The sequence below is a fragment of the Duganella sp. 1224 genome, from assembly GCF_013408245.1.
Lineage (GTDB): Bacteria > Pseudomonadota > Gammaproteobacteria > Burkholderiales > Burkholderiaceae_D > Rugamonas.
In genome coordinates this window covers 54,733-112,403 of the sequence record NZ_JACBYS010000005.1, presented here as the reverse complement: position 1 = coordinate 112,403, position 57,671 = coordinate 54,733, and the positions used below count along the sequence as shown (strand labels likewise).

The window sequence follows — 57,671 nt, the reverse complement described above, 5'->3', positions numbered from 1 at the left end:
CCGACGGCGGATCCTCGGCCTGCGGCAGCAGGAACACGCGGCGGCCCTCGAAGCGGCTCCAGGCGCGCACCGCCGGCCAGTGCACGGCCGGGTCGTCGCTCATGATGCGCTTCACATAGGCTTGCAGCAGATTGCCGCGCTCGGCCTCGGGAATGGACGCGATGAATTCGGCGTGGATTTCAGGGTGGAACCACCGGGCGCCGTCGAGGAACCAGTCGATTTCGGTTTGCGTGCACAGGAAGATGCCGCGCAGCACAAAGCCGAGGCAGCGCTCCGGGTGCGCCTCGCCGTAGGCCAGCGACAAGGTCGAGCCCCACGAGCCGCCGAACACCAGCCATTGCTCGATGCCGGCCATCACGCGCAGGCGTTCGATGTCCTCGATCAGCAACTGGGTGGTATTGTTGCGGCACTCGCCCAGCGGCGTCGACTTGCCGGCGCCGCGCTGGTCGAACAGGATCACGCGGTATTGCTGCGGATCGAAGAAGCGGCGGTGCTGCGGCGACAGGCCCGCACCGGGGCCGCCGTGCAGGAAAATCACCGGGATGCCATCCGGATTGCCCACTTCCTCCCAGTAAATGGTGTGCAGCTCATCGACCGCCAGCATGCCGTGGCGGATAGGAGCGATGGGGGGAAACAGGGGGGTAGCGGGGTCAAACATGAGGCGGTCCTTAGGCTGTGGTAGCCAAGATTGTACCGCCAACCCGCACCGCGGCAGCAAGGGGTCTGACCGGTACCGGGTCAGACCCCACGCCCGGCGGTCAAGACATGTGCTGGCCGCCGTTGATGGCGATGTTGGCGCCCGTCACAAACGCGGCCTCGTCCGACGCCAGGTAAGCCACCAGGCCAGCCACTTCATCCGGCTTGCCCAGGCGGCCCATCGGGATTTGCGGGATGATCTTGCTGTCCAGCACTTCCTGCGGAATCTCCTGGACCATCTTGGTGCCGATGTAGCCCGGCGAGATGGTGTTGACGGTCACGCCCTTCTTGGCCACTTCCAGCGCCAGCGCCTTGGTGAAGCCATGCATGCCGGCCTTGGCCGCCGAATAGTTGGTCTGGCCGAACGCGCCCTTCTGGCCGTTGACCGACGAGATGTTGATGATGCGGCCCCAGCCGCGCTCGACCATGCCATCGCACACCGGCTTGGTCATGTTGAACACCGAGTCCAGGTTGGTCTTCATGACCGCGTCCCAGTTGACCTTGTCCATTTTCTTGAACGTCATGTCGCGCGTGATGCCGGCGTTGTTGACCAGCACGTCCACCGGGCCGATGTCTTTTTCGATGGCGGCGATGCAGGCCTGGGCCGACTCGTACTCCGACACGTCGCACGGATAGGCGCGGAAGTTATAGCCCTGGTCACGGGTGGTGGCCAGCCATTGTTCAACCTTGGGATTGCCTGGGGAATACGTGGTGACCACGCAATAGCCGAGCGCAGACAGCTTGTAGCTGATTGCCTCGCCCAGACCACCCATGCCACCGGTTACCAATGCTACTCTTGCCATGTTATGTCCCCTTCTGTTGAAGCCAAAAATTGGAATGGCCCGGCCCGCGGGCCGGACCGGTTGTTATTATTTACGGGCGCTCGATGGCCAGCGCCACGCCCATGCCGCCGCCGATGCACAGCGAGGCCAGGCCTTTCTTGGCGTCACGGCGGATCATTTCGTGGATCAGCGTGACCAGGATGCGGGCGCCGGACGCGCCGATCGGGTGGCCGATGGCGATGGCGCCGCCATTGACGTTGATCTTGCTGGTATCCCAGCCCATTTCCTTGTTGACCGCCACCGCCTGCGCGGCAAACGCTTCGTTGATTTCCATCAGGTCCAGGTCATCCGGGGTCCAGCCGGCTTTTTTCAGGCACAGCTTGGTGGCCGAGACCGGGCCCATGCCCATGTAGGCCGGATCCAGGCCGGACGAGGCATAGGCCTTGATTTTGGCCAGCACCGGCAGGCCCAGTTCCTTGGCGCGCGTGGCCGTGGTCATGATGACAGCGGCGGCGCCGTCGTTGATGCCCGAGGCGTTGCCGGCGGTGACGGTGCCGGCCTTGTCGAACGCCGGACGCAGCGCCGCCAGGCCTTCCAGGGTCGAGCCTGGCTTGACGTATTCGTCGCTGTCGAAGACGATGCTGCCTTTCTTCTGGACGATTTCCAGCGGCAGGATTTCATCCTTGAACTTGCCTTCTTTTTGCGCGGCTTCGGCCTTCAGCTGCGACTGCAGCGCGAACTCGTCCTGTTCGGCGCGCGAAATCTCGTATTTCTTCGCGACGTTCTCGGCGGTGATGCCCATGTGGTACTGGTTGTAGACGTCCCACAGGCCGTCGACGATCATGCTGTCGATCATCTTGATGTCGCCCATGCGGAAGCCGTCGCGCGAGCCTGGCAGCACGTGCGGCGCGGCGCTCATGTTTTCCTGGCCGCCGGCGATGACGATCTGCGCGTCGCCCGCCTTCAGGGCTTGCGCCGCCAGGTGGGTGGCCTTGAGGCCGGAGCCGCACACATGGTTGATGGTGAAGCCGGGAATGGTGTTGGGCAGGCCCGACTTGATGACGGCCTGGCGCGCCGGATTCTGGCCGACGCCGGCGGTCAGCACCTGGCCCAGAATGGCTTCGCTGATCAGGTTGGGATCGATGCCGGTCTTGGCCAGCAGGCCCTTGATCACATGCGCGCCCAGGTCGGCGGCGGGCGTCTTGGCCAGGCTGCCGCCGAATTTGCCCACGCCCGTACGACCGGCAGCAACGATAACTACATCATCCATTTGATTCTCCAATGCGCCAGCCTTGGCTGGCTAAGTTAAGCAACAACGCCAACGTTGATCATACGCTGTCCCCCTGAAAGCCGGAGCAGGTTTCAATGGTGCGCTGCCGCGAGAAATCTCCAGAATTTGTTAGCATCATCCGTGCCCGGAGCGCAACCGTCGGGCACTCATCGTATGCGCCGGTTTCAGCGCTCACCTTGATGCACATCAAACCCTTCGTATATATTTTGCAGAAACAATAACTATTTGTCACGATAATAATTTGATACCGTCGAGCGAGGCGGCGCACTGCTCGCGTATCACGTTGACGAAGTCGAGCACGTAGGCCTTGTTCTGCTGCGATTCGGGCACCGAGACGAACAGGTCGCTCCACAAGCCGTGCTCGCCGACCGGACGGGCCAGCACGTAGTCGTAGTCGACGTAGTTCTTGATGGCCCAGTTGGGCAGGGCGGCAATGCCGCGGCGGCTGGCCACCAGCTGCAGCACGGCCACCGTCAGCTCGGCGGTGCGGCGCTGGAACGGGATGCCGGCCGGGCGCAGCACCTCGCGGATGAGGTCGATGCGCTCTTCCGGCACCGGATAGGTGATCAGGGTTTCGCCCGCGAAATCGGCGGCGGCCAGGCGGCGCTGCTGGGCCAGCCGGTGCTTCTGCGCCATCACCACCAGGATCTCGAAGCGGAACAGCGGGAAGGTGCTGAATTCGGGGCCATAGGCCGAGCCGATCACCAGGTCCGCTTCGCCGCTGCGCAGCAATTCCGCCGGTTCGCTATGGAAGCCCGACACCAGGTCGATTTCCACTTCCGGCCAGCGCTTGCGGAACTCGTCCATGACCGGCATCAGCCAGTCGAAACAGGTGTGGCATTCGAGCGCAACGCGCAATTGGCCGGTATCTCCCTGCATCAGGCGCGCAACTTCGCGCTCCGCCGTTTCAATCTCCGGCAGCAGCAGGTCGGCCAGCTTGAGCAGGCGGGCGCCGGTGGCGGTAAAGCCGATCGGCACGGATTTGCGCTCAAACAGCGGTCCGCCGTAGCGATCTTCCAGCAATTTGATCTGATGGGACAAGGCGGACTGCGTCAGGTTGAGCAGTTGGGCAGCACGCACGAGACTGCCGGCCGAGCGCAGCGCGCTCAGGGTGCGTAGATGGCGTATCTCTAGCATGGTCTATTAATTTTTTTCATGTGAACCCGCAAAATCTTTCGTTTTGATTATAGACCGGTTTGCCGCACACTTTATATCACCAATATTAAATGCGGATGACAGGCATCATGACGAACACTAATAAAGCGATTCAAATCCACGTCCCGGGCTTTCCGCGCATCGGCGCGGCCCGCGAGCTGAAATTCGCGCTGGAGCGCCACTGGCGCGGCGAGCTGGACGAGGCCGGCCTGGAGGCCGCCGGCCGCGAACTGCGCGCGCGCCATTGGGCCGTGCAGCGCGACGCCGGCCTGGACTGGGTAACGGTGGGCGATTTCGCGTTGTACGACCAGGTGGCCAATCACATCCAGTTGCTGGGCTGCGAACCGGCGCGCTTTGGCTTCCAGGCGGACCGGCCGCCGCTGGGCCGCTACTTCACCATGGCGCGCGGCGCTGGCGCGGCCGCGGGCCAGGCGTCTGAGCCCGGCGCGGCCGCTGACGCGCACGCCGCCCACCCCGCCGGCTGCGCCTGTGGCGCGCACCACGCCGACGCGTCGGCCGCACTGGAAATGACCAAGTGGTTCGACACCAACTATCACTACCTGGTCCCTGAATTCACGCCCGACACCGTCTTTTCGCTGGCCAGCGAGCGGCTGTTCGACGAAGTGGCCGAAGCGCAAGCGCTGGGCCACCACGTCAAAGCCGCCCTGATCGGCCCGCTGACCTTCCTGTGGCTGGGCAAGGCGCGCGGCGCGGCAGGCTTCGACCGTCTTTCGCTGCTGGAGCAGTTACTGCCGGTCTACGGCCAGATCCTGGCCCGCCTGAAAGCGCAAGGCGTCCAATGGGTCCAGATCGACGAGCCCATCCTCGGCCTCGACCTGCCCGCGCCATGGCGCAATGCCTTCGAAAACGCTTACTGGCAGCTGAACCAGGCTGGCGCGCCGCTGCTGCTGACCACTTATTTTTCGCCGCTCGAAGAAAACCTCAGCCTGGCCTGCCGCTTGCCGGTGGCCGGCCTGCATGTCGACGGCGTGCGCGCGCCGCACGAGCTGACCAGCATCGCCGACTGGTTGCCGGTACACAAAGTGCTGTCGGTGGGCATCGTCGATGGCCGCAACGTCTGGCGTACCGACCTCGACGCCGCGCTGGCGGTATTGCGGCCCATTGTCGACAAACGTGCCGGCAAATTGTGGCTATCCACCTCGTGCTCGCTGCTGCACGTGCCGTTTTCGCTGGCCGCCGACACCGCGCTGGACGCCGACATGCGCTCCTGGCTGGCCTTCGCCACCGAGAAACTCGATGAGCTGCGCACGCTGCGGCACGCGCTGCGCCAACGCGATGCCGCCGCTGATGAGGACGCGGCACGGCCCGACGCGCTGGACGCACCGGTCGCCGAATCGCTCGCCGCGTCCCGCGCCGCCATCGCCAGCCGCCGCGCCAGCCCGCGCGTGCACCAGCCAGCCGTGCGCGACCGGCTGGAGCGGCTGCCGACCGACGCCGACCAGCGCCGTTCGCCCTTCGCCCAGCGCCAGGCGGCGCAACGCCAGCGCTTCCAGCTGCCGCCCTTCCCCACCACCACCATCGGCTCCTTCCCGCAGACGCCGGCCATCCGCGCCGCCCGCGCCCGCCGCAAGCGCGGCGACCTCAGCCTGACCGAGTACGAAGCCGCGATGCGCGCCGAAATCGCCGACGCCGTGCGGCGCCAGGAAGCCCTCGGCCTCGACGTGCTGGTCCACGGCGAAGCGGAACGCAACGACATGGTCGAATACTTCGGCGAACAGCTGGACGGCCTCGCCTTCACGCAACACGGCTGGGTGCAGTCGTACGGCTCGCGCTGCGTCAAGCCGCCCATCATCTACGGCGACGTCAGCCGCCCGCGCGCGATGACGGTGGCCTGGACCGTGCACGCGCAAAGCCTGACCGGCAAACCGATGAAAGGCATGCTGACCGGCCCCATCACCATCCTGCAATGGTCGTTCGTGCGCGACGACCAGCCGCGCGAGCGCACCGCGCTGCAACTCGCGCTGGCCATGCGCGACGAGGTGGCCGACCTGGAGCGGGCCGGGATCGGCATCATCCAGATCGACGAGCCGGCCGTGCGCGAGGGCCTGCCGCTGCGCCGCGGCCGCTGGGAGGCCTACCTGGGCTGGGCCACGCACGCCTTCCGCGTGGCGGCCAGCGCGGTGGGCGACGCCACCCAGATCCACACCCATATGTGCTACGCCGAGTTCAACGACATCCTGCCGCAGATCGCCGCCATGGATGCCGACGTCATCACCATCGAAACCAGCCGCTCGGACATGGAATTGCTGCACGGCTTCGGCCAGTTCCGCTACCCCAACGAGATCGGCCCCGGCGTCTACGACATCCACTCGCCGCGCGTGCCGGAGCAGCACGAGATGGTGCGCCTGCTGCACAAGGCCAGCGCGGTGATCCCGCCGGCCCACCTGTGGGTCAACCCGGACTGCGGACTGAAGACGCGCGGCTGGGCGGAAACCGAAACGGCGCTGCGCAACATGGTGGCCGCCGCCCATCAGCTGCGCGACGTCTATTAAAACCCGGTCAGGCGGGGTCGGACCCCGCACGGGGTCTGACCGCAAAACCGGCCGCCTTGCGGGGGGAAATCCCGCACCAGGACTCCACTTTCCCCATTTTCCACAGTAGAATGCTGGTGCCTGCGCATGCGCGCGGGGACAACCCCTGATACTGTCGCCCATGTCCAAGAGCCTGTTTCAAAAGCCCATCGAAATCAAGATTTCCACCGTCGTCGCCGTCTCCGCCATCCTGGCCACGGCCGACCGCATCGCCCTCGACGCCGCGCTGGCCGAAATGACCGGCGGCACCGCCGACTTCTTCGAAGACGACCTGACCGTGATCGACGTCGCCGGCCTGCCGGCCGGCTGCGAACCGGTCGACTGGGGCGGCCTGATCGCCCTGCTGAAAAAATACCGCCTGAACCCGGTCGCCGTGCGCAACGCGCCGCCGGAAATGGCGGCCGCCATCGCCGCCCATGGCCTCAGCCTGGAAACCGCCAGCGCCAAGCCGAAGGAGGAAGCCCCGGCCGCGCCGAGCGCCGCGCCGGCCGCCGCTGTGGCGACCCCGGTGGCGGTGGCCGCCGCCCAGGCCCAGCCGCCGGCTGCCGCCAGCAACGGCACCGACGTCATGATCATCGACACCCCGGTGCGCGCCGGCCAGCGCATCTACGCGCGCGGCTGCGACCTGGTGGTCACCGCCGTGGTCAACAACGGCGCCGAGATCATCGCCGACGGCAGCATCCACGTGTATGCCACGCTCAACGGGCGCGCGCTGGCCGGCGCCTCCGGCAACGCCCAGGCCCGCATCTTCGCCATGAACATGGCGCCGGAACTGGTGTCCATCGCCGGCGTGTACCGCACGTTTGAAGACGGTTTCCCAACGGAATTTGCACGCGCGCCTGCGCAAATTCGCCTCAACGGCGACCGAATCGATATACTATCTGTCAACTCCGCAAACCGCGCTTGACAGCAGCTCTCTGAAAAGGATTATTCGTGGCAAGAATTATTGTTGTAACGTCCGGCAAGGGCGGTGTGGGCAAGACCACCACCAGCGCCAGCTTCTCCACCGGCCTGGCCCTGCGCGGCCACAAGACCGCCGTCATCGACTTCGACGTCGGCCTGCGTAACCTCGACCTGATCATGGGCTGCGAACGCCGCGTGGTGTACGACCTGATCAACGTGATCAACAAGGAAGCGACGCTGACCCAGGCGCTGATCAAGGACAAGCACTGCGACAACCTGTTCATCCTGCCGGCCTCGCAAACGCGCGACAAGGACGCGCTGTCGGAAGACGGCGTGGAGGAAGTGCTGCACGAGATGATCAACATGGGCTTCGAGTTCATCATCTGCGACTCGCCGGCCGGCATCGAGCACGGCGCGCTGATGGCGCTGACCTTCGCCGACGAGGCCATCATCGTCACCAACCCGGAAGTGTCGTCGGTGCGCGACTCCGACCGCATCCTGGGCATCATCCAGGCCAAGTCGCGCCGCGCCCAGACCGGCGGCGAGCCGGTCAAGGAGCACCTGCTGATCACCCGCTACTCGCCCAAGCGCGTGGAGCAGGACGAGATGCTGTCGTACGAGGACGTGCAGGAAATTCTGCGCATCCCCTTGATCGGCATCATCCCGGAATCGGAACAGGTGCTGCACGCTTCCAACCAGGGTAATCCAGCCATCCACTTCAAGGGCACCGACGTGGCGCAAGCCTACGAGGACGTGGTATCGCGCTTCCTCGGCCAGGAAGTGCCGCTGCGCTTCATCAACTACGAGAAGCCGGGCCTGCTGCAGCGTATCTTTGGGAGCAAGTAACCATGGCCCTGCTTTCCTTCCTGTTCCCGCAGAAGCCCAAGACCGCCACTGCGGCCAAGGAGCGTCTGCAGATCATCATCGCGCGCGAGCGCAATGGCCGCGCCGGCCCGGATTTTCTGCCGGCGCTGCACAAGGAACTGATCGAGGTGATCTCCAAGTACACCAAGGTCAACGCCGACGACATCAAGATCTCGCTGGACCGCCAGGGCAACCTGGAGGTGCTGGACGTCAACGTCGTCCTGCCGGACGCGTAATCCTCAAGCCGGCTGGCGATGCACGCCGGCCGACAGCAGTTCCTGCGCCACCCTGGCGCAGGCCTCCACGTGCTGGTAGCCGATCTGGCGGAAGGCGAAAAAGCCGATGCCGGCCGACGCCAGTTGCCCGGCCAGCGGCACCAGCTTGCCGGCCTGCCGCGCCACCGCCTTGAGGCCGCTGCGGCGCAGCAGCTGCACGATCACCTCCCGCGTCACCAGCTTTCCCACCAGCATGCCGCCGACGCCGATCGCGGCCTCGTAGGCGATCAGCCGGAACTTCGGCTGCAAGCGCTCGATCTGCTCGGCCGACAGGCCGAACTCCTGGTTGATGTCCTCGATCAGCAGGGCGAACAGCCGCAGGTCCGACACCACGTCCAGCCCGGGCACCGGCACCGCCGCCACGCCGGCCGACAGCATGGCCCGCCGCCGCACCAGTTGACGGCAGCGTTCGCGCACCGCCGCGATGTCGCGCTCCGAGGCCGGCACCAGCGTCCAATTTGTGTCTTTTTTGCTGCTCATCGCTCCTCCGGGCTATCACTGTAGGCCGTTGCCATTTTTCAACTTTCGCATTGAATTCGGCGTTTCTCCAGTGTACCGTGTAATGGATATGCGGGTCGGCGCAGTGAAAACAAGCATTGCCATAACTTCACCGATAGTGTCGAAAGAAAATATTTTTAGACTTTTTGCTAATTTATTTGTAAATCTCTGTTATATTTGATGGGACTTGCCCTTAACATTTTCTAGCAGGCAACAGCATGAGAATTGCCGTACTCGACAACGACCGCAGCCAAGCCGAACTGATTTGCCAGGTGCTGAGCTCGGCCGGCCACATCTGCCACAGCTTCCAGACCGCCAAAGACGTGCTGGCGCAATTGCGCAAGGACAGCTATGACATGCTGATCCTCGACTGGCAGGTGGTCGACCTGGGCGGCGCCGAGGTACTGCGCCGCGCCAAGGAAAAGCTGCCGGACAACGCGCCGGTGCTGTTCCTGACCACCAGCTCGGGCGAGGACGACATCGTGGCCGGGCTGGCGGCGGGCGCCGACGATTACATGATCAAGCCGCTGCGCCGCAGCGAGATGGTGGCGCGGGTGCAGGCGCTGCTGCGGCGGGCGTATCCGGCGCAGAACGGCGCCGAGCAGTTGCAGTTCGGGCAATATGTGTTCGAGACGCGGCCCGGCCGCCTGCTGATGGACGGCATTGTGCTGGATGTGACGCACAAGGAGTTTTACCTGGCGTTGCTGTTTTTCCGCAACATCGGCCGGCCGCTGTCGCGCGCCTACATCCACGAGGCGGTGTGGATACGGGAAACTGCCGTGCCGTCGCGGACCATGGATACGCACGTGTCCCGGGTGCGCAACAAGTTGCAATTAAAGCCAGAAAATGGCTTCCGGCTGGTGCCGGTCTACAGCTATGGCTACCGGCTGGAAAAACTCGGCGCGTAGCGCCACCCCGCCCGCTTTTGCCTCGACGCCTGCGCGACCACTTAGGGGTCTGACCCCGTACGGGGTCAGACCCCACCTGGCCGTGCGGGTTTGATCTTGCTATAGCATTAGGCAGTCCCACAGGCAACATACAGGCAGTAGGGGTATAATGACCGCATAACCATCCGCCTGGACCCGAAATGCAGCTGCTTGCCGTCGGCCTCAACCACAACACCGCACCGGTCTCGCTCCGCGAGCAGCTGGCGTTTGCCCCTGAGCAGCTGGGGCAGGCGGTGGTGGCGGCGCGCTCGTGGTTCGAGCGCATCGACCATGGCGGCGCCGACGAGGCGGCCATCCTGTCGACCTGCAACCGCACCGAGCTGTACGCCGCCAGCACCGTCCCCGATCCGCTCGACGCCGGCGCCCACTTCCTGGCCGATTTCCACCAGCTGAATTACAGCGAGCTGCGCCCGCACCTGTACATGCTGCCGCAGCACGACGCCGTGCGCCACACCTTCCGCGTCGCCTCCGGTCTCGACTCCATGGTGCTGGGCGAAACCCAGATCCTCGGCCAGATCAAGGACGCCATCCGCACCGCCGACGAGGCGGGCGGCCTCGGCACCTATCTGCACCAGCTGTTCCAGCGCTCGTTTTCGGTGGCCAAGGAAGTGCGCAGCACCACCGAGATCGGCGCCCACAGCGTGTCGATGGCGGCCGCCGCCGTGCGCCTGTCGCAGCGCATCTTCGACAAGATCGCCGAGCAGCACGTGCTGTTCATCGGCGCCGGCGAGATGATCGAGTTGTGCGCCACCCACTTCGCCGCGCAGAATCCGAAATCGATCACCATCGCCAACCGCACGCTGGAACGCGGCGAGTTGCTGGCGCACCGCTTCGGCGGCCGCGCCATCCGCCTGGCCGAGCTGCAGGACAAGCTGCACCAGTACGACATCGTCATTTCCTGCACCGCCTCGTCGCTGCCGCTGATCGGCCTCGGCATGGTGGAGCGCGCGATCAAGGCGCGCCGCCACAAGCCGATGTTCATGGTCGACCTGGCGGTGCCGCGCGACATCGAGCCGGAAGTGGCGCGCCTGAACGACGCCTTCCTGTACACCGTCGACGACCTCGGCAAGGTGGTCCAGACCGGCCTGGAAAACCGCCAGGCCGCCGTGGCCCAGGCCGAGGCCATCATCGAAACCCGCGTCAAGTCCTTCATGCACTGGGTCGACGACCGCGCCGTGGTGCCGGTGATCCAGAGCCTGCACGAAAACGGCGAGGCGCTGCGCCTGATGGAACTCGACCGCGCCCGCAAGATGCTGGCCAAGGGCGAGGATATCGACACCGTGCTGGAGGCGCTGTCCAAGGGCCTTACCGCCAAGTTCATGCACGGCCCGCAGCACGCGCTGCGCCAGGCCCACGGCGAAGAACGCGCGCAACTGGCAGAGATCCTGCCGCAGATGTTCCGCGGCCGCCGTTAGCGGCCCGCACCTTCCGCTGTTCCCCTCGCCGCCGCGCGCGGCGCCCGCTTCACTCTCACAGAATACGTTATGAAACCATCCATGCTGGCCAAGCTTGACCAACTGGCGAACCGCCTGGTCGAACTCGATGAATTGCTGATGTCCGAAGGCGCCACCGACAATATGGACGCCTACCGCAAGATGAACCGCGAGCACGCCGAAATCGGCCCGCTGGTGGCGGTCTACAAGTCCTACCAGGAGGCGCTGGCCGACATCGAGGCGGCGCAGGAGATGCTGGCCGATCCGGACATGAAGGACTTCGCGCAGGAGGAGATCGACAGCGCCAGGGCCCGCACCGCCGAGCTGGACCTGGCGCTGCAGAAGATGCTGCTGCCGAAGGACGCCAACGACGAGCGCAACATCTTCCTGGAAATCCGCGCCGGCACCGGCGGCGACGAGTCGGCGCTGTTCGCCGGCGACCTGCTGCGCATGTACACCCGCTTCGCCGAGCGCAACCGCTGGCAGGTGGAGATGGTGTCGGAGTCGCCGTCCGACCTCGGCGGCTACCGCGAGGTCATCGTGCGGCTGGTGGGCAACGGCGTGTATTCGAAGCTGAAGTTCGAATCCGGCGGCCACCGCGTGCAGCGCGTGCCGGCCACCGAGACGCAGGGCCGCATCCATACCTCGGCCTGCACGGTGGCGGTGATGCCGGAGGCGGACGAGGTGGAGGATGTCAACATCAATCCGTCCGAGCTGCGCATCGACACCTTCCGCGCGTCCGGCGCCGGCGGTCAGCACATCAACAAGACCGATTCCGCCGTCCGCATCACCCACCTGCCGACCGGCATCGTGGTCGAGTGCCAGGATGACCGCTCGCAGCACAAGAACAAGGCGCAGGCGATGAAGGTGCTGGCCACCCGCATCAAGGACGTGCAGTTGCGCGAGGCGCAGGCCAAGGAGGCGGCCACCCGCAAGAGCCTGATCGGTTCGGGCGACCGCAGCGAGCGGATTCGCACGTATAACTATCCGCAGGGACGCATGACGGATCACCGCATCAACCTGACGCTGTATAAGCTGGATTTCATCATGGATGGCGACCTGAATGAACTGGTCAACGCGCTGGTGGCCGAGCACCAGGCCGAGCTGCTGGCGGCGCTGGGCGACGATTGACCCCCAAGCCAGATGGGGTCTGACCCCGTACGGGGTCGGACCCCGGTGTGCGGGCTGCGGGGTGGAATTAAGAGCCGTCTAAGGCCCTGTTGGCAACATTGTGCGAAAATTATTGGCATTTACCCCTGATGGATTCTTCTTCATGATACATACCCGCTCCCTGCTGCTGTCCATCGCCATCGCCGCCTTCGGCCTGATCGGCGTCGCCTTGTATCTGCAGCACGGGCTGGACATGCTGCCTTGCCCGCTGTGCGTGATCCAGCGCTATCTGTTCCTCGCCATCGGCGTGTGCGCGCTGATCGGCGCCTATACCAGCAAGCCGAAGGCGCTGGCCGGGGTCGGCCTGCTGGCGGCGCTGGGCGGCCTCGGCACCGCCGGCAAGCACCTGTGGGTGCTGGCCCATCCCGGCCTGTCGTGCGGCATCGATCCGATGGAGACCTTCCTCAACAAGATCCCCACCGCCACCTACCTGCCCTTCCTGTTCAAGGCCGACGGCCTGTGCGAGGACGCGCTGGCGCCGTGGTTCGGCCTGTCGATTCCGCAGTGGTCGTTCCTGTGGTTCGGCCTGTTCACGCTGGCGCTGGCCTGGGCGCTGATCCGCCGCGTCAAATGACCACCATCGCCGCCCTGCAGCGCCAGTCGGCGCTGGATCCGCTGGATAACCGCGTGCTGCTGTGCCATGCGCTGGGCGTCAACCGCATTGCCCTGATCACCCAGTCCGAGCGGGTGCTGACCGACGACGAAATGCGCCGCTATGCCGCGCTGGTGCAACGCCGCCTGGACGGCGAGCCGATCGCCTACATCGTCGGCCAGCGCGAGTTTTTCGGCCTGCCGTTTGAAGTCAGCGACGCCGTGCTGATCCCGCGCCCCGACACCGAACTGCTGGTCGAGCTGACGCTGGACCGCACGCCGCCGCGCGGCCGGGTGCTGGACATGGGCACCGGCAGCGGCGCCATCGCCGTCTCGGTGGCGCACACGCGGCCGGATGCCGACGTCACCGCGCTGGACGTCAGCGCCGACGCGCTGGCGGTGGCGCGGCGCAACGCCGCCGCCAACGGCGCCCGCGTCACCTTCCTGCACAGCGACTGGTACGCCGCGCTGGCGGACGCCGCGCCGTTCGATGTCATCGCCTCCAATCCGCCCTACATCGCCAGCGGCGACCATCACCTGTCCGAGGGCGACCTGCGCTTCGAGCCGGTGGGGGCGCTGACCGACCATGCCGACGGCCTGTCGGCGCTGCGCACCATCATCGCCGGCGCGCCGCGCCACCTGAAGCCGCAGGGCTGGCTGCTGATGGAGCACGGCTACGACCAGGCCGGCGCGGTGCGCGCGCTGCTGAACGCCGCCGGCTACCACGAGGTGCAAAGCTGGCGCGATCTGGCCGGCATCGAGCGCGTCAGCGGCGGTCGGCGGCCGCCGGCCTGACATTACAGCCTGATCTGCAAGCGCCGGCGCAAGGCCGACAGCAGCAGCGCCGGCGGCGCCGGCTTGTACAGCACCTCGACGAAATCCTCCGGTCGCAGCGGCGGCAGCAGGCCGTGCAGCAGCACCGGCGGCGCCTCCTCGCGCGGCCAGATGTCCCACACGCTTTCGTCGGCGCACAGGATCAGTGCCGGCACCCGGTCCTCGGGCTCGTACTGCACGTCGAACTCGGCGCTTTCGAGGATCTCGCTCAGGTAGTCCTGCATCGGCGCATGCGGCTCCAGCAGCAGGATGGCGTGGCCGGCGCCGAACGGCTCCGGCCAGTCGAAATGCGGGGTGGGCGGCATGGCGTCCTCTTCGCGCGCCAGCGGCGCGCTGATCTCGAAACGCAGGCCGCCGCCGCTGTGCTGCAGCACGCCGCCCATGGCGCGCACCAGGTGCGCCGCCACCAGCAGCCCGGGCAGGATGCGCTCGTCCGCCAGCGAGCCTTGGTAATCGCGCCACGGGCCATCCGCCGTGCCGGCCTCGAACGCCAGCCGCACCGCTGGCGGCGCGCACTGGGCGCGCACGGCCAGCCGGCCGCCGCCATGGTCGCGCAGCCGCGCCAGCACCTGCGCCAGGCGGCGCGCGTCCAGCTCGGCCAGCGCCGGCAGGCTGCCGCCGTCGTGCGTCACGTGCCGCATCAGCGCGTGCAGGTAGGCCGGCGCCGCCGTCAGCTCGGGCGGCTGCAGCGCGTAGCGCGCGCATTCCTGCAGGTCGGCCAGCCACTCCAGCTGGCGCCGCGCCTCGTTTTCCATTGCCGCCAGGTCGGCGAAGCCGGTGCTGGCGCCGGTGGCGATGCGCGCCAGCGGCGCGCGCAGGTCGTGGTGCAGCGCCGCCAGCAGGCGGGCACGGATGCGGGCGGCGTCCTGCCCGTCGTCGCTCACGGCTGCCCGCCCGGCGCGGCGTCCGGCCGCTGCGGCGCCTGCTGGCGCAGCGCCTGGCGGTAGGCGGTGGGGGTGACGCCGGCGTGTTCGCGGAAGGCGGTGGCGAAGTTGGCGGCGCTGCTGAAGCCGGTCTGCTCGGCGACCTGTTGGACGCTGAGGCCGGTGTCGCCCAGCAACTGGCGGCCGCGCCGGATGCGCGCCTCGCCCAGGTAGGTGAACACGGTGCTGCCGGCGTGGCGGCGGAAGGCCTGCGACAGGCGCTTTTCGTGGGTGCCAAGCGCGCGCGCGATGCCGGCCAGCGTCAGCGGCGCGGCCAGGTTGTCGTCGATCAGGCGCATGGCGGCCAGCGCCACCACCTCGTCCGGGTCGTGCGGCGTGGCCGGCGGCGGCGCCGGCGCCGGCCCATCGCGCCGCAGTCCGGCCAGCTCCAGGTGGATGCGCACCCGCGCGAACACCTCGGCCGGGTGGTAGGGCTTGGCAACGAAGTCGACCCCGCCCATGGCCAGCCCGGCCACGCGCTCGTCCGGCTCGTCCAGCGCGCTGAGGAAGATCACCGGGATCGGCCGCGTGACCGGATTGGCCTTCAGCAGCCGGCACGCGGCAAAGCCGTCCATGCCGGGCATGCGCACGTCGAGCAGGATCAGGTCGGGCGGCGCCGCCAGCGCCGCCTGGTAGCCGGCCATGCCGTCGCTGGCGGTGCGCACGTGGTACAGCTGGCGCCGCAGCAAATCGGTCAGGAAGCGCAGTTCCTCCCGTTCGTCGTCGACGATCAGGATGCCCGGCCGTGCTTGCTCAATTGTGGTCAGGGCGAAGATGGTGCGCCTCCGGTGCGGGAAACTGGCGCCCCATTATGCCGTTGCTTTGCTCCTGAGTGTCGAGTTCGTCCTGCGGCAAAACCGCTGTCGCATCTTTCAGAATGGCAACTTACAAGCTACCTACCAGGCTCATGCCGTTGGCGCCGAACTGGCTGCCCACCAGCGTGACGTCGTGCGCCATGGCCATGGTCAGGTCGTAGCGGCTGTGGTGGTCCAGATAGGCGTCCCACTTGGCCAGCGCCGCGCTGTCGGCCTGCTGGCCAAGGTTGCGGTACAGCTGGTTGACGAAGGCCGTGTCGTCCAGCCCGCCGAAACGCTGCTGGAACTCGGCCGACTGCAGGAAACCGGCGCCCAGCGCACTGCCCTGCAAACCGCTGCCCAGCCACAGCAGGAAGCCGCCGATATCCCCGGCGCGGCCCAGGGTCAGGTGGTACAGCATGCCCAGTTCCTGCAGCGTGGCGGCGCCGGCCTGGGTGAAGCCGAGGTCGCGCGTAACGCCATTGAATTCGCCCAGCTCGATCTGGCGGATGGTGTCGAGGCCGCCGTCCGGTTCGGCGATCATGACATCGCCGGCCGTGCTCAGCGCCAGGCTGTACTGGCTGGCGTTGCCGCTGTAGACCACGGTGTCCGTGCCGTCGCCGCCGACCAGCAGGTCGTTGCCGGCGCCCCCCTCCAGGCGGTCGTTGCCGGAATGGGCGATCCAGCCGTGCTCGCTGGTCAGCAACTGGCCGCCCAGCGCCAGGCCGTTGCCGCTATCGTAGATGGCGCGGTGCGCGCTGCTCAGGGCGATATCGGCAAACACGCCGGCGCGGGTCGCCAGGTCGCCGTTGGCAGCCGCGTCCAGGCGCGCCAGGTATGGCGCCAGCGCTGCCGCGTCCGGCGCCGTGCCCAGCGAATTGGTCAGCAACCTGGCCACGAAATCATGGTTGTTCAGCGCCATGACGCCACTGGCCGCCTCGGCCGAGCCGAGTATGCCCTGCGCCTGCAGCTGCGTGTTCAGATTGGCGCTCAGCCAGTTGTTCAGGCCGGCCAGATCGGGCGCGCGGTCGAAGGCGGCGTGGTACATCAGGGACAGCATGTCCAGCTGGGCGGCGCTGCCGTTGACGAACTTGAGGATGGCTTCGCCCTGGTTGAGCTCGGCCGCGGTCAGCGTCTCGGTGGCGGTGGCGCTGGCCAGCGCGGTCTGGTGGAGCGCCACCACCTTGCCAGCCTTCAGGTAGAACTGCCACTGGCCGCTGTCGCTGCGGCCGCCCTGCAGCACGTCGTTGCCGGTGCCGCCCAGCAGCGCATCGTTGCCACCGCCGCCGGCCAGCCGGTCGGCGCCATCGCCGCCGTTCAGGTAGTCGTTGCCGGCCGCCGTCAGCAGCAGGTCGTCGCCGCCATTGCCGTACAGCGTATCGTCGTCGCTGCCGGTGGTCAGCACGAAGCGCTGCGCCTCGCCGTCGCCGATGAAGAAGTTGTCGCCGGCGCCGCCCAGCACCGTGGCCTGGCCGATGATGGCGGCGAAGTGGACGTCGTCCAGCTGCAGGCCGATGCCCTGCGGCAGCGCGCGGGCGTCGATCACCAGCGCGGTGGCGGTGTTGTCCGGCGCGCCGGCGTGCTGCGGCCCGCCGCTGGCCACGCCGCCGGCCGCGACCAGGTCGCTGCCGTCGATAATCGCCACGGCATCGGCCGTGTTGGGCGACGCGCTCATGGTCAGCGTGGCGTGCTGCAGCTGCACTTCCGGCCGCAGCCCGGCCAGGAATTCCTGCGCCTGCGCCTCCATCGCCACCCGCGTCGCCTGGCCGGCCGTGGTGTGGTCGTCGATGCGGCCGATCAGGTCGGTCAGGGCGACGGCGCCGCCCAGCAGCGCGGCCGGCCCCTCGGCCGCGAAACCGACGCCCAGCGGCACGCTGACCACCAGGCTGGTGCCGGGGTTGCCGCCGCTGGCGGCGATGCCGATCGGGATGTCGGCCAGGTGGGCGTGCGTGGTGTTGCTGTCCTCCGGCCGCGCCGCCGTGATGTTGGGCACGCTGATGGTGCGGCTCGGCAGCCCGGTGCGGCCATCGATGCCGGTCAGGGTGCTGATCTGCACCCCGTCCACCGTCGACGGCGTGCCCGGATTGACCGGCGTGTTGGTGTTGACCGGCACCACCAGCGGGGTGGCGGCGGCGCTGCTGTTGCCGGCGGTGTCGCTGAACAGGCCGCCACCGACGTTGACCGTGATCGGCGTGGTGCTGTTGAGCGGCGGCGTGACGGTCACCGTGTAGGTGGTGCCGCTGCCGCTGAAGCCGCTGACGGTGCCGCCGGTGACGACAATGTCGGCCGCCGTCAGCACGCCGGGGTCGCTCAGCGTCAGCGTGATGGTGGCGCTGCCGCCCTGGCCCACCGATGCCGCGTTGCTGCTCAGGGTGACGGTGGGCGCGGTGGTGTCCAGCGTGTACTGCAGCGTGCGGGTGGTGCTGATGTTGCCGGCGGCGTCGGCCACCCGCATCATCAGCGCGCGCGTGCCGGTCAGCAGCGTGCGCGTCAGCGACCAGGTGGTGCCGCTGACCGACGCCAGCTGCCAGGTCTGGCCGCTGTCGACCGACACCTGCACCACGTCGCCTGCCGCCAGCGGCGCGCTCAGCGTGCCAGTCAGCGTCTGCGCCGGGTTGTTGGTGATCAGGTCGCCGCCGGTGCCGCTGTCGCTGGAGAAGGTGACGCCGCCATTGGCCTCGGCCACCGGCGCCACCGTGTCGATCTGCAGCGACGGGATGGCGGCGCCGTTGCCGGGGTTGCCGGCGGTGTCGGTGTAGCCGTTGACGTTGACGCTGATGGTGGCGCTTCCGACCGCCACACCGGCGGCCGGCGTGAAGGTGGCGGTGTACACGCGCGGATCGCTGGTCGCCGTCAGCGCTCCCATGGTGCCGCCGCTGGCGGCAATGTCGGCGCCGCTGAAGCCCACCGGCGGCTCGGAGAAGGTGAAGGTGATCACGGCCGGCTCGACGCCGTTGGCCACCGCCACGTTGCTGCTGATGGTCACCGTCGGCACGCTCTGGTCGAACACGTACGGGGCGCTGGCGGCCGGGCCGCTGTTGCCGGCGGCGTCGGTCACGCGCACCTGCAGCACGCCGCTGCCGCTCAGCGTGTGCGCCAGCGACCAGCCGTCGCCGTTGCCGTTGACGGTGGCGCTCTGCCAGGTGGTGCCATTGTCGAACGACACCTGCACCGTTTCGCCCGCACCCAGCGGCACCGACAGCGAGCCGCTGACCACCTGCGACGCGGCCGACGTGATCAGGTCACCGCTGACGCCGGTGTCGTTGGAGAACACCGGCGTGCCCACGGCCGCCGACAGCGGCGCCAGCGTGTCCAGGCTGAGCGACGGCATGCTGCCGCCCAGGCCGCCGTTGCCGGCCAGGTCGCTGTAGACGTTGGGCGCCACGCTGATGACGGCGCTGCCGGCGTTGACGCCCGGCGTCGGCGTGAACACGGCGCTGTACACCAGCGGATTGGCGGTGGCGGTGAAGCCACTCAGCGTGCCGCCGCTGACGCTGACGTCGCCGGCCGCAAAGCCCAGCGGCGCCTCGCTGAAGGTGAAGGTGATCTGCGCGGTGTCGCCGATCTTCAGCGACGCCAGGTTGCTGCTGATGACCAGCGACGGCGCGGCCGCGTCGATGCTGATCGGGCTGCCGGTGGCGGCAGCGCCGGCGTTGCCGGCGGTGTCCACGTAGCTGCCGGCCAGCACCGAGACCGCGGCCGGCAGCGTATAGCCGTTGGTCGGCGTGAACTGCGCGGTGTACACCAGCGGGTTGGCGGTGACGCCAAAGCCGCTGATGCTGCCGCTGCCGGGCGGCAGCACGATGTCGCCGGCGCTGAAGCCCTGCGGCGCCTCGCTGAAGGTGAAGGTCAGCGTGGCGCTCTCGCCGGCCTTGAGGCTGGCGGCGTTGGCGCTGATGGTCAGCGTCGGCGCCGTGTTGTCCAGCACGTAGGCGGCCGCGTAGGCGGCGCCGTGGTTGCCGGCAGCGTCGGTCACGCGCACCTGCAGGGTGCCGCTGGCGGTCAGCAGGGCCGGCGTCGCCAGCGCCCAGGTGACGCCGCCCACCGCCGCCGTCGCCGTGACCCAGCTGGCGCCGTTGTCGATCGACACCTCGACGGCCTGGCCGGCCTGGACGTTGGCGTCCAGCGTGCCGCGGATGGTCTGCACCGCCGCGGTGGTGATCAGGTCGGTCGCGCTGACGCCGGTGTCGGCGCTGAACTCCACCGTGGCGATGCCGGTGTTGGGCGCCTGCGTGCTGTAGCTGATCGGCGCGATGGCAGCCGCCAGGCCGGCGTTGCCGGCGCCGTCCAGGAAGCTGCCGGCGGCCACGGCGATGGTGCCGGTGCCGGCGGCCACCCCCGGCGTCGGCGTGAACAGCGCGGTATACACCAGCGGATTGGCGGTCTGCCCAAAGCCGCTCAACACACCGCCGCTGACGGCAATGTCGCCCAGCGTGAAGCCGACCGGCGCCTCGCTGAAGCTGAAGGTGATGGTGGCCGACTCGCCGATCTTCAGGTTGGCGGCGTTGCTGCTGATGGCCAGCGACGGCGGCGCCGTGTCGACCGTGATCAGCGGCGCACTGGCGCCGCCGCCGGCGTTGCCGGCGAGGTCGGTGTACTTGCCCGGCGCCAGCGTCACGCCGGCGCTGGCGCCGGCCAGGCCGGCAGTCGGCGTGAACAGCGCCGTGTAGACCAGCGGGTTGGCGGTGGCGGCAAAGCCGCTCAGCGTGCCGTTGGCCGTCGTCAGGTCGCTCTGGGTGAAACCGGTCGGCGCCTCGCTGAAGGTGAAGGTCAGCGTGGCCGCCTCGCCGGCCTTGAGCGCGGTGGCGCTGCTGGTGACGGTCATGGTCGGCGCCACCAGGTCCAGCACATAGCCGGCCGAGAACGGCGCGCCGTGGTTGCCGGCGGCGTCGCTGACGCGCACCTGCAGCGTGCCGCTGCCGGTCAGCGCCTGCGGCGTCAGCGCCCATCGGCCGGGACCGGTGGTCACAGCGCTCAGCCAGGTGTTGCCGTTGTCCAGCGACACCTCCACGTATTCGCCGGCGCCCACCGGCGCGCTGAGCGTGCCGCTGACAACTTGCGCGGCGACATTGGTGACCAGGTCGCTGCCGCTGGCGCCAGCGTCGGCCGAGAAGCTGACCGACGCGGCGGAAGCGGTCGGCGCCAGCGTGTCGACCGCGATCGGCGCGCTGCTGACGCTGGCGCCGGTGTTGCCGGCGGCGTCCGCATACACGCTGCCGGCCACGCTGATGATGGCGTCGGCGCTGGCGATGCCGGCGCCCGGCGTGAAGGTGGCGGTGTACACCAGCGGGTTGCTGGTCGCGCTCAGCCCGCTCAGGCTGCCGTTGCTGGCGCTGACGCTGCCCAGCGCGAAGCCGCTCGGCGCGTCGCTGAAGCTAAAGGTGATGGTGGCGGTCTCGCCAGCCTTGAGGGTGCTGGCGTTGCTGGTGATGGCCAGCGTGGGCGCCAGCGTGTCGACGCTGATCAGCGGCGAGGTGCCGCCGCTGCCGTCATTGCCGGCGGCGTCGGTGTACAAGCCGTTGTTCAGCGTGACGCTGGCAGTGCCGTTGAAGCCCGGCGTCGGCGTCAGCACCGCCGTGTACACCAGCGGGTTGGCGGTGGCGGTAAAGCCCGTCAGTGTGCCGCCGCTGGCGGTCACGTCGCCCGCCGCGAAGCCGGACGGCGCCTCGCTGAAGGTGAAGCTGATGGTGGCGCTCTGGCCGGCCTTGAGCGCGCTGACGTCGCTGCTGATCGTCACCGTCGGCGCGGTCGTGTCGAGCACGTAATTGTGGACAGTGACGGCGCCGTGGTTGCCATTGGCGTCGCTGACGCGCACCTGCACGGTGCCGTTGCCGTTCAGCGTCTGGCCCGACAGCGCCCACGAATTGCCGCCGGCCGTGGTGGTGGCGACGGTCCAGCTGGCGCCGTTGTTGAGCGACACTTCCACCACGTCACCGTTGGCCAGCACGCCGCCGTTGAGCGTGCCGGCGATGGTTTGCGCGGCGGCTTTGGTGATCAGGTCGGTGCTGCTGCTGCCGGTGTCGGACGAGAACAGCAGCGTGCCGCCGCCCAGCGCCGGCGCCAGTGTGTCGACGCTGATCGGCGGTGAACTGGCGCCGGCGCCGGCGTTGCCGGCCAGGTCGGCGTAGGCGCCGGCCGTCACGCTGACCACCGCGTTGCCGCTGGCGACGTTGGCCGCCGGCGTGAACAGCGCCGTGTACACCAGCGGATTGGCGGTCTGCACCAGGTTGCTGACGGTGCCGTTGGTGGCGCCGATGTCGCCCAGCGAGAACGCGGCTGGCGTTTCGCTGAAGGTGAACGTGATGGTGGCGGTGCCGCTGCTGTTGAGCGAACTGGCGCTGCTGGTGATGGCCAGCGTCGGCGCCAGCGTGTCGATGGCGATCGCGGTCATCGTGCCGCCCACGCCGAGGTTGCCCAGGGTATCGGTGAAGGTGCCGCTGTTGATGCTGATGGCGCCGCTGCCATTGGCCACGCCGGCGTTGGCGGTGAACACCGCCGTGTAGATCAGCGGATCGGCGGTGGCGCTCAGCCCGCTCAGCGTGCCGCCGCCGACGGTGATGTCGCCAATGGCGAAGCCCACCGGCGTGCTGCTGAACTTGAAGGTGATGTTGGCGGTGTCGCCGGCCTTGAGCGCGGTGACGTCGCTGAGGATGGCCACGCCCGGCGCCACCGTGGCATAGCTGATGGCGGGCGTGGCGCCGGCCAGGCCGCTGTTGCCGGCCAGGTCGGTATAGGCGCCCGGCGCCACCGCCACCACGCCCACGCCGGCGGTCTGGCCGGCGGTCGGCGCGAACACCGCCGTGTACACCAGCGGATTGGCGGTGGCGGTGAAGCCCGTCAGCGTGCCGCCGCTGACCGTCACGCTGGCCGCGCTGAAGCCGACCGGCGCCTCGCTGAAGGTGAAGGTGATGAGCGGCGTGTCGGCGCTGTTCAGCACCGCCTTGCTGGAGGTGATGGTCAGCGTCGGCGCGTTCTGGTCCAGCGTGTAGGCGGCGCTGTAGGCGGCGCCGTGGTTGCCGGCGGCGTCGCTGACGCGCACCTGCACCTGCTGGCCGGCGCCGCCGCTCAAGGTCTGGCCGGCCAGCGACCAGCCGTTGCCGCCGGCGGTGGCGCTGGCGGTGGTCCAGGTCACGCCGTTGTTGAGCGACACCTCCACCGTCTCGCCGCCCTGCAGGTTGGCGCTGAGCGTGCCGCTGAGCGTTTGCGCGGCAACGTTGGTGACCAGGTCGGCGGCGCCGCTGTCGTTGGAGAACACCACGCTGGCGCCGGTGGTCAGCGGCGCCTGGGTGTCGACGCTGATGCCGGGCGAGCTGGCGCCGGCACCGGCGTTGCCGGCCTTGTCGGTGTAGCCGCCGGCGGTCAGCGTGATGTTGTCGGTGACGCCATTGACGTTGGCCAGCGGCGTGTAGGTGGCGCTGTAGACCAGCGGGTTGGCGGTCGCGCTCAGGTTGCTCAGCACGCCGTTGGTGGCGCTGATGTCGCCCAGGTCGAAGCCGCTCGGCGCCTCGCTGAAGGTGAAGGTGATGGTGGCCGTCTCGCCGGCCTTGAGCGCGCTGGCGTTGCTGCTGATGCTGGCGGTGGGCGCCGTGGTGTCCAGCACATAGGCGAACGACGACACAAGGCCATGGTTGCCGGCGCCGTCGGTCACGCGCACTTTCAAGGTGTCGCTGCCGCTCAGCGTCTGGCCGCTCAGGCTCCAGGTGGTGCCGGCATTGGCGGTGGCGGCGGTCCAGGTGGCGCCGTTGTCCAGCGACACCTCGACAAACTCGCCGCCGCCCAGCGGCGTGGCCAGCGTGCCGCTGATGGTCTGGCTGGCGGCGTTGGTGACCAGGTCGGTAGCGCTGCTGCCGCTGTCGGCCGAGAACACCACGGTGCTGCCCACTGCTGCCGGCGGCAGGGTGTCGATGGCGATCGGCGGCGTCACCGTAGCGCTGTTGCCGTTGCCGGCGGCGTCGGTGAAGGCGCCGCCGGCGATGGTGATGCTGGCCGCCGTGTTCTGGATGCCGGCGGTGGGGGTGAAGGTGGCGGTGTACACCAGCGGATTGCCGGCGCTGACCGTCAGGCCACTGAGCGTGCCGCCGGTGGTGACCACGTCGCCAGCCGTGAAGCCGAGCGGCACCTCGCTGAAGGTGAAGGTGACCAGCGCCGTCTCGCCGGCCTTGACCGCCGTCACGTTGCTGGTGATGGCCACGCTCGGCGCCAGCGTGTCGATGGCGATCGCCGGGCCGGCGGCGCCGCCGCCGCTGTTGCCGAAGGCGTCGGTGTAGGCGCCGGCAGCGACGCTGATGTTGGCCGTGCCGCCGCCCACGCCGGCGCTGGGCGTGAACACCGCCGTGTACACCAGCGGGTTGGCGGTGGCGCTGAAGCCGCTCAGGGTGCCGTTGCTGTGGCCGATGTCGCTGACGTCGAAATTGGTCGGCGGCGTGCTGAAGGTGAAGGTCAGCGTGGCCGCTTCGCCGGCCTTGAGCGCGACATCATCGGCGGTGATCACCAGCGACGGCAGCGTGGTGTTGATGACGATTGGCACCGTCAGGCTGGCCTGGCCGTTGTTGCCGGCCGCGTCGATGTAGCCGCCGGCGTTGACCTTGACGGTGGCGGTCACGCCCAGCTGGCCGGCCGACGGCGTGAAGGTGGCGGTGTACACCAGCGGATCGGCGGTGGCCGCCAGGCCGCTGATGCTGCCGCCGGTGACGGTCAGCGACGACGCGCTGAAGTTGGCCGGCGCCTCGCTGAAGCTGAAGGTCAGCGTGGCGGTCTGGCCGGCGTTGAGCGCGCCGAGATTGCTGGTGGCCAGCACCGTCGGCGCCGTGGTGTCCAGCACATAGGCGGCGCTGGCGGCGGCGCCATGGTTGCCGGCGGCGTCGTTGACGCGCACCTGCAGCGTATTGCTGCCGCCCAAGGTGACGCCGGCCAGGCTCCAGTTGCTGCCGCCGACGGCCGCACTGGCGTTGCTCCAGGTGACACCATTGTCCAGCGACACCTGCACCGTCTCGCCCGACACCAGCGCCGCGCTCAGCGTGCCGCTGACGGTCTGGGCGGTGGCGCGCGTGACCAGGTCGGTGCTGCTGACGCCGGTGTCATTCGAGAAGCTGAAGCTGGCGCCGGTGGTGGTCGGCGCCACCGTGTCGATGCTGACCGGGGGCGAGGCGCCGGCGCTGCCGCTGTTGCCGGCCAGGTCGGTGTAGTTGCCGCCGGCCACGCTGATGCTGGCCGCGCCGCTGGCGATGCCGGCCGACGGCGTGAATTGCGCCGTGTACACCAGCGGATTGGCGGTCACGCTGAAGCCGCTCAGCGTGCCGCCGCTGACCGCCACGTCGCCGGAGGTGAAGCCCAGCGGCGCCTCGCTGAAGGTGAAGGTGATGGTGGCCACGTCGCCGGCCTTGACCGTGGCCAGGTCGCTGGTGATGGCCAGCGTCGGCGCCTTGGTGTCGACCAGAATCACCGGTGTGACGCCGGCGCCGCCGTTGTTGCCGACGCCATCGGTGTAGCTGCCGCTGGTGACGGTGATCGAGGCCGGGCCGCTGACGTTGGCGCCGGGCGTGAACAGCGCCGTGTAGACGCCGCCGCCCTGGTTGGTCAGGCCGCTGATGGTGCCGCCGGTGGCAACGATGTCGTTGGCCGCGAAGCCGGTCGGCGGCGTGCTGAAGGTAAAGGTGATATTGGCGGTTTCGCCGGTTTTCAGCGTGGCGGCGTCGCTGGTGATGACCACGCTCGGGCCCAAGGTGGTGATCGAGATCGCCGACGAGGTGGCGCCACTGCCGTTGTTGCCGGCCAGGTCGGTGTAGCTGTTGGCGGCCAGCGAGACGCTGCCCAGCAGGCCGCTGAGGCCGCTGTTCGGCGTGAACTCCACCGTGTACACGCGCGGATTGGCGGTGGCAGTGAGATTGGCCAGCGTGCCGCCGACGGCGCTCAGGTCGTTCAGCGCCAGGCCGTCCGGTGTTTCGCTGAAGGTCAGCGTGATGACGGCGCTCTCGCCGCTCTTCAGCACGCTGACGTTGCTGCTCAGCGACACGGTCGGGGCCGTGTTGTCCAGTACATAGGCGCTGCTGCTGACAGCGCCGGCGTTGCCGGCCGCGTCCACCACGCGCACCTGCAGCGTGTTGCTGCCGGTCAGCGTCTGGCCGGCCAGCGACCAGGCCGCGCTGCCGGCGCTGCCGCTGGCGGTGGTCCAGCTGGCGCCGTTGTTGAGCGAGACCTCGACGTGTTCGCCGGCGGCCAGGTTGGCGCTCAATGTGCCGCTGATGGTCTGCGCGGCGGTCTTGGTGATCAGGTCGGTGGTGCTGGCGCCGGTGTCGGCCGAGAACGCCACGCTGGACGAGATGGTGGCGGGCGCCGTGTTGTCGATCGCGTAGCTGGCGCTCAGCGGGGTGCTGCTGCCGCCCGGATTGCTCACGCGCACCTGCAGCGTGCCGCTGCCGCTCAGCGTCTGGCCGTTCAGCGTCCAGCTGGTGGCGCCGGTGGCGGCGCTGGCGGTGACCCAGCTGGCGCCGTTGTCGAGCGAGACTTCGACCTTCTCGTTGCTCTGCAAGGCGCCGCTGAGCGTGCCGGAGATGTTTTGCGCGGCGGTCTGCGTGATCAGGTCGCTGTTGCTGATGCCGGTGTCCGACGAGAACGCCACGCTGAGCGCGGTGGTGCTGCTCGGCACCGCCGACACCACGGTGGTGGCGCTGTTGCTGACGATGACGCTGCCGTCGTTGATGGCGACGGTGAAGGTGGTGGTGGCGCTGACGCCGGTGGCGCTCTTGAACACCAGCGCCTGCAACGCCGCCTGCGCCGCGCCCGGCGCCACCGCCGACAGCGTGTAGGTGACGCCGCCATCGGTGGTGACGAAACCGGAGGCGCTCAGCGAGGCTGGCGTGAACGCGCCCTTGGCCGCGCTGTCCGGCGTGATGGTGACGATGACCGAGGCGCCAACGTCCGGGTCGCTCAGCGTGACGCCGGAGAACGGATGCAGCGTGCCGCCGGCTGTCATGTTTTGCGCCGCCGCCGTGCCGCCCAGCAGCGGCGCGTCGTTGACCGAGGTGGCGGTGATGACGGTGGCGGTGTTGGTCACGCTGGCGCCGTTGGCGTCGGTGGCCACCAGCGTGAAGGTGGTGTTGATGCCGACGCCCACCGCCGCCTGGTTGGCGGTGGGCGTGAAGGTCAGCGCCTTCAGCGCGGCGCTGAGCGCTGACGGCGTGGCCGCGCTCAGCGTGTAGCTGCCGTTGGCGCCGGACAGGCCGGTGCCGCTCAGCGTGCCGTTGGCGGCGTTGAAGCTGATCGTCATGCTGACGTTGTCGCCGTTGACGTCGGCCACGCTCACGCCGGCAAACGGCTTGATGGTGGCGTTGTCGCCGACGCCGGCGGTGGCGGCGCCGCTGATGGTCGGCGCGCTGTTGCTGGTGTTGTTGACCACCACGATGGCAGCGCTGACCGCGGTGTTGGCGTTGCCGACCACCGAGTTCCAGTCATCGCCCGCCGACAGCGCGTAGGCGGTGCCGCCGGCCGACACGGTGCCGTTCTTGTTCAGCAGCGCCTCGACCGCCGCGATGTCGGCGCCCGTCAGCGTGACCGAGAACGAGGTGGCGCTGGTGACGTCGACATTGCCGCTGGTGCTCAGGAAGCGCGTGGCGCCGCCCTCACCGGTCAGGCCGATCTTGGCCACGGTGATGTCGTTGTTGGCGCCCGCCACGCCCACCAGGTTGTTGCCGGTGACGGTCAGCACGTGGGTGGCGGCGTTGTAGCTGGCCGAGGTGATGGTCGGCAGCTGCACGTTGGAGACGGTGATCGGGTTGCCGCTGAGGTCGACGCCATTGCTGAGGTTGCCGTCCCAGTTGGCGGCGGCGCCGAGGTTGAAGGTGGTGCCGTCGACGCTGGCGCCGCCGTTGTTGTTCAGCAGGCCGCTGAGGGCCAGCTTGTCGGCCGCGTTCAGCGTGATCGAGGCCGAGGTGGTGCTGCTGGCGCTCACCACCGACGAGGTCAGCGTGTAGGTGGCGCCGTTGGCGCCGGTGACGGTAAACTTGGTCGGGTCGATGGCGTCGCCGGCGCGGATGCCGACCGCCGTCAGGTTCAGCACGCCGGTGGCGGCGTTGTAGGCGGCCGAGGTGAGGGTGTTGGCCGGCCGCGCGTTGGCGATCTGCAGGTCGTCGATGCCGACCTCGACGCCCAGCACGTTGACAACACGGATGCCATAGATACCCTTGAAGTCCGCCATCGAGGCGAAATTCAGCAGCCCGTACTCATTCACCAGCAGACTGGGCAGCGAGACGCCGACGCCGGTCGGCTGGTAGTTCGCGTCCAGCGCGTACACGGTGAACATGATGGGGCCGGTGAGGGCGCCGATCAGGTTGCCGCTGCCGAGGTTGATGCTGACGGCGTCGAACACGCCGCTGTTGGCGCGCAGGTCGACGTAGCTGACCGGCGACAGCAGCGAACCGTTGACGGTCAGGCGGTCGTCGGTGACCGGCAGGCCGATGACGTTGACACCGTTGGTGTTGGCGATGGTGACGCCGCCGCCGGCCGAGCTGCGCGCGTACACGTCCAGCCCGAGGCCGAGGATGTTGTCGGCGTGGACCACGGCGCCGGCCGCCAGCCCGGTCGAGTTCAACAGCGTGACGGTACTGCTGGTGCCAAAGGTGATGGTGCCGTTGTTGCCGTTGTTGACCAGCGCCAGGTCGGCCTGGTAAGCCTGCTGCGCCTGCTGGGTCAGGGCGGCCGCCGAATCGATGGCGCCGCTGTGGTATTCCAGGTCCCAGTCGCCGTGCAGGCCAGTGATGTCGGTCGAGGCCGCCACATCGGCGCCACTGACGTGGGCCAGCGCGTCGACAAAGCTCTGGCCGGCCACGCCGGCCGCCACGTCGCAGCCGAACAACAGCAAGTCGCCGTCGTCCTTGAGCGCCGCGCCCCATTCGCGCACGGCGGCCTGGTAGCGCTCCAGCTGGGCGCTGTCCAGCACCGTGTTGCCCAGTTGAAGCCGGCCCTCGGCGCCGTGGGAAACGATCTGGATGCTGTCCAGGTCCTGGTAGTTGCGCAGCACGGTGGCAATCTGTTCCACCCCGTCGCGCCATGAAGCCAGTTTCACGATCAAGACATCATCGGCAACGTCGGCCACCAGGGCGTCGGCATTGGCCACGCCGGCATCGATGAACAGCACCGCGCTGTACGGACGGTCTGGGTTACTCATATTGCCTCTCCGCATCATTCCTACCGATGACCGATTATGAGTATCTTCAAAAGGATCACAAAATTTTCCGGTTTGCCAAACGTTTTGTCCTGAACAGCAAACGTGGGGGTCGGCTGGCGCACGGAGCACGGGCGGCGCTTTTGTTAAAATGCTCTTCTTGCCGCCTTTCGGCGAGTTCCGCCAATTTCGGTTACTCTCTGCACCAATAATTTATTTGCTGCACCAGAAAGGATTTCAAATTGCCAACTCTTTTGACACGACGCCTGGCCTTGCTGGCCGAAGAAAAACACCGCGCCGTGCTGGCTGGCGGACTGCGGGGCATCGAACGGGAGACCTTGCGCGTGGACCGCGCCGGTCATCTGGCGCGCACGCCCCATCCGGCGGCATTGGGATCGGCTTTGACGCATCCGCAAATCACCACCGACTACGCTGAAACCCTGCTGGAATTCATCACCCCAGCCGAACAGGACATTGGCGCCACCATCGCCAAGCTGGACGGCATCCACCGCTACGCCTACAGCAAGCTGGGCGACGAGCTGCTGTGGAGCCAGTCGATGCCATGCGAACTGCCGGCCGAGGAAGACATCGAGATCGCCTGGTACGGCACCTCCAACCTGGGCACGCTCAAGCACGTGTACCGGCGCGGCCTGGCGCTGCGCTATGGCAAGGCCATGCAATGCATTGCCGGCATCCACTACAACTACTCGCTGAACGAGGGCCTGTGGCGCGTGCTGGCCGAGCACGAGGCCAGCGAACAGCCGGGCGCCAAGCGCCTGACGCCGCGCGCCTACCAGTCCGAGGCCTACCTGGCCACGATCCGCAACTTCCGCCGCTACAGCTGGCTGCTGATGTATTTGTTCGGCGCCTCGCCGGTACTGTCGGCCGGCTTCCTGCGCGGCCGCCCGCACAAGCTGGAGACGCTGTCGGCCGACACGCTGTACCTGCCCTACGCCACCAGCCTGCGCATGAGCGACCTCGGTTACCAGAACGACGCCCAGTCCGGCCTGCGCCCGCACGAGAATTGCCTGGACAGCTACGTGGCCGCGCTGACCAAGGCCGTCAACCAGCCCTACGAGCCCTACGCCAGGCTGGGCACCAAGCGCGACGGCGAGTGGATCCAGCTCAGCACCAACGTGCTACAGATCGAAAACGAGTACTACTCGACCATCCGCCCCAAGCGCGTGATCCAGACCGGCGAGCGGCCGATCCAGGCGCTGTGCGCGCGCGGCGTGCAGTACATCGAAGTACGCTGCATGGACGTCGATCCGTTCGAGCCAGTGGGCATCAGCGAAAGCGCCGGCCGCTTCCTCGACGCCTTCCTGCTGTTCTGCGCGCTGGAAGACAGCCCGCAGACCACGCCGGAACAAGGCGCGCGCTACACCGAGAACTTCGCCCGCACCGTCAAGGAAGGCCGCCGTCCGGGCCTGACGCTGCACAACGGCGAAACCGAGGTGCCGCTGCCGGTGTGGGGCGCCGACCTGCTGGAACGCATCCGCCCCGCCGCCGCCCTGCTCGACGCGCTGCGCGGCGACAGCGTCCATGGCGACGCGCTGGCGGCGCAGTCGCTCAAGCTGAACGATCCGGCGCTGACGCCATCGGCGCAGGTGCTGGAGGCGCTGAAAGCGCACGGCAACTCGTTCAACGCCTTCGCGCTGGCGCAAAGCGAGCGCCATGCCGCCTACTTCCGCGGCCACCCGCCGAGCGCCGACGAAGCGGCCTACTTCGACAACCTGGCGGCCGTCTCGCTGGCCGAGCAGGCCGAGATGGAAGCGGCGCCGCAAGCCAACTTCGACGACTACGTGGCGGCCTACCGCAACAGCAATCTGTGCCAGTCGCGCCAGGACTGCGACTGAGCGGTCATGCTCACCTTCTACAACGAGCTGCACGCGCAGCACCAGGGGCGCCACGAGATGTTTCGCGGCGAACTGGTGCCCTGCTTTGAAAAGCCGGCGCGGGCGGACGCGGTGCTGGCGGAACTGGGCCGGCGCGGGCTGGGACGCATCGTCACGCCCCACGGCGTGCCGCTGATGTCGCTGGAGCGGATTCACACGCCGCGCTACCTGCACTTCCTGCGCAACGCCTGGAGCGAGTGGGTGGCGCTGGATCCGGCCAACGCAAAGAAGGACGCGTTCCCGTCGGTGTGGCCGGTGCGCACGCTGCGCAGCGACATCGAGCCGGACAACTTCGCCGCGCGCATGGGACTGTACTCGATGGACAGCGGCACGCCGCTGACGGCCGGCACCTGGACCGCCGCCAAGACCGGCGCCGACTGCGCGGTGAATGCGGCGCACGCGCTGCGGCTGGGCGAACGGTCGACGTTTGTGCTGAGCCGTCCGCCGGGGCACCACGCCGGCAAGGATTTCTTTGGCGGTTACTGCTTTCTGAATAACGCCGCGCTGGCGGCGCAGCATCTGCTGGACGACGGCGCGCGCAAGGTCGCCATCCTCGACATCGACTACCACCATGGCAACGGCACGCAGAGCATCTTCTATCAGCGCGAGGATGTGCTGTTCGTTTCGATCCATGCCGACCCGCGTGGCGAGTACCCGTTTTATCTCGGTCATGCCGATGAGCGCGGCGAGGGCGCGGGGATGGGATTCAACCTGAACCTGCCGCTGGCGGCGGGCAGCAGCACGCAGGCGTGGTTCACGGCGCTGGAGACGGCGTGCATCCGCGTCGGCGGCTTTGCGCCGGATGCGCTGGTGGTGTCGCTGGGGGTGGATACGTTTGCGGGGGACCCGCTGTCAAAATTCAGCCTGCAGACGGCCGACTACCTGAAGATCGGCGAGCGGCTGGCGTGGCTGAACGTGCCGACCGCGTTCATTTTCGAAGGTGGGTATGCGGTGAAGGAGCTCGGGGTGAACGTGGTGAACGTCCTCGAAGGCTTCGAGACGGCGCTGTAGCGACCCCGAACCCGGCCACCGGCGGCGGCCCGGGGTCAGACCCCGCACGGGGTCTGACCCCTTCGGTTTGAGGGGTTAGTAAACATCACGGCGGTAGCGGCCGCTGGCCGAGAGTTGCTCCAACCCGTCAGCCCCGAGGATGTCGCCCAGCGCCTCGTGCACGCCGCCGGCCATGCCTTGCAAGCTGCCGCAGACGTACACCACCGCCCCCTGCGCAATCCACTGCCGCAAGCTCGCGGCCCGATCGCGCATGCAGTCCTGCACATAGCCGCCGCCAGTCACATCGCGCGAATACACCAGGTCCAGCTCCGGCAGGAAGCCCTGCTGCCGCCACCCTTGAATCTCCTCCGCGCACACTGCGTCATACGCCTGCTGCCGCTCGCCGAACATCAGCCAGTTGCGCCGCGCCCCGCGCAGCACCCGGTCGCGCAAATGCGAGCGCAAACCGGCGATGCCGGAGCCGTTGCCGATGTAGATCGCCGGCGCGTCATCCGCGCAGGCGTCGAACGATGGATTGGCAACCAGCCGCACCCGCACCTCGTCGCCAATCGCCGCCACCTCGGTCAGCCAGCCGGAGGCCAGCCCCAGCCCCCGCTCGCACCGCACCTGCCGCACCACCAGTTGAATAACGCCATCGCGCGGAATCGACGCCAGCGAATAACGGCGCGGCGCCGCCTCGGCGCCATAATGGCCCGGCCACACGTCCAGCAGCGCGCCCGGACGCCAGCCCTCGCCCACCTCGCCCGATAGCGTCATCTCATACAACGGCAGGCCGATGCTGCCGGGATTGAGCAGCACCCGCTTGTGCAGGCGCCAGCGCACATACTCTTCATCCCCGGCGGCGGCGCTCAGCGCCACCTCCGCCGCAGTGGCGGCGCCCTCGCCCATCAACCCGCGCAGCGCGTTGCCCCAGCGGGCCAGCGCGCCGGCGTCGCCGTTATCGACCTCGATCATCGGATGCAGCGGCTGCGCGCCCATGAAGGCCAGACGCTGATCCAGCGCGCGGCCAAAGCCGCAGAACTGCGCGTAGTTGCGGTCCCCCAGCGCCAGCACCGCGTACTGCACATGACGCAGCTCCTCCTTGGCCGCATGCAGCAAGCGGCTGAAGCGGCGCGCGCTGTCCGGCGCCTCGCCCTCGCCAAAGCTGCTGGCGACGAACAGCGCGCGGCGGTATTGGCCCAGCTGCGGCGGCGTCAGTTTTTCCAGCGACTGCAGGTGCACCGCCACGCCGGCCTTCTGCAGCGCGGCCGCGCTTTGCAGCGCCACGCGCTCGGCCTGGCCGGTCTGGCTGGCGTAGGCCAGCAGCACCGGATCGCCCTGCGCCACGCCGGCCGGCGCCGTCGCGGCAAACTGCGCCAACTGCGCGCGCTCGGCGCGGGCGATGCGTTTCTGCTTGCGGCGGTTCAGGTACAGCATCCAGCCGGTGATGCCAAAGCCCGGCAGCGCCAGCGCGGCGATGAACACGATCAGCTGGCCGACCACGCCGAAGTAGGTGCCGAGGTGTAGCGGGTAAATGGTCGATTGCAGGCGCGCGCCCACCGGCTTGTCGGCGTACAGCTCGTTCTTCAGCAGCGCGCCGGTCTGCGTGTTGATGCTCATGCTGCTGCGCGCACGCACGTGCGGCGCGTCCTTGGCCACCCACAGAATCTGCAGCGGCGCGCTAGCGCGCTCCGGCGGCCGCACCAGCGCCATCTGCCAGTCCGGCGCGGTGCGCTGGAAGGTGGTCCATGCTGGCGTCAGGTCGGCCGCTTCGGTTGCCGCGGCTTTCGGCGGCTTGGCGCCTTTCGGTTTGGGCACGGCCGCCTCGCGCGGCGGGCGCAAGGTACCCATCCAGCCGTCCGCCATGTCGCGGATCGGATCGAAGGCCCAGTACACGCCGGACACGGTGAACACCATGAACACCACCAGCACCCACGTACCCGCCACCGAGTGCAGGCCCCACAGGAAGGAGCGGCCCTTCATGCGCGCATCGAAGGTGAGCCAGGTGCGCCAGTCCCACACGCGGCGCGGCCAGCGCAGATACAGGCCGGTCAGGGCCAGGCCCATCAGGCAGAAGGCGAGCACGCCGCTGACCATCTTGCCCGGCTCGCGCGGCAGCAGCAGGAAGCGGTGCAGCTGCTCGGTCCATTCGAAGAAGCCCTCGTATTGCAGCGCCGGCAGCAGCGCGGCATTGTAGGGATTGAGATAAATCGTGTCACCCTTGCGCTGGCCCGGCGGCGGCGCCAGGCCGATGCGGGCGCTGGAACCCGGCGTGTTGTACAGCGTGATGCTGGTGACGCGTTCGTGCGGCTTGTACTGGCGCGCGGCCTGCGCGAACTGCTGCGGCGTCAGCACCGGCGCGTTTTGCACGGCCACCGTGCGCACGCCGGGATTGAGCGCGTCCAGGATCTGTTCGCGGAAGGCGAGGATGGCGCCAGTCAGGCCGATCACCATCAGGACCGTGCCGGCCGTGATGCCGACAAACCAATGCAGCTGGAACCAGAGCTTTTTCACAGGTCCACCTTCACACTCAGCTTGATCAGGCGCGGCGCGCCGGACGCCAGGCGGGTGCCGGCGCCGGCCCAGTACTGCTTGTCGGCCGCGTTGTCCACGTTCAGCTGCCACACGGTCTGCTTGCCCATGACGGCGCTGGCGTAGCGGGCGCCGGCGCTGAACAGCGTCACGCCGCCGAGGAAGGCCTGGTCCAGGTCATTGACCGGACGGCGGCCGGTGTAATACGCGCCGCCGTTGAACGACAGGCCGGGCAGCGACGCCAGTTCGTACGCCAGGAAGGCGCTGGCGGTCTGCTTCGATGCGTTCTCCGGCAGCTTGCCGTTGTAGGCGGCGTTGATGTGGCGGAATTCAGGATCCAGCAATTGCGCCGACGATTGCCACGACAGCTGGCGCGTCAGCTTGCCCTGCGCGGACAGCTCCAGGCCGCGATAACGCTGCTCGCCGTCGGCGGTGAAGACGTTGGCGGTGTTGGTGTAGTAGCCGGGGCGCGTGATGTCGAACAGCGCGGCCTGCAGCAGCGTGCCGCCGGCCACGCGCCAGCGCGCGCCGAGTTCCTTCTGGCGGCTGACGCCCGGCGCCATGCGCTCGCCGACGTTGGCGCTGCCGGTCGGCGCGGTTTCGCCTTCTTCCAGCCCTTGCGACGACGAGGCGTAGAACGACAGGTCGTTGTTGAATTTGTAGATCAGGGCCGCCATCGGCGTGGTCTTGCTGACGTCGTAGTGGTTGGCGCCCTGGTCGCTGCGGTACTGCACGCTGCGCACGCCGGCCACCGCTTGCCAGTTGGGCGAGAAGGTCAGGCGGTCCAGCGCATATAGGCCCTGATCGCGCGAGTCCAGCGCCGCCGTGGTGGGCGCGCTGGGATAGGCGCTCACGGTGTAGCTGGTGATCGGCACCGGGTTGTACAGGTTTTGCGAGGCGATCGCGTAGGTGGCCTGGTAGATCGGGTCCTGTCCCTTGTCGGTGCGGGTGGCGCCGAAGGTGACGTCATGCTTGACCGGGCCGGTGATGATGGTGCCGGCCAGTTCGGCGCGCAGCATGTCGGAATCGACTACGCTGTGCTGCAGGTTGCCGGTGATGCGGCCGGCGCCGGTGGCCAGCGCGGCGGCATTGGTCAGGCGGAAAATGGCAAGCGCGCGGTCGCGTGCCGTTTCAGAATGGCCGGCTTCCACGGTCAGCGCCCAGTCGTCGCTCAGCGCGTAGTCGGCGCGCAGCAGGATGTTCCTGGTTTCGGCGTCGAACTTGGCCCAGTCGGGGCCGATCAGACGCTTAGGATCGACCGCGCGCGGCAGCGTGATCACGCCATTGACGGCGGTCGGCAACTGAATGCCTGCCTGCTCGGTGACGCGGCGCTTGTCGTATTCCAGGTCGGCCTTCAGCAGCAGGCGCGTGTTGACGCGCCAGTCCAGCGCCGCCGAGGCGAACTTGCGGTTGCCGTTGCCGACGTTGTCCAGATAGGAGCCCAGCGTGCCGCCTGCCGCGTTGATGCGCACGCCCACCTGCTGCCGCTCGCCGAAGCGGCGCGCCACATCGGCGGTGGCGACCGCGCTGCCGTTCTGGTCGACCGTCATGCCCAGCGTGGTGACCGGCGCCGCGCCGGCGCGCTTGGTGACGAAGTTGACCACGCCGGCCGGCGAGGTAAAGCCGTAATACAGGGCGGTGGCGCCTTTCAGCACTTCCACGCGCTCCTTGTCCTCCAGCGGCACCTGCGAGAAGTTCATGATCGGCAGCGAGCCGTTCAGGCGGTAGTTGGTGCGGTTTTCCACCGCGATGCCGCGTATGACCAGCTGGTCCCATGTCTCGCCGCCGTTCTGCTGGCGGGTGACGCCGGCGGTGTTTTTCAGCGCGTCGTACAGGCCGCCCGCCGCCTGCAGCTCCAGCACCTCGCGCGTGACGACGTTGACCGTGGCCGGCACGTCCATGATGTCGGCGCCGCGGAAGCTGCCCGCCTCCACCGTCCGGGGCGCGAAGCCGTCGGCGCGCGCCGCCGTCACCTTGACGGCTTGCAGGACTTGCTCATCCTGCGCAAACGCAGGCAAGGCGGCGGACAGGGCGAGGCAGAGAGGCAGGTGACGCATGGCATGGATCGGAATGATGAATGCCAGCAATTCTACACGGAATGAGAATGATTATCAATTAAAGAGAGCGCGACGCCAACCCCAGAGGATGGGGTCAGACCCCGTACGGGGTCCGACCCCGGTGTGCCGCTGTGCGGGGTCAAGCGCTCGCCATGGCCTGCGCAAACGCGCGATACGTGTGCAACGGCCGCCCCAGCAACGCGGTCAGCCGGGCCTGATCCCCCGTCGCCGGCAGCATGCCATCGCTGACGTAACGCTCGGCCATCAGGCGCATCTCGTACGCCATCCACTTCGGCATGAAGGAGGCCAGATTCTGCTCGAAGCCGCTCGGATCGTCACCGCCATACACCACCGGCCGGCCCAGCACCTCGCTCCAGATGGCGGCCAGGTCCGCGCCGGTCAGCGTATCCGGCCCGACCAGGTTGATGATCTCGTTCGGCAGCTTGCCGGGCGCCTGGGCGCGGCGGATCAGTTCAATCGCCGCCACCTCGGCGATGTCGCGCACGTCGATCATCGCCACGCCCTTGCCGCCGATCGGCATCGGATACACGTGGTGGTTGAGGATCACGTCCTTCACCATCAACTCATTGTCGATGAAGTACGCCGGGCGCAGGATGGTGGCGCTGAAGCCCATTTGCTCGATCATGCGCTCGGCGCCCTGCTTGACGGCGAAGTGCGGCACGTTGACGAAGCGGTCGCTGTGCAGCACCGACAGGTACACCACCCGCTCGACGCCGGCCGCGCGCGCCACGTTCAGCGTGATCAGCGCCTGGGTGAACTCATCGCCGGCCACGGCGTTGAGCAGGAACAGCGTGTTGACGCCGTCAAACGCGGCGCGCAGCGCGTCGACATCGAGCAGGTCGCCGCGCACCACGTCGACGCCGGCGGGGAAGCTGGCCTTGGCCGGATCGCGCACCAGCACGCGCACCGAGGCGCCGCGCTGCACGAGTTGTTGAACGACTTGGGTGCCAACACGGCCGGTGGCGCCAGTAACGAGGATCGTCATGATGTTTCTCCTTTTGGGATGTGGTTGAAAGATGAGTCCATGGTAGACGTCTCGCGGACGGTCCGATAGATGGTATATTTGGACATCCTGTCTCATTGGTGGAACACATGGACCTGCTCGCCCTCACCGATTTCAACCTGGTCGCCCGCCACGGCGGCTTTGGCAAGGCCGCGCGCGCCAGCGGCCGGCCCAAGGCCACGCTGTCGCGCCGGGTGGCGGAACTCGAAACCAGCCTCGGCCTGCGCCTGCTGGAGCGCGGCGCCCGCACGCTGCAACTGACCGAGGAAGGCCGCGCGCTGCACGAGCGCACCGCCACGCTGCTCAACGACATCGACGAAGCCGCCGCCGACATCGCGGCTGGCGGCGCCACGCCGCGCGGCCGCCTGCGCGTCAGCGCGCCGCTGTTGTTCTCGCAAACCGCGATGGGCAAGCTGGCCGCCGAGTTCGCGCTGAAGCACCCGCAGGTGCGGCTAGAGGTCAGCACCGAGGACCGCCCGGTGGACATGGTGGAGGAAGGCTACGACCTGGTGATCCGCGTCAACCCGGATCCGGATGAAAGCCTGGTCGGCCGCGTCTTTCTGCGCGACCGGCTGGTGGTGGTGGCCGCGCCGGGCCTGACGCGGCCGGCCGATGGCGCGCCGGTGGCCGCCATCGTGCGCAGCGCCAGCGCGGCGCCGGCGGCCTGGCGGCTGCGCGCGGCCGATGGCCCGGTCAGCATCGCCATCCAGCCGGTGCTGCAACTGTCCTCGCTGCTGATGGTGCGCGACGCCGCGCGCGCCGGGGCCGGCGCCGCCATGCTGCCGGTGTCGCTGGTCAGCCACGACCTCGCGGCCGGCACGCTGCGCCACTGGGGCGACATCGACGGCGCCGAGATCGCCTTGTGGACGCTGTATCCGTCGCGGCGCCTGCTCAGCACCCGCGTGTCGGCCTTCCTCGACTTCATCCGGCAAGCTTTCCCCAACGGCACGCCGGACGAACTGGCCGCTTACATCACGCGCTGACGGCGCAGGAAGGCGGGCAGCAGCGACCGGCGCGCGTAGGCCAGCCGCGCCGGCACCCGCAGCCCGACCACCGTGCCGGCGCCCGGCCGCGAGACGATGTGCAGCTCGGCGTCCAGCCGGGAGGCGCGCTCGTACAGGCCCGGCAGCCCGAAGTGACCCGGCGTGCCACGCTGTTCCAGCACCTGCGGCGGCATGCCGACGCCATCGTCGCCGATGTCCAGGTGCAGCGCAAAACGGGTGTAGCGCATGGTGACGGTCAGCTTGCTGGCCCGCGCGTGCCGCACCGCGTTGACGATCGCCTCCATGCCGATGCGGTAGATTTCATGGGATGACGCCGGCTGCAACTCGCGCTGCTTGCCGAACACCTGGCTGGCGAACTGCACCTCGCCATCCTTCGCCAGCACGGCGCCGTCCCTGCTGAGCAGCGCGAACACGCCTTCGTCGTAGACCTCGGTGCCGCGCACATCCAGCACCTGCTTGCGGCCTTCGCTGAGCACAATGTCGGCCTGCAGCAGCAGCCGGTCCAGCCGCGCGCGCGCCGGTTCATCCGGCGGCAGCCGCTTGGCGGCGCTGTCGACGCCGAGGATCAGCGCCTGCATGCCTTGCAGCAGCGTGTCGTGCAGTTCGCGGGCGATGCGTTCGCGCTCGCCATGACGCGCCTCCAGCTGCGCCTTGAAGGCCTTGGCGGTCTGCTTCAGGCGGAGCTGGAACGCCAGCCAGACCAGCCACGCGGCCGCGCCGGCGCACAGCGCCTTGAACCACAACGTCTGGTAGAAATTCGGCGTCAGCGTGAAGCGCAAGCCCGGCCCTTCCTCGGACCAGTGGTCGCCGCCGTTGGCGGCGATGACGCGGAAGTGATACTGTCCGGGCGGCAAACCGGTGTAGAACGCCTGGCGGCGCGCGCCGGCGTCGCGCCATTCGGTATCGTAGCCATCCAGCCGATAGCGGAAGCGCATGCGCTCGGGCGTGCCCAGGATGGGGCTGGAATAGTTGAGCTGGACGTCGCGCGCGCCCGGCGCCAGCGTCACGTTCGACGGCAGGCGGAAATGCTGCTCGCCCGCCTTCAGCGATTCCACCGTCACCGGCGGCGGCAGCGGCGCCTTCAGCAGATGGGCCGGGTCGATCCACGACAGGCCGCCGCCGTCGGCGAGCCAGATTTTGCCGTCGCCCGCTTCCGCCACCGAAAAATTCTGCAGCACGCTGGACACGCCAAGCCGCCCGTCGATGGCGTCGAACACGCGCACCTGCGACGGCGCGCTCGGCACCCCCTGCAGGAAATCTCGCAGGCCGCCGGTAATGCGCACGGTGCCGGAGGCGGCGTTGATCCACACGTCGCCGGCTTTGGTCACCACAATAGCGGCCACATCCATAAACGTGTGGCCGCTGACTTTCCAGGCCTGGAAGCGCTGCTTGCGGTACACCGCCAGCCCGCGCTCGCCGCCGGCGATCACCTGGCCGTCCGCCTCGTACAGCAGGAGCACGCGGCCCAGGTCCATGCCCTGCGCGGGCGACAGCAGCGACACCTTGCCATCCTGCAGCAGCGCGATCTTGTTGTCCGGGTAGCCGAACCACAGGCGCCCCTGGCTGTCGGCCAGCATCGACATCGGCGTTTGCTTGCCCTCCTTGGGCAGGGCGGCGTGGCGCCGCCACTGGCCGTCCTTGTACTGATAGACGCCGGTGGCCACCACCGAAATCCACGGCGCGCCATCACGGTCCTGGATCACCTGGCGCACCAGGTGCACCGGTCCCATGTCGGCCGGCCAGCCTATCGTTTCCTCTTTCTTGTTGGGCCAGACGCGGTGCAAGCCGGCGCGGTCGGCCAGCAGGAAGGAGCCGTCCGGCACGCGGATGCCGGATTGCGCATGGCCGCCCGGATGGCGCTTGAGCCAGTCGGTGTTTTGCACGACGCCATCGGGCGTCAGCGCCACCCAGCCGCCGTCGAAGTTCGGCGTCACCGCCGTCATCACGTTGCCGTCGCCGGCCAGCAAATGGCTCTGGCCGAGCACGTAGGTGCCGAGCGAGGGCGTGACCCGGTTGACGTCGACCTGGCGAAAGCGGTCGATGCCGTCGCTGGTCGCCAGCCAGATATTGCCTTCGCGGTCTTCAAAAAAACTGTAGATGATATCGGCGGACAGCCCGTCGGTTTTTCTGAAGCGCTCGGTCATGGCGGGGTGGTCGGGATCGGTGCGGTGCAGGCCGGCCTGGGTTTCGTACCACAGGCTGCCGGAACGATCGATCAGCATGCTTTGCGCCGCGCCCGGCTTGCCTTTGAAGATGGGCGCGTGGTCCGCCTGTTCGTAGCGCGCCAGGCTATCGATGACGCGGATGCTGGACTCCTCCATGAAATAGATGCGTCCATCGGGGCCCAGCTGCGGCGGCTGGCGCACATCGGTATGGCCGATCGGCTTGTGGAAGACCGCGCTGTTGGCGGGCTTGAGGAACAGCCCCTGTTCGCTGAAAGCGCCCACGGTGCCCTCCCGGTCGACAAAAATCGCCGAGGCTTTTTTCGCCGTAAATCCCTGCTGCTGGCCGATGCGGCGCCACTGCTTGCCATCGAAATGCACCAGGCCATCCACGCCGGCGGCCCAGACGCCGCCCTGGCGGTCAAAATCGAAGCCCCACCAGCTGCCGCCGCTGACGCCCTGTTCAACGCCGTAATTGATCGCCGCGCCGTCGCGCACCAGGCTGATGCCGCCCACGCCCCAGCCGATCCACAGGCCGACGCCCGGCTGCGCCTTGAGAAAATACACGTAGCCACGCGGCAGGCTGCCGCTGCGCGGCTGGAACAATTCGAAGCGCACGCCGTCAAAGCGGTACAGCCCGGCGTTGGTGCCGAGCCAGAGATAACCGTCATCGGTCTGCGCCATCGTGCCGGGCGACGGCGGCACGCCATCCTTGGCGGTCCAGCTTTGGTGCTGGAGCTGGGAGAGTTTGCGTTCCAACGGGATGGCGAAGGACGCGCCACACAGCAACGCGCAGAACACAGCCACCCAGATTCTCAACATGCTCTTCCTTCCAAAGATTAACCAAACGCAACGGTCTACTCTACGCATCTCATCTGTGAGAAGCAAGGCAAGCACAGCGGTTACAATTCGTCACAAATATCGCTTGCTATTAGATCGTGTGCTATGTATAGTACGTACATGGGCGCTGCAAACAGCGCAAGTTGTAGTAGATTAGCAAGCTAACCTCCCCATTCGGTAGATAGCTAGCGATTGAATAGCCAACTAAACTCAACAGTATCACTCACTGAAAGGAAATATCATGTCGCTCGAAAAAGTCCTGTACACCGCACACGCTAAAACCACCGGCGGCCGCGAAGGCCAATCCGCTTCGTCGGATGGTCACCTGTCCGTGAAACTGAGCACCCCGAAAGAACTGGGCGGCGCCGGCGGTGACGGCACCAATCCGGAACAGCTGTTCGCTTCGGGCTACGCCGCCTGCTTCATCGGCGCGATGAAATTCGTTGGCGGCCGCGACAAGATCGCCGTGCCGGCGGACCTGTCGGTGGAAACCTCGGTCGGCATCGGTCCTATCCCGACCGGCTTCGGCATCCAGGTCGAGCACAAAATCTCGCTGCCAGGCATGGACCGCGAAACCGCGCAGAAACTGGTCGACGCCGCGCACATCGTGTGCCCATACTCGAACGCCACCCGCGGCAACATCGACGTGACCCTGACCATCGTGTAATCGGTCCAGCCTCACGCAAGGCCGGCCCCTCGTTCAGAGGCGCCGGCCTTTTTCACATACAATCAATGCTTTGATCCTGAACGAGACGCGCAATGATTGAGTGGCACTGGCTGCATTTTGACGAGATTCCCCGCAATGACTGGTACGAAGTGCTGCGCCAGCGGCAGGCGGTGTTCGTCCTCGAACAAACCTGTTTGTACCCCGATATCGACGGCGCCGATCCGGTCTGCCATCACCTGATGGGCTGGCGCGAGATCGACGGCCAGCGCACGCTGATGGCCTACCTGCGCTGCGTGCCGCCGGGCGTGAAGTTCGACGAGATGTCGCTGGGTCGCGTACTGACCACGCAGGCCGCGCGCGGCTCGGGCGTGGGCCGCGAGCTGCTGGCCAAGGCGATTCCTTTGGCCGAGCAGTTGCATCCCGGCTGGGGCTTCCGCATCGGCGCGCAAGCGCACCTGGAAAAATTCTATGCCAGCTTCGGCTTCCGGACCGTGACCGCGCCGTATGACGAGGATGGCATCATGCACGTGGATATGGTGCGTTAAAACGTCAGGATGAAGCGCGCGCCGGCGCCGACCTGGCGCGCGTGGCGCACCGTGCCGCCGTTGGCGTGCACCAGGTGGCGCACCATCGCGAGGCCAATGCCCCGGCCCTGCTTTTTGGTCGAGAAGAACGGCGTGAAGATATGCGCGGCCAGCGCTTCCGGCACGCCCGGGCCGTTGTCCGACACGTCGATGCGCAGTCGGCCGCCGCGACTCAGGCGCGCGCTGACCTGGGCCTGGGTGCCGGCTTCCGCCGCGTTCTTCAGCAGATTGATGAGGGCCTGCTCCAGCTGCCCCGGATCGATCATCACCTCCAGCGAGGCCGGCTCCACCGAGAACGACAGCCGGCCCTGCCATTGCGGTTCCAGCAGCGCCTTCAATCGCTCGAACAGTTCTTCCAGCGGCACCCGTTGCGGCTGCGCTTGCGGCACGGTGGACAGGCTGCGGTAGCTGCCCACGAAGTCCACCAGGCTGGCGGCGCGGCGGGCGATGGCGTCCAGCGCCGTGCCCAGGTCGGCGTGGATGTCGGCCGGCAGGGCGGCCTGGGCGTCGTCCAGCAGGCCGCGGGCGGTGCGCGACAGCGAGGCCACCGGCGTCAGGGAGTTCATGATCTCGTGCGTGAGCACCTGCACCAGTTGGCGCCAGGCGTTGAGGGCTTCGGCTTCCAGTTCGCTTTCCACCGGCATCAGCGCGGCCAGGCGCTGGGATGCGCCCTGCACGGACAGCGCGGAGACGGCCACCAACGCGCGCTCGGCGCCGCGTTCGGTGTCGAAGCTGACCAGCTGGCGCTGGCCGACCGGCTGCGCGGCCAGCAGCTGATGCAGATCCTGCGGCGCGCTGGCGCGGCCGGGGGCCAGCAGCCTGCGGGCGGCGGCGTTCAGCGGCGCCACCGCGCCGACGCCGGCCGCGTGGTCGATGCGGAACAAAGCGATCGGCGCGTGTTCAAGGCGAGCCTCCAGCGAAAGCATGGCGTCGGCCAGTGACGGCGGTGGCGCCACGTCGCCGCCCAACTGCGCATCGCTGGCCCCCTGCGGTCGGGCGACGGGGGCGGCTGCGGCGGGATGGCGGCCGGTCGCGCCCTCCATGCGTGGCGTACGCAGGGCGAGGCGGCGCAGGCAGCGCCACAGCAGCGATGCCGGCGCCAGCGCCAGCAGGCCACACAACACGATGCGGCGCGGCTCGGGCAAGGGCGACAGCAGGTCGGCGGCGACCGACAGCGCCATCAGGCCGGCGACGCCGGCCGCCACGCCCAGCTTGAGCGCGCGCTCAGATGCCATGCTTGCCCAGCTTGCGGTACAACGCCGCGCGACTGATGCCGAGCGTCTTGGCCGCATGGCTGATGTTGCCGTTGAACTGCGCCAGCGTGGCGGCAATCGCGGCGCGCTCGATGGCGTCCAGCGTGGTGTCAGCGCCAGCGGCGCCTGCCGGTGCCACTCCATCGCGCGGCGCGGACGCCGCGGGCGGCTCGTCCATAACAGGCCACGCCGGCGCCGCGCCGGCGGAACTGGCCAAACCAAAATCGGCGACGCTGTATTCCGCGCCCTGCCCCAGAATCGCCGCGCGCTCGCACGCATGGCGCAAGGCCCGCACATTGCCGGGCCAATCGTGCCGCGCCAGGACCTCCAGCGCCGCCGCCGACACAGTGCGCGCCGGCCGCTGGTACTGCGCCTCGTACACCTTCAGGTAATGCGCCAACAACAGCGGCACATCCTCGCGCCGCTCGCGCAACGGCGGCACGCGGATCACAATGGTATTCAGCCTGAATAGCAAATCCGCGCGGAATACCGACGGATCGAACAGCCGCGCCTCATCCAGATTGGTGGCGCTGATGATGCGCACATCGATGGCCTCCGGCTTGTCGGCGCCGATCGGCGTCACCTCGCGCCGCTCCAGCGCCGTCAACAACTTGGCCTGCGCGGCCAGCGGCATATTACCGATTTCGTCCAAAAACAGCGAACCGCCGCGCGCTGCCTGGAAACGGCCGGCGCGGTCCGACTTCGCATCCGTGAACGAACCCTTGCGATGGCCGAACAATTCACTCTCGAACGTCGATTCCGGCAGCGCCCCCATGTCCACCGCCAGCAGCGTGCCGCCGGCGCGGCGCGACGCCGCATGAATCGCCCGCGCCACCAGCTCCTTGCCCACGCCGTTTTCACCCAGCACCATCACATTCGCCTCGGTCGGCGCCACGCTGGCGATCAAGGCCTTCAACTCGCGCATGGCGCGCGACTCGCCCATCAGATCCGGCGAACCGATGCCGCCGCCGCGCACCGCCTCGCGCCGCGCCAACGCCTGGTCCACCGCCGCGATCAACCGGGCGTTGTCCCAAGGCTTGGTAATGAAATCGCCGGCGCCGCGCTTGAGCGCCTCCACGGCCAGCGGCACGTCGGCATACGCCGTCATGGCGATAACAGCCGGCGGGCGCGCCTGCGCGCGCAACACATCCAGCAGCGCCAGCCCCTCGGCGCCGTTGATGCGGCCCGGCGTAAAGTTCAGGTCCAGCAGCACCACGTCCGGCACACCACGCGCCAGCAGCGCCGGCAAGCCAGCCGGATCGGTCAGCGTGGCCACCTGGCCATAGCGCCGGCGCAGCAGCATTTGCGCGGCGGTGGCGACATCGGCATCGTCATCAAGGATCAGGATATGGGCAGACATGCAGGCATTCTAGCAGCAGCACAACCGCTGTAAATGCCCGCTTCCGGCGGCTGTTCGCTAGTGAACAGCGCGCGCTGTCCGGAAATGAACACTTCGGCGCCGCCAGCGCGCAAAAGCCGCGTTTTTGGCATGGCACAAGGTTTGCAGTAAGGCCGATATGCACACCAAAAAAATTTTTGATACCGCCACGCCACCACTCCCCGCCAGCGGCGCGGCGATGGATGTCGTGGTGCCGCGCCGGCGCGGCAAGCGCATCGCCGTTATCGCCGCCAGCGTTGCGGCGACCGCCGTCGCCGCGTACGCGTTGTGGTCGTGGATGCCGCGCGGGCTGCAGATCGACGGCACCGACCTGCGCATCGGCCAGGCCACGCGCGGCGTGTTCGTCGACGAGATCATCGTGCGCGCCAACGCCGAGCCGCTCAACTCCGTCATCCTCGATGCGGTGGAATCCGGCCGCGTGGAAGAAGTCTTTGCCGCCGACGGCGCGCTGGTGAAAAAAGGCCAGCTGCTGTTCCGCATCTCCAACCCGCAGCGCAACCTGGAACTGCTGGCACGCCAGTACGAACATTCGGTCAGCGTCTTCAACCTGTCCAACCTGCGCGTGGCGCAACAGGCCAGCGCCAGTGACCACCAACGCCGGCTGGATGACCTGCAGTTCGCGCTGGATCAGGCGCGCAAGCAGCACGCGCGCAATGTGCGGCTGGCGGCGCAGGGCTTCATCTCCAGCGTGGCGCTGGAAGAATCGGAAGATAAACTCGCGCAACAGGAGCGCGCGCTCAGGCAAGAACAGCAATCCAACGTGGCCGAATCGCGCGTGCGCCAGGGCGCCGAGCAGCAACTGGAAAGCTCGATCCAGGGGCTGAACTCCGGCCTCAAACTGGTGTCCGCCACGGTCGACGCGTTGGCGGTGCGGGCGCCGGTGGAGGGCCGGCTGACCAATTTCCGCCTGCAGGTCGGCGAATCCATCGCCACCGGCAAGAACATCGGCCGCATCGACGACCCCGCGCGCTTCAAGCTGACCGCCAACGTGGACGAGTACTACCTGAACCGCATGGCAGTCGGCCGCCATGGCAACGTGCAGCAGGATGGGCGCAGCTATGCCGCCGACATCAGCACTATCTACCCGCAGATCAAGGATGGCCGCTTCACCGTGGAGATGGTGTTCACCAAGGGCCAGCCGCCGGTGCTGAACCCCGGCCAGAGCCTGGACGCGCGCATCACGCTGGGCGAGCCGGCATCGGCGCTGCTGCTGCCCAACGGCGCCTTCATCAACGACAGCGGCGGCGCCTGGGTGTATGTGCTGGACGCCTCTGGCCACAGCGCCCAGCGGCGCGCCGTGCGCACCGGGCGCCGCAACAACAGCCAGATCGAAGTGCTGGAAGGCCTGAGCGCCGGCGACAAGGTGATCCTGTCCAGCTACGCCGCTTACGGAAATTCACCACGGCTGCAAATTACGCAGTAACCTCTTATCTAATTCACCATAAGGCACACGCACATGCTCAAACTCGTCGGCGTCAGCAAAGTTCACCAAGCGGGAGAAATCCAGACCACGGCCCTGGACCGCATCGACCTGGAAATCGAAGCGGGCGAATATGTCGCCATCACCGGACCATCCGGCTGCGGCAAGTCCACCATGCTGGGCATCCTGGGCCTGCTGGATGTGCCGACGCGCGGCGAATACTGGTTCGAAGGCCAGAACATCGCTGGCTGGAGCGAAGCGCAGCTAAACAAGCTGCGGCGCGGCCGCATCGGCTTCATCTTCCAGAGCTTCAACCTGATCGAAGAGCTGACGGTGTTCGAGAATGTGGAACTGGCGCTGGAATACAACGGCACGCCGGCGCGCGAACGGCGCGAGCGCGTGACGGCAATGCTGAACAAGCTGGGGGTCGGCCACCGCGCCGGCCACCGCCCGTCGCAACTGTCCGGCGGCCAGCAGCAGCGCGTGGCGATTGCGCGCGCGCTGGTGTCCGGCCCCGCCGTCCTGCTGGCCGACGAACCGACCGGTAACCTGGACAGCGCCCACGGCGACGAGGTCATGCGCCTGCTGCGCGACATCAACGCCGAAGGCACGACGGTGGTCATGGTCACCCACTCGCCCGACCACGCGGCGCAAGCCTCCCGCACCCTGAACCTGCTGGACGGCCGCATCATGGTGGATGCGCTGCAAGCGGCATGATACCGCGCGACTTCCGCATCGGCTGGCGGCTGCTGTTGCAACAGCCAGCGTACTCGCTGGTGGTGATCGGCGGCCTGGCGGTGGGCTTTGCCGCCTGGTTCCTGCTGTTCGGCTACGTGGCCTACTGCCTCAACTTCAACAGCGGCATTCCGGACAGCGACCGCGTGGTGGCGGTCAAGCAGCGCATCAACGTCTTCCCGCGCCCGGACTGGCAGCTGTCGGCATTGCTGTCGTTGCGCCAGACCGCGCGCGACAGCGGCATGGTCGAGGAATCCATCATGATGAAGGACATCGACGTGCCACTGCGCGTCGGCGCCGAATTGCGCGCGATGGATCTGCGCGTGACCGATGCGGCCTTCGGCAAGCTGTTCAACATCCACGCACTGCAAGGCGACCTGCAGGCGGCGCTAACACTGCCGGATGGCCTGGCGCTGACGCGTAGCGGCGCCGCCAGGCTGTTTGGATCGCACCCGGCGCTGGGGCAAAGCGTGCAGGCCGGCGACGCCACCCTGCAGGTGCGCGCCCTGCTGCCCGATCCGCCAGCCAACGGCAGCCTGCAATACGAGGCGCTGGTCGGCATCGCCAGCAGTGCCTGGCCGGAGCGCGACAGCGCGTTCAGCAAACCAGGACGTGCCGCGCTGTTCATGAAGCTAAAACCTGGCACCTCGTTGGCCGCGCTGACGGCTCTGTTGCAGGAAGCCAGCGAGCGCGAGCCCTTCAACCAGCGGATGAAGCAGGGCGCGCTGGGCAAGCGGCTTAACGGCCGCAATGTCGCCGATATCCGGCTGCTGCCGCTGCGCGATGCCTATTTTGACGACGATATGGCGGCCAGCCGTTCCGGCGAGCTTTACGGGCGGCGCGCCAATGTCTACGCGCTGGCGGCGGGCGGCGTGCTGATTCTGCTGCTGGCAGCGATCAACTACGTCAATCTGGCCACCGTGCGCACGCTGCGCCGTCAGCGCGAGATCGGCCTGCGCAAGCTGCTGGGCGCCAGCACCGGCCAGCTGGTGCGCCAGTTCCTCAGCGAAGCGGTGCTGACCACCATGCTCGCGGCAATCCTCGGTCTGATGCTGGCGTGGCTGCTGCTGCCCACCTTCTCGGATCTGCTGAACCGCAAGCTGGAAGGCATGTTCACGCTGGCACATTGCGCGATCGCGCTGGGCTGCAGCGTCATCATCGGCGTGTGCGCAGGCGCCTATCCCGCCTGGCTGGCGCAGCACGCCCGCCCCGCCACCGCGCTGGCGGGGCGCGACAACAGCGAAACCATCACCGGCCTGTGGCTGCGGCGCGTACTGACGGTGGTCCAATTCGGCAGCGCCATGGCGCTCAGCGCCGGCACGCTGGCGGTCAGCTGGCAGACCTGGTACGCCAGCCACGCCTCGCCCGGCATTGACGTCCACCAGCTACTGGTGCTGGACATGCCGTTCGATTCCAGCACCAAGCCCGAAGCGCAAGCCTTCCTCGACCAGATGCGCCGCCTGCCCGGTGTGGATAGCGTGTCCACAATATCGGAAGCGATTGGCCGTGACGGACTCAAAGTTATCAACGTCACCGCTACCCGAGGCGGCAATGAACTATCGATGGAGGCCAAAATGGTCAGTCCCAACTGGTTCGAGGCAAATGGCCTGCATGCGCTCTACGGGCAAAGCTTCAGTCCGCGCATCGATCCGCGCGATGACAAGGACATCGGCGGCGTGATGCTGAATGCCGATGCCGCCATCGCGCTCGGCTACGCCACGCCGCAGCAAGCCATCGGACAGCGGCTGCCGCCTGTGGGTGCGGAAATCATCGGTATCGCGCCAGAGATCCGTTACCAGGGGCTGCACTCACCGGCCAAGGCGCTGATCTACCGCGTGCGGCCGGGTAGCGTGGTGATGCTGCGCACCAGAGCCAGCGTCGAGCAGGCCTACGAGATGATCATGCCGTTGTGGCGTCGCAGCTTCCCCAACGCCATCCTGGACATCAAGACGCAGCAACGCATCCTGGCCGACCGCTACGCCGCCGACGCACGCCTGATGCGCATGCTCGCCATCAGCAGCCTGACGGCGATTGCGCTGGCGGCGTTCGGCATCTACGTGCTGTCGGCCTACAGCGTGCAGCGCAACCGCCGCCAGATCGTGCTGCGCAAGCTGCACGGCGCGGCCGGCAAGGACATCGCGCTGATGCTGGGACGCGAATTTTCGGTGCTGGTAGCGGCCGGCGCGGTCATCGGCCTGCCACTGGCGGCGGTGGGCACGCAGCGCTATCTCGCCAGCTATACCGAGCACGCGCCGGTCGGCTTGTGGACGCCGCTGGCGGCGCTGCTGCTGGCGGTGCTGGTGGCGCTGCTCGCCACCACGCGCCACACGCTGACGGCCATGCGCATGTCGCCGGCACTCGCGCTGAAGGACTGAGTCATGAAAAATCTGCGGCTCGGATGGCGGCTGCTGTCGCGGCATCCGCTGCATACCGCCGTCGAGCTGCTCGGCCTCGCGGTTGGCTTTGCGGTGTGCTTCGTGCTGCTGGGCTTTGTGTGGTATTCGTTCGGCTATGACCGCGACGTGCCGCAACGCGAGCAGGTATTCGTCATCAAGCACCGGCTCAATTTCATTCCGCAGCCGCAGTGGATGGAGTACACGCCCTTCGCCATGCGCGCGGTGGCGCTGAACAGCGGCCTGCCGCTACAGGTCAGCGTCTGGTGGCCCAGCAAGGCCATGCTGCGACAGCAGGGCGGCGTGCGCGAGATCGAGGTGGTCACGGTCGACCCGGCGTTTGAGCAGATCGCCGGATTGCGGGCGCTGCGCGGCGATCTGCACCAGGCGCTGACGCAGCCGGATGGCCTGGCGTTGACGCGGCAGGCTGCCGTTCTGCTGCTCGGCACCGCCGACGCCTTGGGACACACGCTCACGCTCGCCAACCAGACCTTCCAGGTGCGGGCGATACTGCCGGACCGGCCAGCCAATAGCACCATGCCGTTCGGCGTGTTGGCCGGCATTGGCACGGCGCTGTGGACGGAGCAGGAACGGCAACAGGCGCTGTCCAACTGGATGGGCATCGCCGGCCGCATTTATGTGAAGACCGGCGCCAGCCCGCAGGCGCTGCAAAAAGTGCTGCAGGATGTGATCGACAAGGCGCCGTGGGACAATCTGGCCACGCCGGAGATGAAGGCGGCGCTGGGCGGACGCAAAATGGTGGACATCGGCCTTGGTTCGCTGGCCGACGCCTATTTCGACCGCAGCGTCGCCAACACCATGGGCAGCGGGCCGCGCGGCGATATACGCATGGTGCTGGCGCTTGGCCTGGCCGGCTTGCTGATCCTGCTGCTGGCGGTGATCAACTACGTCAACCTGGCGGCCGTGCGGACCGTGCGGCGCCAGCGCGAGATCGCTATGCGCCGCGTGCTGGGCGCCTCCACGCGCCAGTTGCTGGTGCAATTTATGGCCGAGGCCATGCTGTTGTCGCTGACGGCGGCCGAGCTGGGTGTCGTACTGGCGTGGCTGCTGCTGCCGCTGGGGTCCGAACTGCTGCAACGGCCGCTGGAGGGCGTGTTCACGCCGTGGTCGGCCGCCATCTGCCTGGCGTTCGGCGTGGTGGTAGGCGGCTTGGCCGGCGTGTATCCGGGCTGGCTGGCGCGCGGCGTGGACATGCGCGCCACGCTGGCGCAGCGCAGCGGCGAGACGGCTGGCGGCGCATGGCTGCGGCGCGCGCTGACGTCGGTGCAGTTTGCGGCCGCCATGGGCATGGGCAGCGTGGCGCTGGCGATCCTGTGGCAGACGCAGTTCGCCGCCAGCGCGTCGCCCGGCTTCGATCCGGCGCCGCTGCTGACGGCGGAGCTGCCGGAGGAGCTGACCTCGCCGGCCGCCCGCGCCTTCCGAGACGCCGTGGCGCAGTTGCCCGGCGTCGCCGGCGTGGCCGACAGCCGCGACCTGCCCGGCCGCGACGACCATACCGGCACGCGCGGCAGCACCACCGTGCAGCGCAATGACGGCAGCAGCGCCGGCATCGGTGTGCGCATGGTGGGGGCGTCATTTTTCCAGGTCTACGGCCTGCAGCCGCTGGCCGGGCGCTTGTTCGATCCGCGTATCGAGCAGGCGGGCGGCAAGGGGGAGGAAAGCGTGATGCTGAACCAGGCGGCGGTGCGTGCGCTTGGTTGGGTGTCGCCGCATGAGGCGGTGGGGCAGCGCATCAACGGCAGCCCGTATCGCATCGTCGGCGTGGCGCCGGACTTGCGCTGGGAGACCTTGCGCGATCCGGTGCAGCCGATCATGTATACGCTGTCGGACAGCAGCCGGCTGCTGACGGTGCGGGTACAGGCGGGTCGGGCCGGTGCGGTGGAGCAGGCCATGCTCGCCGTATGGCAGCGCTGCTTCCCTGCCCGTCCGCCGGTGATACGCCACGCGGCCAGTTACTACGCGCAGGCGTATGTGGACGATGTGCGGCTGGCGCACCTGCTGGCTTGTGCGACGGCGGTGGTGTTGACGCTGGCGGCGTTCGGCATCTATGTGCTGGCGGCGCACAGTGTGCAGCAGCGGGCGCGGGAAATCGTTTTGCGCAAGCTGCATGGCGCCGGCCGCGCGGCGATTGCGGTGCTGGTGGGGCGGGAATTTGTGCTGTTGACGGCGGTGGCGGCGGTGATCGCGCTGCCGCCGGCGTGGTTGGTGATAGCGCACTATCTGGCGCCGTTTGCCGAGCGTTCGCCGCTGGGCACATGGGCGCCGCTGGCGGCGCTGGCGCTGGCCCTGCTGGTGGCGGCGGCGGCCACCGGACGCCATACCTGGTCGGCGATGCGCCTCGCGCCCGCGCAGGCGTTGCGCCAATAAAAAAGGGCAGCCAGCGGCTGCCCTTTTGCGTTGCGTTCTATCGCTTAGTTACTGGTGACGACGGTGATGTCAAATACCAGCGTGGCGTTAGGCGGAATCGAAGTGGTGCCGGCCGCGCCGTATGCCTGATCAGGCGGGATAATCACGGTACGGCTGCCGCCGACCTGCATGCCGATCACCGCCGTGCTGAAACCTGGGATCACGCCGTTGCCGCCGACGGTGAAGCCCAGCGGAACGCCCTTGGTCAGGCTAGAATCAAATTGCGCGCCTTTGAAGTTGGGGCGCGTGCCGTCATACAGCCAACCGGTGTAGTTGACCGTGATCTGTTTGCCCGCCACGATGGCGGTGCCGGTACCAGGCGTATTGGCGACGACGGTGAGCACAGTTGGCGGCGGCTGGTTAGGAATGGTCACCTGCGGAATCACGTTCACCATCACGAAGTCGTACACCAGCGGCGAGTTGGCGGCGATGGCGGCGTAGATGCCTTGCGCGTCGCGCGTGTTGGCGCCGTAAGCCAGGTTGGCCGGCAGGATGGCGGTACGCTTGCCGCCGGCCTGCATGCCGAGCAGCGTCTGGTCCCAGCCCGGCAGTATTGCGCCCACGCCGACGGTGGCGGTGAAGGTGGAATTCGTGTCCACCGAGCTTTCCACTTTCTGGCCCTTGAAGTCGGACTTGGTCGAGTCATACAGATAGCCGACGTAGGTGAAGGTGACGATGTCACCCGCCGCCGCCGCGCGGCCGGTGCCGACGGCGGTTTCAGTCACCTTGTACGCTGGCTGAACAATGACAACCGGCTTGGGGGTTTTGTCTCCGCCGCCACCGCAGGCGGCCAATACCGCCGCGCAGACCGCGGCGGCGAAAAATTGCAACATCGCTTTCATATTTACCTTTGATCGATTCGGATATTCGGTAGTCCCGGCGCAGAAGTTTATCAGACGATCACCCTTCCACTCCCGGCACTACATTCAGTTACATCTTTTTGTCTTCAAATTTCCACTTGCGTGCCCAGTTCAATCACCCGGTTCGGCGGAATCTGGTAGTAGTCGGCGGCGCCGCGCGCATTGCGCGACATGGTCACGAACAGGTGCTCGCGCCACGTCGCCATGCCGGAACCCGGCGTGGAAATCACCGTCTGGCGGGCGATGAAGAACGACGTCTCCATCATCTCGAACGGCAGGCCCAGACATTCGCATAGCGCCAGCACCTTCGGAATATCCGGTTCGTCCTTGAAGCCATAGTAGACGTTGAGCTGGTAGCACTGGTGGCCCAGGTCCGTCACCTTGACCTGCTCGTCCTCCGGCACCCACGGTTCCTCCACCACGTGCACGGTGAAGAACACTACCCGCTCATGCAGCACCTTGTTGTGCGACAGGTTGTGCAGCAGCGCGTGCGGCACGCCGTCGCTCTCGCCGCGCAGGAAGATGGCGGTGCCGTAGACGCGCGTCGGCGGCGCCACGAACAGCGAGGACAGGAAGTCCTCCAGCGGAATCGCGTGCTTCTGCAGGTTTTCGAACACCAGCTCGCGGCCGCGCTTCCAGGTCAGCATCACGGTGAACAGGATCACGCCCAGCAGCAGCGGGAACCAGCCGCCGTGGAACAGCTTCAGCGTGCTGGCCGAGAACAGGGCGACGTCGATCGCGATGAAGAAGCCGGTGGCGCCGAGGCACAGCGCCAGCGGCAGGTGCCAGCGGTAGCGGATCACGAAGAAGGTCAGGAAGGTGGTGGCCAGCATGGTGGCGGTCACCGCGATACCGTAGGCGCCGGCCAGCTTGTCGGACGAACCGAAGCCGATCACCGCCAGCAGCACCACGATCATCTGCAGCCAGTTCACCGACGGGATGTAGATCTGGCCGATCTCGCTGGCCGAGGTGTGCAGGATGCGCATGCGCGGCAGCAGGCCGAGGGCGATGGCCTGCTTGGTCATCGAGAAGGTGCCGGAAATGGTGGCCTGCGAGGCGATCACCGCCGCCAGCGTCGACAGCACCACCAGCGGGTACACGCTCCACGCGCCCAGCTGCTGGAAGAACGGGTTGGAAATCGCGTCCGGATGCAGCAGCAGCAGCGCGCCCTGGCCCAGGTAGTTCAGCGCCAGCGCCGGGAACACGATCATGAACCAGGCGGCGCGGATCGGCTTCTTGCCGAAGTGGCCCATGTCCGCGTACAGCGCCTCGGCGCCGGTCAGCGCCAGCACCACCGCGCCCAGCGCGACGAAGGCGATGCCGCGGTTCTCGTACATGAAACGCAGCGCATACAGCGGGTTGAGCGCGTACAGGATTTCGGGCGCCTCGACGATGTTGATCAGGCCCATGACGGCCAGCGCGGCAAACCAGACCACCATGATCGGGCCGAAGAAGCGGCCGATGCCGGCGGTGCCGTGGCGCTGCAGCGCGTACAGCGTGATCAGCACGATGATGGTCAGCGGCACGATGTACTGTTCCAGCCCCGGCGCGGCCACTTCCAGGCCCTCGATCGCGCCCAGCACCGAAATGGCCGGGGTGATCACCGAGTCGCCATAGAACATGGTGGCGCCGAACACGCCGAGCAGCATCAGCGGGTAGTGCCAGCGCGGCGCCGCCTTGGTCACCGAATTGAGCGCCAGCGCCATCAGCGCCATGATGCCGCCCTCGCCGCGGTTGTCGGCGCGCAGCACCAGCGTGACGTACTTGAGCGAGACGATGATGGTCAGGCCCCAGAAAATCAGCGAAATGATGCCCAGCAGATTGGCCTCGCTCAGCGCCAGGCCGTGCTCGGGATCGAAGATGGTCTTGAGGGTGTAGAGGGGGCTGGTACCGATGTCGCCATAGACAATGCCGACAGCCGCCAGCGTGAGTGCCGCGAGACTGCTTTTCTTGTGTTGCTCGGTCAAGATTGCACCTGTTGTTGTTTTGGTGCATTGCACAATAGGTCAAGACTTTGCAAAAGGCAAGGAGATTTTGGCATAGAAAAACGTTCAAAACGGTCAATACCGAGAGTGTACTCCCCCACCGGGGTCAGTGCCGACATTCGGACATTGAGTCGCGCGCGACCCAATGTCCGAATGTCGGCACTGACCCCGGTTTGCGGAATGGGCGATAATGCCAGACCGTCCACACCGTTTGGCAGATCCGCTCGATGAATTCAGGTATTTTGTACGCCACCCTGGCGTTTTTCTGCTGGGGCCTGTTCCCGTTGTATTTTCACGCCATCGACGAGGTGCCGCCGCAGGAAATCCTGGCCCATCGCATGTTGTGGTCGCTGCTGTTCCTGGTCATCGTGCTGACCGTGCGCCGGCAGTGGAAGTGGCTGCCGGCCGTGGCGCGCCAGCCGCGCATCCTCGCCAGTTTCGTCGCCAGCGCGCTGCTGCTGACCGCCAACTGGTTCCTCTACATCTGGTCGGTCAACAACGGCCACGTCATCGACGCCAGCCTCGGCTACTTCATCAATCCGCTGATCAACGTGCTGCTGGGCCTGGTGGTGCTGAAGGAAAAACTGCGCCGCGGCCAGTGGCTCGCCATGGCCATCGCCGCCGCCGGCGTCGCCTGGCTGACCTGGCAGGCTGGCCAGTTGCCGTGGATTGCCTTGATTTTAGGCATCACTTTCGGCGGCTACGGCCTGCTGCGCAAGACCGCCGCGCTGGCCGCGCTGGAGGGCCTGTCGCTGGAAACCATGATCCTGTTCCCGCTGGCGCTGGCCTACGTGCTGTGGCTGAGCTGGCACGGCCACAACACCTTCCTCAACAGGCCGCACGACAGCACCCGCCTGCTGCTGGCCGCCGCCGGCCCGATCACGGCAATTCCGCTGCTGCTGTTCGCCGCCGGCGCGCGCAAGATCCCGATGGCGGTGCTGGGCCTGCTGCAGTACCTGTCGCCGACCATGCAGGCGCTGCTGGGCGTGTGGGTGTTCCACGAGGCCTTCCCGGCCGCGCGGCTGGCCGGCTTCCTGATCATCTGGACAGCGCTGATCCTGTACGTGGTGGAGGGACTGTGGGTTAACCGGCGCAATAACCCGATCGCCTGACGCCAGCGCATGCCGGCTGGTCTACAATTGGCCGATTTTCCACACAGTACGTACAAAGCAAAGGGCTTGCGGCATGCGACACTACCTTCTTCCCGTTCTCCTCTCCACCGCCCTGGCCGCGCAGGCCGCCAGCGCGCCGGCGCCGGACGCATCGATGGTCCAGCTCGGCAGCGACATTCCGGCCAAATGGCAGGCGCCGGACGTCGGCCGCGACTACCTCAAGCAGGTGGTGGAGATCCCCATGCGCGACGGCGTCAAGCTGCACACCGTGATCCTGATCCCGAAGAACGCCAGCAAGCTGCCAATGCTGCTCGAACGCACGCCGTATGAAGCCGACCGCATCAAGGACGGCAAGCTGAACCTGCGCGACAGCGTCGGCTCGCTGAACCGCGAGTGGGTGGATGACGGCTACATCCTGGTGTTCCAGGACATCCGCGGCAAATACGGCTCCGAGGGCAAGTATGTGATGACCCGTCCGCCGATCGGCCCGCTCAATCCGACCAAGACCGACGACACCACCGACGCCTGGGACACCATCGACTGGCTGGTGAAAAACGTCAAGCAAAGCAACCAGCGGGTGGGCATGATCGGCTCCTCCTACGACGGCTGGACCGTCACCATGGCCCTGCTCGATCCGCACCCGGCGCTGAAGGTGGCGGCGCCGCAAAGCCCGATGGTCGACGGCTGGATGGGCGACGACTGGTTCCACTACGGCGCCTTCCGCCAGCTCAACCTGGACTATTTCACCGGCCAGACCACCAAGACCGGCGCCGGCGCGCCGATGTTGCGCCCCGGCACCGACGATTACCAGACCTTCCTCGACGCCGGCACCGCTGGCAACATGGCCAGGAAGAACGGCCTGGAACAGCTGGGCTTCTGGAACCGCCTGGCGGCCCACCCGGCCTATGACGCCTTCTGGCAATTGCAGGCGGTGGACAAGATGATGGCGGCCAAGCCGTCCAACGTGCCGACCATGTGGCTGCAGGGCCTGTGGGACCAGGAGGACATCTACGGCGCCGTGATTGCCTGGGAAGCGCTGAAGGCCAAGGGCAAGGCCGGCAACAACCACCTGGTGATGGGGCCGTGGTACCACAGCCAGATCAACCGCTCGGCCGAGCGCCTCGGCCCGTTCAAGTGGAACGGCGACACCGCCGCCGATTTCCGCCGCGACGTGCTGATCCCGTTCTTCAACACCTACCTGAAGGACCGCACGCCAGCCGAGCCGCTGGCGCCGGTGATGATCTTCAACGCCGCCGAGAAGCACTGGGACAAGTTTGCCGACTGGCCGGGCACCACCCAGCTGACGCCGCTGTACCTGCAGGCCGGCAACGGCCTGGCCTTCCAGCCGGCCGCCGCCGGCGAGGACAGCTATGTGTCCGATCCGGCCAAGCCGGTGCCGTTCCTGCCGCCGCCGGTCAGCTTCGCCGACCACGAGCGCTGGACCACCTGGCTGCTGCAGGACCAG

Annotated in this window: 36 protein-coding genes (2 of these 36 only partly in view); 20 read left to right on the top strand and 16 right to left on the bottom strand. The window is 67.7% G+C overall.

Features of this window, described 5'->3' with window-relative positions:
• The 4 genes from pip to FHW58_RS20545 form a co-directional block, all read right to left on the bottom strand.
• A protein-coding gene (gene pip / locus FHW58_RS20560) for a prolyl aminopeptidase (protein ID WP_179675042.1) crosses the window boundary here: on the bottom strand, positions 1–658 show its 5' portion. Its footprint begins 299 nt before the window's first position; only the first 658 of its 957 coding nucleotides appear in the window; the start codon lies at positions 656–658; the stop codon falls past the left edge of the window.
• Positions 659–758: 100 nt separating this feature from the next.
• The gene (phbB, locus tag FHW58_RS20555) at positions 759–1,499 is read right to left on the bottom strand and encodes an acetoacetyl-CoA reductase (protein WP_179675041.1); all 741 of its coding nucleotides are present in this window, start codon (positions 1,497–1,499) and stop codon (positions 759–761) included.
• Between the two features lie 70 nt (positions 1,500–1,569).
• Positions 1,570–2,748: an acetyl-CoA C-acetyltransferase gene (locus FHW58_RS20550; RefSeq protein ID WP_179675040.1), complete on the bottom strand. Its 1,179-nt coding sequence runs from the start codon at positions 2,746–2,748 to the stop codon at positions 1,570–1,572.
• 249 nt (positions 2,749–2,997) lie between these two features.
• Positions 2,998–3,906, bottom strand: a complete 909-nt coding sequence (locus FHW58_RS20545; RefSeq protein ID WP_179675039.1) for a LysR family transcriptional regulator — start codon at positions 3,904–3,906, stop codon at positions 2,998–3,000.
• A 107-nt stretch (positions 3,907–4,013) separates the two neighbouring features.
• On the opposite strand from FHW58_RS20545, the gene metE reads away from it, so the two are divergent.
• From metE to minE, 4 genes are all read left to right on the top strand, one after another.
• Entirely contained in the window at positions 4,014–6,437 is a 2,424-nt protein-coding gene (metE, locus tag FHW58_RS20540; protein ID WP_179675038.1) for a 5-methyltetrahydropteroyltriglutamate--homocysteine S-methyltransferase, read from the top strand.
• A gap of 160 nt (positions 6,438–6,597) precedes the next feature.
• Entirely contained in the window at positions 6,598–7,383 is a 786-nt protein-coding gene (minC, locus tag FHW58_RS20535; protein ID WP_179675037.1) for a septum site-determining protein MinC, read from the top strand.
• Positions 7,384–7,409: 26 nt separating this feature from the next.
• Complete coding sequence (gene minD, locus FHW58_RS20530) at positions 7,410–8,225, top strand: septum site-determining protein MinD (RefSeq protein WP_179675036.1); 816 nt, start codon at positions 7,410–7,412, stop codon at positions 8,223–8,225.
• 2 nt (positions 8,226–8,227) lie between these two features.
• Complete coding sequence (gene minE, locus FHW58_RS20525) at positions 8,228–8,479, top strand: cell division topological specificity factor MinE (protein WP_179675035.1); 252 nt, start codon at positions 8,228–8,230, stop codon at positions 8,477–8,479.
• A 3-nt stretch (positions 8,480–8,482) separates the two neighbouring features.
• Here minE and FHW58_RS20520 read toward each other — a convergent pair whose 3' ends face one another.
• Positions 8,483–8,998 (bottom strand): hypothetical protein, encoded by a 516-nt coding sequence (locus tag FHW58_RS20520; protein WP_179675034.1) that lies wholly within the window; start codon positions 8,996–8,998, stop codon positions 8,483–8,485.
• 236 nt (positions 8,999–9,234) lie between these two features.
• Between FHW58_RS20520 and FHW58_RS20515 the strand changes: the two genes are divergently transcribed.
• The 5 genes from FHW58_RS20515 to prmC all read left to right on the top strand — a co-directional run bounded on the left by FHW58_RS20515 (position 9,235) and on the right by prmC (position 13,952).
• Positions 9,235–9,924, top strand: a complete 690-nt coding sequence (locus FHW58_RS20515) for a response regulator transcription factor (RefSeq protein WP_179675033.1) — start codon at positions 9,235–9,237, stop codon at positions 9,922–9,924.
• 179 nt (positions 9,925–10,103) lie between these two features.
• Positions 10,104–11,378, top strand: coding sequence for a glutamyl-tRNA reductase (gene hemA / locus FHW58_RS20510; RefSeq protein ID WP_179675032.1), 1,275 nt, complete (start codon positions 10,104–10,106; stop codon positions 11,376–11,378).
• 69 nt (positions 11,379–11,447) lie between these two features.
• The gene (gene prfA / locus FHW58_RS20505) at positions 11,448–12,527 is read left to right on the top strand and encodes a peptide chain release factor 1 (protein ID WP_179675031.1); all 1,080 of its coding nucleotides are present in this window, start codon (positions 11,448–11,450) and stop codon (positions 12,525–12,527) included.
• A 142-nt stretch (positions 12,528–12,669) separates the two neighbouring features.
• Positions 12,670–13,140 (top strand): disulfide bond formation protein B, encoded by a 471-nt coding sequence (locus FHW58_RS20500; protein ID WP_179675030.1) that lies wholly within the window; start codon positions 12,670–12,672, stop codon positions 13,138–13,140.
• Positions 13,137–13,952, top strand: coding sequence for a peptide chain release factor N(5)-glutamine methyltransferase (gene prmC, locus FHW58_RS20495; RefSeq protein WP_179675029.1), 816 nt, complete (start codon positions 13,137–13,139; stop codon positions 13,950–13,952). Before FHW58_RS20500 ends, prmC begins: the two co-directional genes overlap by 4 nt.
• Positions 13,953–13,954: 2 nt before the next feature.
• On the opposite strand, the gene FHW58_RS20490 is transcribed toward prmC, so the two are convergent.
• The 3 genes from FHW58_RS20490 to FHW58_RS20480 all read right to left on the bottom strand — a co-directional run bounded on the left by FHW58_RS20490 (position 13,955) and on the right by FHW58_RS20480 (position 28,870).
• Positions 13,955–14,875 (bottom strand): HAMP domain-containing sensor histidine kinase, encoded by a 921-nt coding sequence (locus tag FHW58_RS20490; protein WP_179675028.1) that lies wholly within the window; start codon positions 14,873–14,875, stop codon positions 13,955–13,957.
• Positions 14,872–15,645, bottom strand: coding sequence for a response regulator (locus FHW58_RS20485; RefSeq protein WP_373996719.1), 774 nt, complete (start codon positions 15,643–15,645; stop codon positions 14,872–14,874). Before FHW58_RS20485 ends, FHW58_RS20490 begins: the two co-directional genes overlap by 4 nt.
• Before the next feature lie 154 nt (positions 15,646–15,799).
• Positions 15,800–28,870, bottom strand: coding sequence for an Ig-like domain-containing protein (locus tag FHW58_RS20480; protein ID WP_179675027.1), 13,071 nt, complete (start codon positions 28,868–28,870; stop codon positions 15,800–15,802).
• A gap of 239 nt (positions 28,871–29,109) precedes the next feature.
• Here FHW58_RS20480 and gshA point away from each other — a divergent pair, with 239 nt between their 5' ends.
• Positions 29,110–30,723 (top strand): glutamate--cysteine ligase, encoded by a 1,614-nt coding sequence (gene gshA, locus FHW58_RS20475; protein ID WP_179675026.1) that lies wholly within the window; start codon positions 29,110–29,112, stop codon positions 30,721–30,723.
• A 6-nt stretch (positions 30,724–30,729) separates the two neighbouring features.
• A complete protein-coding gene (locus tag FHW58_RS20470; protein ID WP_179675025.1) occupies positions 30,730–31,773 on the top strand; it encodes a histone deacetylase family protein in 1,044 nt (347 codons plus the stop codon).
• Positions 31,774–31,848: 75 nt separating this feature from the next.
• Here the strand turns inward: FHW58_RS20470 and FHW58_RS20465 are convergent, their stop codons facing one another.
• From FHW58_RS20465 to FHW58_RS20455, 3 genes are all read right to left on the bottom strand, one after another.
• Positions 31,849–34,266 (bottom strand): sulfite reductase flavoprotein subunit alpha, encoded by a 2,418-nt coding sequence (locus FHW58_RS20465; protein ID WP_179675024.1) that lies wholly within the window; start codon positions 34,264–34,266, stop codon positions 31,849–31,851.
• On the bottom strand, positions 34,263–36,341 hold the full coding sequence (locus FHW58_RS20460) for a TonB-dependent siderophore receptor (protein ID WP_179675023.1): 2,079 nt from the start codon (positions 36,339–36,341) through the stop codon (positions 34,263–34,265). Before FHW58_RS20460 ends, FHW58_RS20465 begins: the two co-directional genes overlap by 4 nt.
• A gap of 139 nt (positions 36,342–36,480) precedes the next feature.
• On the bottom strand, positions 36,481–37,347 hold the full coding sequence (locus FHW58_RS20455) for an SDR family oxidoreductase (protein WP_179675022.1): 867 nt from the start codon (positions 37,345–37,347) through the stop codon (positions 36,481–36,483).
• 107 nt (positions 37,348–37,454) lie between these two features.
• Between FHW58_RS20455 and FHW58_RS20450 the strand changes: the two genes are divergently transcribed.
• Positions 37,455–38,348 carry a LysR family transcriptional regulator gene (locus FHW58_RS20450; protein WP_179675021.1) on the top strand — a complete coding sequence of 298 codons (894 nt, stop codon included), beginning with the start codon at positions 37,455–37,457 and terminating at the stop codon, positions 38,346–38,348.
• Here the strand turns inward: FHW58_RS20450 and FHW58_RS20445 are convergent.
• Positions 38,333–41,353 carry a sensor histidine kinase gene (locus FHW58_RS20445; protein ID WP_179675020.1) on the bottom strand — a complete coding sequence of 1,007 codons (3,021 nt, stop codon included), beginning with the start codon at positions 41,351–41,353 and terminating at the stop codon, positions 38,333–38,335. The two genes, FHW58_RS20450 and FHW58_RS20445, sit on opposite strands and share 16 nt — an antisense overlap.
• Positions 41,354–41,612: 259 nt before the next feature.
• On the opposite strand from FHW58_RS20445, the gene FHW58_RS20440 reads away from it, so the two are divergent.
• Positions 41,613–42,038 carry an organic hydroperoxide resistance protein gene (locus tag FHW58_RS20440; RefSeq protein WP_179675019.1) on the top strand — a complete coding sequence of 142 codons (426 nt, stop codon included), beginning with the start codon at positions 41,613–41,615 and terminating at the stop codon, positions 42,036–42,038.
• 92 nt (positions 42,039–42,130) lie between these two features.
• On the top strand, positions 42,131–42,583 hold the full coding sequence (locus FHW58_RS20435; protein ID WP_179675018.1) for a GNAT family N-acetyltransferase: 453 nt from the start codon (positions 42,131–42,133) through the stop codon (positions 42,581–42,583).
• On the opposite strand, the gene FHW58_RS20430 is transcribed toward FHW58_RS20435, so the two are convergent.
• Together FHW58_RS20430 and FHW58_RS20425 are read right to left on the bottom strand one after the other, a co-directional pair.
• Complete coding sequence (locus tag FHW58_RS20430; protein WP_179675017.1) at positions 42,580–43,857, bottom strand: PAS domain-containing sensor histidine kinase; 1,278 nt, start codon at positions 43,855–43,857, stop codon at positions 42,580–42,582. The genes FHW58_RS20435 and FHW58_RS20430 overlap by 4 nt on opposite strands.
• Positions 43,847–45,235 carry a sigma-54 dependent transcriptional regulator gene (locus tag FHW58_RS20425; RefSeq protein WP_179675016.1) on the bottom strand — a complete coding sequence of 463 codons (1,389 nt, stop codon included), beginning with the start codon at positions 45,233–45,235 and terminating at the stop codon, positions 43,847–43,849. The genes FHW58_RS20430 and FHW58_RS20425 overlap by 11 nt, the downstream gene beginning before the upstream one ends.
• A gap of 157 nt (positions 45,236–45,392) precedes the next feature.
• Here FHW58_RS20425 and FHW58_RS20420 point away from each other — a divergent pair, with 157 nt between their 5' ends.
• Genes FHW58_RS20420 through FHW58_RS20405 form a run of 4 tightly spaced genes read left to right on the top strand, consistent with a single transcriptional unit; the run spans position 45,393 to position 52,210 of the window.
• Positions 45,393–46,697 carry an efflux RND transporter periplasmic adaptor subunit gene (locus FHW58_RS20420; protein ID WP_229265421.1) on the top strand — a complete coding sequence of 435 codons (1,305 nt, stop codon included), beginning with the start codon at positions 45,393–45,395 and terminating at the stop codon, positions 46,695–46,697.
• A gap of 33 nt (positions 46,698–46,730) precedes the next feature.
• On the top strand, positions 46,731–47,411 hold the full coding sequence (locus FHW58_RS20415) for an ABC transporter ATP-binding protein (protein ID WP_161043271.1): 681 nt from the start codon (positions 46,731–46,733) through the stop codon (positions 47,409–47,411).
• Positions 47,408–49,804 carry an FtsX-like permease family protein gene (locus tag FHW58_RS20410; protein WP_179675015.1) on the top strand — a complete coding sequence of 799 codons (2,397 nt, stop codon included), beginning with the start codon at positions 47,408–47,410 and terminating at the stop codon, positions 49,802–49,804. Before FHW58_RS20415 ends, FHW58_RS20410 begins: the two co-directional genes overlap by 4 nt.
• A gap of 3 nt (positions 49,805–49,807) precedes the next feature.
• On the top strand, positions 49,808–52,210 hold the full coding sequence (locus tag FHW58_RS20405; RefSeq protein WP_179675014.1) for an ABC transporter permease: 2,403 nt from the start codon (positions 49,808–49,810) through the stop codon (positions 52,208–52,210).
• 44 nt (positions 52,211–52,254) lie between these two features.
• Here FHW58_RS20405 and FHW58_RS20400 read toward each other — a convergent pair whose 3' ends face one another.
• On the bottom strand, positions 52,255–52,974 hold the full coding sequence (locus FHW58_RS20400) for an FKBP-type peptidyl-prolyl cis-trans isomerase (protein ID WP_373996714.1): 720 nt from the start codon (positions 52,972–52,974) through the stop codon (positions 52,255–52,257).
• Between the two features lie 221 nt (positions 52,975–53,195).
• Positions 53,196–55,076 (bottom strand): potassium transporter Kup, encoded by a 1,881-nt coding sequence (locus FHW58_RS20395; protein ID WP_179675012.1) that lies wholly within the window; start codon positions 55,074–55,076, stop codon positions 53,196–53,198.
• Positions 55,077–55,321: 245 nt separating this feature from the next.
• Here FHW58_RS20395 and rarD point away from each other — a divergent pair, with 245 nt between their 5' ends.
• The gene (gene rarD / locus FHW58_RS20390) at positions 55,322–56,206 is read left to right on the top strand and encodes an EamA family transporter RarD (protein ID WP_179675011.1); all 885 of its coding nucleotides are present in this window, start codon (positions 55,322–55,324) and stop codon (positions 56,204–56,206) included.
• A gap of 73 nt (positions 56,207–56,279) precedes the next feature.
• Positions 56,280–57,671: the 5' portion of a CocE/NonD family hydrolase gene (locus FHW58_RS20385; protein ID WP_179675010.1), read on the top strand. The gene runs 516 nt beyond the window's last position; only the first 1,392 of its 1,908 coding nucleotides appear in the window; it begins with the start codon at positions 56,280–56,282; its stop codon lies beyond the right edge, outside the window.

Coding starts and splice junctions, on each gene's coding strand:
- phbB (WP_179675041.1), bottom strand. CDS start 1,499: ATGGCAAGAGTAGCATTGGTAACCGGTGGCATGGGTGGTCTGGGCGAG.
- FHW58_RS20550 (WP_179675040.1), bottom strand. CDS start 2,748: ATGGATGATGTAGTTATCGTTGCTGCCGGTCGTACGGGCGTGGGCAAA.
- FHW58_RS20545 (WP_179675039.1), bottom strand. CDS start 3,906: ATGCTAGAGATACGCCATCTACGCACCCTGAGCGCGCTGCGCTCGGCC.
- metE (WP_179675038.1), top strand. CDS start 4,014: ATGACGAACACTAATAAAGCGATTCAAATCCACGTCCCGGGCTTTCCG.
- minC (WP_179675037.1), top strand. CDS start 6,598: ATGTCCAAGAGCCTGTTTCAAAAGCCCATCGAAATCAAGATTTCCACC.
- minE (WP_179675035.1), top strand. CDS start 8,228: ATGGCCCTGCTTTCCTTCCTGTTCCCGCAGAAGCCCAAGACCGCCACT.
- FHW58_RS20520 (WP_179675034.1), bottom strand. CDS start 8,998: ATGAGCAGCAAAAAAGACACAAATTGGACGCTGGTGCCGGCCTCGGAG.
- FHW58_RS20515 (WP_179675033.1), top strand. CDS start 9,235: ATGAGAATTGCCGTACTCGACAACGACCGCAGCCAAGCCGAACTGATT.
- hemA (WP_179675032.1), top strand. CDS start 10,104: ATGCAGCTGCTTGCCGTCGGCCTCAACCACAACACCGCACCGGTCTCG.
- prfA (WP_179675031.1), top strand. CDS start 11,448: ATGAAACCATCCATGCTGGCCAAGCTTGACCAACTGGCGAACCGCCTG.
- FHW58_RS20500 (WP_179675030.1), top strand. CDS start 12,670: ATGATACATACCCGCTCCCTGCTGCTGTCCATCGCCATCGCCGCCTTC.
- prmC (WP_179675029.1), top strand. CDS start 13,137: ATGACCACCATCGCCGCCCTGCAGCGCCAGTCGGCGCTGGATCCGCTG.
- FHW58_RS20480 (WP_179675027.1), bottom strand. CDS start 28,870: ATGAGTAACCCAGACCGTCCGTACAGCGCGGTGCTGTTCATCGATGCC.
- FHW58_RS20470 (WP_179675025.1), top strand. CDS start 30,730: ATGCTCACCTTCTACAACGAGCTGCACGCGCAGCACCAGGGGCGCCAC.
- FHW58_RS20460 (WP_179675023.1), bottom strand. CDS start 36,341: ATGCGTCACCTGCCTCTCTGCCTCGCCCTGTCCGCCGCCTTGCCTGCG.
- FHW58_RS20455 (WP_179675022.1), bottom strand. CDS start 37,347: ATGACGATCCTCGTTACTGGCGCCACCGGCCGTGTTGGCACCCAAGTC.
- FHW58_RS20450 (WP_179675021.1), top strand. CDS start 37,455: ATGGACCTGCTCGCCCTCACCGATTTCAACCTGGTCGCCCGCCACGGC.
- FHW58_RS20445 (WP_179675020.1), bottom strand. CDS start 41,353: ATGTTGAGAATCTGGGTGGCTGTGTTCTGCGCGTTGCTGTGTGGCGCG.
- FHW58_RS20440 (WP_179675019.1), top strand. CDS start 41,613: ATGTCGCTCGAAAAAGTCCTGTACACCGCACACGCTAAAACCACCGGC.
- FHW58_RS20435 (WP_179675018.1), top strand. CDS start 42,131: ATGATTGAGTGGCACTGGCTGCATTTTGACGAGATTCCCCGCAATGAC.
- FHW58_RS20430 (WP_179675017.1), bottom strand. CDS start 43,857: ATGGCATCTGAGCGCGCGCTCAAGCTGGGCGTGGCGGCCGGCGTCGCC.
- FHW58_RS20425 (WP_179675016.1), bottom strand. CDS start 45,235: ATGTCTGCCCATATCCTGATCCTTGATGACGATGCCGATGTCGCCACC.
- FHW58_RS20420 (WP_229265421.1), top strand. CDS start 45,393: ATGCACACCAAAAAAATTTTTGATACCGCCACGCCACCACTCCCCGCC.
- FHW58_RS20415 (WP_161043271.1), top strand. CDS start 46,731: ATGCTCAAACTCGTCGGCGTCAGCAAAGTTCACCAAGCGGGAGAAATC.
- FHW58_RS20410 (WP_179675015.1), top strand. CDS start 47,408: ATGATACCGCGCGACTTCCGCATCGGCTGGCGGCTGCTGTTGCAACAG.
- FHW58_RS20405 (WP_179675014.1), top strand. CDS start 49,808: ATGAAAAATCTGCGGCTCGGATGGCGGCTGCTGTCGCGGCATCCGCTG.
- rarD (WP_179675011.1), top strand. CDS start 55,322: ATGAATTCAGGTATTTTGTACGCCACCCTGGCGTTTTTCTGCTGGGGC.